51 protein-coding genes, 2 tRNA genes and 1 riboswitch (1 of these 54 only partly in view) are annotated in these 55,653 nt (G+C 64.0%); of the genes, 25 read left to right on the top strand and 28 right to left on the bottom strand.

The window, feature by feature from the left end; translation table 11 throughout:
• The 5 genes from FXV83_RS34030 to FXV83_RS34005 form a co-directional block, all read right to left on the bottom strand.
• Nucleotides 1-763, bottom strand: partial view of an SDR family NAD(P)-dependent oxidoreductase gene (locus FXV83_RS34030; RefSeq protein WP_148743929.1) — the 5' portion only. It extends 17 nt beyond the left edge of the window; the window shows 763 of its 780 coding nt (coding positions 1-763); its start codon is at nucleotides 761-763; the stop codon falls past the left edge of the window.
• A 226-nt stretch (nucleotides 764-989) separates the two neighbouring features.
• Nucleotides 990-1,478, bottom strand: a complete 489-nt coding sequence (locus FXV83_RS34025; protein ID WP_148743928.1) for a tellurite resistance TerB family protein — start codon at nucleotides 1,476-1,478, stop codon at nucleotides 990-992.
• Nucleotides 1,479-1,750: 272 nt separating this feature from the next.
• A complete protein-coding gene (locus FXV83_RS34015; RefSeq protein WP_148743926.1) occupies nucleotides 1,751-3,160 on the bottom strand; it encodes an adenylate/guanylate cyclase domain-containing protein in 1,410 nt (469 codons plus the stop codon).
• A gap of 50 nt (nucleotides 3,161-3,210) precedes the next feature.
• Complete coding sequence (locus FXV83_RS34010) at nucleotides 3,211-4,578, bottom strand: cytochrome P450 (RefSeq protein ID WP_148743925.1); 1,368 nt, start codon at nucleotides 4,576-4,578, stop codon at nucleotides 3,211-3,213.
• 48 nt (nucleotides 4,579-4,626) lie between these two features.
• On the bottom strand, nucleotides 4,627-5,997 hold the full coding sequence (locus FXV83_RS34005) for a hydrolase (RefSeq protein WP_148743924.1): 1,371 nt from the start codon (nucleotides 5,995-5,997) through the stop codon (nucleotides 4,627-4,629).
• A gap of 135 nt (nucleotides 5,998-6,132) precedes the next feature.
• Here FXV83_RS34005 and FXV83_RS34000 point away from each other — a divergent pair, with 135 nt between their 5' ends.
• A complete protein-coding gene (locus FXV83_RS34000; RefSeq protein WP_148743923.1) occupies nucleotides 6,133-7,818 on the top strand; it encodes an MFS transporter in 1,686 nt (561 codons plus the stop codon).
• 273 nt (nucleotides 7,819-8,091) lie between these two features.
• Here FXV83_RS34000 and FXV83_RS33995 read toward each other — a convergent pair whose 3' ends face one another.
• Together FXV83_RS33995 and FXV83_RS33990 are read right to left on the bottom strand one after the other, a co-directional pair.
• Nucleotides 8,092-8,304, bottom strand: a complete 213-nt coding sequence (locus FXV83_RS33995) for a hypothetical protein (protein ID WP_148743922.1) — start codon at nucleotides 8,302-8,304, stop codon at nucleotides 8,092-8,094.
• 174 nt (nucleotides 8,305-8,478) lie between these two features.
• The gene (locus tag FXV83_RS33990) at nucleotides 8,479-8,802 is read right to left on the bottom strand and encodes a hypothetical protein (protein WP_148743921.1); all 324 of its coding nucleotides are present in this window, start codon (nucleotides 8,800-8,802) and stop codon (nucleotides 8,479-8,481) included.
• Nucleotides 8,803-9,054: 252 nt separating this feature from the next.
• Here FXV83_RS33990 and FXV83_RS33985 point away from each other — a divergent pair, with 252 nt between their 5' ends.
• Nucleotides 9,055-10,098 carry a polysaccharide deacetylase family protein gene (locus FXV83_RS33985; RefSeq protein WP_148743920.1) on the top strand — a complete coding sequence of 348 codons (1,044 nt, stop codon included), beginning with the start codon at nucleotides 9,055-9,057 and terminating at the stop codon, nucleotides 10,096-10,098.
• Nucleotides 10,099-10,323: 225 nt separating this feature from the next.
• Here the strand turns inward: FXV83_RS33985 and FXV83_RS33980 are convergent, their stop codons facing one another.
• The 5 genes from FXV83_RS33980 to FXV83_RS33960 all read right to left on the bottom strand — a co-directional run bounded on the left by FXV83_RS33980 (nucleotide 10,324) and on the right by FXV83_RS33960 (nucleotide 16,382).
• Entirely contained in the window at nucleotides 10,324-11,829 is a 1,506-nt protein-coding gene (locus FXV83_RS33980) for an alpha/beta hydrolase (protein ID WP_148743919.1), read from the bottom strand.
• 575 nt (nucleotides 11,830-12,404) lie between these two features.
• Nucleotides 12,405-12,480 (bottom strand) — tRNA-Thr (locus FXV83_RS33975).
• A gap of 99 nt (nucleotides 12,481-12,579) precedes the next feature.
• Complete coding sequence (locus FXV83_RS33970; protein WP_148743918.1) at nucleotides 12,580-14,316, bottom strand: heme biosynthesis protein HemY; 1,737 nt, start codon at nucleotides 14,314-14,316, stop codon at nucleotides 12,580-12,582.
• A gap of 35 nt (nucleotides 14,317-14,351) precedes the next feature.
• Complete coding sequence (locus tag FXV83_RS33965) at nucleotides 14,352-15,557, bottom strand: COG4223 family protein (protein WP_148743917.1); 1,206 nt, start codon at nucleotides 15,555-15,557, stop codon at nucleotides 14,352-14,354.
• Between the two features lie 78 nt (nucleotides 15,558-15,635).
• Nucleotides 15,636-16,382 carry a uroporphyrinogen-III synthase gene (locus FXV83_RS33960; protein WP_148743979.1) on the bottom strand — a complete coding sequence of 249 codons (747 nt, stop codon included), beginning with the start codon at nucleotides 16,380-16,382 and terminating at the stop codon, nucleotides 15,636-15,638.
• Between the two features lie 151 nt (nucleotides 16,383-16,533).
• Between FXV83_RS33960 and tsaD the strand changes: the two genes are divergently transcribed.
• From tsaD to FXV83_RS33945, 3 genes are all read left to right on the top strand, one after another.
• Nucleotides 16,534-17,607, top strand: coding sequence for a tRNA (adenosine(37)-N6)-threonylcarbamoyltransferase complex transferase subunit TsaD (gene tsaD / locus FXV83_RS33955; RefSeq protein WP_148743916.1), 1,074 nt, complete (start codon nucleotides 16,534-16,536; stop codon nucleotides 17,605-17,607).
• 2 nt (nucleotides 17,608-17,609) lie between these two features.
• Nucleotides 17,610-18,590 (top strand): NAD(P)H-dependent glycerol-3-phosphate dehydrogenase, encoded by a 981-nt coding sequence (locus FXV83_RS33950; RefSeq protein WP_148743915.1) that lies wholly within the window; start codon nucleotides 17,610-17,612, stop codon nucleotides 18,588-18,590.
• A 152-nt stretch (nucleotides 18,591-18,742) separates the two neighbouring features.
• Nucleotides 18,743-19,156, top strand: a complete 414-nt coding sequence (locus FXV83_RS33945) for an EVE domain-containing protein (protein ID WP_187436357.1) — start codon at nucleotides 18,743-18,745, stop codon at nucleotides 19,154-19,156.
• A 266-nt stretch (nucleotides 19,157-19,422) separates the two neighbouring features.
• Here the strand turns inward: FXV83_RS33945 and FXV83_RS33940 are convergent, their stop codons facing one another.
• Entirely contained in the window at nucleotides 19,423-20,502 is a 1,080-nt protein-coding gene (locus FXV83_RS33940; protein ID WP_148743913.1) for an adenylate/guanylate cyclase domain-containing protein, read from the bottom strand.
• Between the two features lie 102 nt (nucleotides 20,503-20,604).
• Between FXV83_RS33940 and FXV83_RS33935 the strand changes: the two genes are divergently transcribed.
• The gene (locus tag FXV83_RS33935; RefSeq protein WP_148743912.1) at nucleotides 20,605-21,060 is read left to right on the top strand and encodes an SRPBCC family protein; all 456 of its coding nucleotides are present in this window, start codon (nucleotides 20,605-20,607) and stop codon (nucleotides 21,058-21,060) included.
• A gap of 12 nt (nucleotides 21,061-21,072) precedes the next feature.
• Here the strand turns inward: FXV83_RS33935 and FXV83_RS33930 are convergent, their stop codons facing one another.
• Nucleotides 21,073-22,242 (bottom strand): DNA topoisomerase IB, encoded by a 1,170-nt coding sequence (locus tag FXV83_RS33930; RefSeq protein ID WP_148743911.1) that lies wholly within the window; start codon nucleotides 22,240-22,242, stop codon nucleotides 21,073-21,075.
• A gap of 405 nt (nucleotides 22,243-22,647) precedes the next feature.
• Here FXV83_RS33930 and acs point away from each other — a divergent pair, with 405 nt between their 5' ends.
• Together acs and FXV83_RS33920 are read left to right on the top strand one after the other, a co-directional pair.
• On the top strand, nucleotides 22,648-24,600 hold the full coding sequence (gene acs / locus FXV83_RS33925; protein WP_187436356.1) for an acetate--CoA ligase: 1,953 nt from the start codon (nucleotides 22,648-22,650) through the stop codon (nucleotides 24,598-24,600).
• A 432-nt stretch (nucleotides 24,601-25,032) separates the two neighbouring features.
• Nucleotides 25,033-25,548, top strand: a complete 516-nt coding sequence (locus FXV83_RS33920) for a L,D-transpeptidase (protein WP_148743909.1) — start codon at nucleotides 25,033-25,035, stop codon at nucleotides 25,546-25,548.
• 53 nt (nucleotides 25,549-25,601) lie between these two features.
• Here the strand turns inward: FXV83_RS33920 and FXV83_RS33915 are convergent, their stop codons facing one another.
• Nucleotides 25,602-26,195, bottom strand: coding sequence for a thermonuclease family protein (locus FXV83_RS33915; protein WP_148743908.1), 594 nt, complete (start codon nucleotides 26,193-26,195; stop codon nucleotides 25,602-25,604).
• A 57-nt stretch (nucleotides 26,196-26,252) separates the two neighbouring features.
• Nucleotides 26,253-26,450 (bottom strand): DUF1674 domain-containing protein, encoded by a 198-nt coding sequence (locus FXV83_RS33910; RefSeq protein WP_148743907.1) that lies wholly within the window; start codon nucleotides 26,448-26,450, stop codon nucleotides 26,253-26,255.
• 186 nt (nucleotides 26,451-26,636) lie between these two features.
• Between FXV83_RS33910 and FXV83_RS33905 the strand changes: the two genes are divergently transcribed.
• The 3 genes from FXV83_RS33905 (at nucleotide 26,637) to purH (ending at nucleotide 31,616) form a co-directional block, all read left to right on the top strand.
• Nucleotides 26,637-27,983: an RsmB/NOP family class I SAM-dependent RNA methyltransferase gene (locus FXV83_RS33905; protein WP_148743906.1), complete on the top strand. Its 1,347-nt coding sequence runs from the start codon at nucleotides 26,637-26,639 to the stop codon at nucleotides 27,981-27,983.
• 156 nt (nucleotides 27,984-28,139) lie between these two features.
• The gene (locus FXV83_RS33900) at nucleotides 28,140-29,858 is read left to right on the top strand and encodes a heparinase II/III family protein (RefSeq protein WP_187436362.1); all 1,719 of its coding nucleotides are present in this window, start codon (nucleotides 28,140-28,142) and stop codon (nucleotides 29,856-29,858) included.
• 58 nt (nucleotides 29,859-29,916) lie between these two features.
• Nucleotides 29,917-29,998: riboswitch (ZMP/ZTP riboswitch) on the top strand.
• A gap of 25 nt (nucleotides 29,999-30,023) precedes the next feature.
• The gene (gene purH / locus FXV83_RS33895) at nucleotides 30,024-31,616 is read left to right on the top strand and encodes a bifunctional phosphoribosylaminoimidazolecarboxamide formyltransferase/IMP cyclohydrolase (RefSeq protein WP_148743904.1); all 1,593 of its coding nucleotides are present in this window, start codon (nucleotides 30,024-30,026) and stop codon (nucleotides 31,614-31,616) included.
• Nucleotides 31,617-31,763: 147 nt separating this feature from the next.
• On the opposite strand, the gene FXV83_RS33890 is transcribed toward purH, so the two are convergent.
• Nucleotides 31,764-33,152 (bottom strand): MFS transporter, encoded by a 1,389-nt coding sequence (locus FXV83_RS33890; RefSeq protein ID WP_148743903.1) that lies wholly within the window; start codon nucleotides 33,150-33,152, stop codon nucleotides 31,764-31,766.
• 100 nt (nucleotides 33,153-33,252) lie between these two features.
• On the opposite strand from FXV83_RS33890, the gene ggt reads away from it, so the two are divergent.
• Nucleotides 33,253-35,004 carry a gamma-glutamyltransferase gene (ggt, locus tag FXV83_RS33885; protein WP_148743902.1) on the top strand — a complete coding sequence of 584 codons (1,752 nt, stop codon included), beginning with the start codon at nucleotides 33,253-33,255 and terminating at the stop codon, nucleotides 35,002-35,004.
• 49 nt (nucleotides 35,005-35,053) lie between these two features.
• Here ggt and FXV83_RS33880 read toward each other — a convergent pair whose 3' ends face one another.
• Complete coding sequence (locus FXV83_RS33880; protein WP_148743901.1) at nucleotides 35,054-35,719, bottom strand: glutathione S-transferase family protein; 666 nt, start codon at nucleotides 35,717-35,719, stop codon at nucleotides 35,054-35,056.
• 140 nt (nucleotides 35,720-35,859) lie between these two features.
• Between FXV83_RS33880 and FXV83_RS33875 the strand changes: the two genes are divergently transcribed.
• From FXV83_RS33875 to panE, 4 genes are all read left to right on the top strand, one after another.
• Entirely contained in the window at nucleotides 35,860-36,456 is a 597-nt protein-coding gene (locus FXV83_RS33875) for a DUF2239 family protein (protein WP_148743900.1), read from the top strand.
• An 88-nt stretch (nucleotides 36,457-36,544) separates the two neighbouring features.
• Nucleotides 36,545-37,894, top strand: coding sequence for an MATE family efflux transporter (locus FXV83_RS33870; RefSeq protein WP_148743899.1), 1,350 nt, complete (start codon nucleotides 36,545-36,547; stop codon nucleotides 37,892-37,894).
• A gap of 94 nt (nucleotides 37,895-37,988) precedes the next feature.
• Nucleotides 37,989-38,597: a 2-hydroxychromene-2-carboxylate isomerase gene (locus FXV83_RS33865; RefSeq protein ID WP_187436355.1), complete on the top strand. Its 609-nt coding sequence runs from the start codon at nucleotides 37,989-37,991 to the stop codon at nucleotides 38,595-38,597.
• Nucleotides 38,598-38,783: 186 nt separating this feature from the next.
• Nucleotides 38,784-39,707 (top strand): 2-dehydropantoate 2-reductase, encoded by a 924-nt coding sequence (gene panE, locus FXV83_RS33860; RefSeq protein ID WP_148743898.1) that lies wholly within the window; start codon nucleotides 38,784-38,786, stop codon nucleotides 39,705-39,707.
• Nucleotides 39,708-39,910: 203 nt separating this feature from the next.
• On the opposite strand, the gene FXV83_RS33855 is transcribed toward panE, so the two are convergent.
• From FXV83_RS33855 to FXV83_RS33840, 3 genes are all read right to left on the bottom strand, one after another.
• Nucleotides 39,911-40,504 carry a c-type cytochrome gene (locus tag FXV83_RS33855; RefSeq protein WP_148743897.1) on the bottom strand — a complete coding sequence of 198 codons (594 nt, stop codon included), beginning with the start codon at nucleotides 40,502-40,504 and terminating at the stop codon, nucleotides 39,911-39,913.
• A 190-nt stretch (nucleotides 40,505-40,694) separates the two neighbouring features.
• Nucleotides 40,695-41,987, bottom strand: coding sequence for a PQQ-dependent sugar dehydrogenase (locus FXV83_RS33850; RefSeq protein ID WP_148743896.1), 1,293 nt, complete (start codon nucleotides 41,985-41,987; stop codon nucleotides 40,695-40,697).
• 380 nt (nucleotides 41,988-42,367) lie between these two features.
• Nucleotides 42,368-43,354, bottom strand: coding sequence for an NAD-dependent epimerase/dehydratase family protein (locus FXV83_RS33840; RefSeq protein ID WP_148743895.1), 987 nt, complete (start codon nucleotides 43,352-43,354; stop codon nucleotides 42,368-42,370).
• A 189-nt stretch (nucleotides 43,355-43,543) separates the two neighbouring features.
• Between FXV83_RS33840 and FXV83_RS33835 the strand changes: the two genes are divergently transcribed.
• From FXV83_RS33835 to FXV83_RS44440, 3 genes are all read left to right on the top strand, one after another.
• Complete coding sequence (locus tag FXV83_RS33835) at nucleotides 43,544-43,804, top strand: hypothetical protein (RefSeq protein WP_148743894.1); 261 nt, start codon at nucleotides 43,544-43,546, stop codon at nucleotides 43,802-43,804.
• Nucleotides 43,805-43,807: 3 nt separating this feature from the next.
• Nucleotides 43,808-44,047: a nucleotidyl transferase AbiEii/AbiGii toxin family protein gene (locus FXV83_RS45225; protein WP_347341091.1), complete on the top strand. Its 240-nt coding sequence runs from the start codon at nucleotides 43,808-43,810 to the stop codon at nucleotides 44,045-44,047.
• 114 nt (nucleotides 44,048-44,161) lie between these two features.
• Complete coding sequence (locus FXV83_RS44440; protein ID WP_235940380.1) at nucleotides 44,162-44,458, top strand: hypothetical protein; 297 nt, start codon at nucleotides 44,162-44,164, stop codon at nucleotides 44,456-44,458.
• Nucleotides 44,459-44,606: 148 nt separating this feature from the next.
• Here FXV83_RS44440 and FXV83_RS33825 read toward each other — a convergent pair.
• Nucleotides 44,607-44,681, bottom strand: a tRNA-Gly gene (locus tag FXV83_RS33825).
• A gap of 276 nt (nucleotides 44,682-44,957) precedes the next feature.
• Here FXV83_RS33825 and trxA point away from each other — a divergent pair.
• Complete coding sequence (gene trxA, locus FXV83_RS33820) at nucleotides 44,958-45,881, top strand: thioredoxin (RefSeq protein ID WP_187436354.1); 924 nt, start codon at nucleotides 44,958-44,960, stop codon at nucleotides 45,879-45,881.
• A gap of 36 nt (nucleotides 45,882-45,917) precedes the next feature.
• Nucleotides 45,918-46,595: an LON peptidase substrate-binding domain-containing protein gene (locus tag FXV83_RS33815; protein ID WP_148743892.1), complete on the top strand. Its 678-nt coding sequence runs from the start codon at nucleotides 45,918-45,920 to the stop codon at nucleotides 46,593-46,595.
• Nucleotides 46,596-46,607: 12 nt separating this feature from the next.
• Here FXV83_RS33815 and FXV83_RS33810 read toward each other — a convergent pair whose 3' ends face one another.
• From FXV83_RS33810 to FXV83_RS33795, 4 genes are all read right to left on the bottom strand, one after another.
• Nucleotides 46,608-49,109, bottom strand: coding sequence for an EAL domain-containing protein (locus FXV83_RS33810; protein ID WP_148743891.1), 2,502 nt, complete (start codon nucleotides 49,107-49,109; stop codon nucleotides 46,608-46,610).
• Nucleotides 49,110-49,328: 219 nt separating this feature from the next.
• Nucleotides 49,329-49,919, bottom strand: coding sequence for a cytochrome b/b6 domain-containing protein (locus FXV83_RS33805; RefSeq protein ID WP_148743890.1), 591 nt, complete (start codon nucleotides 49,917-49,919; stop codon nucleotides 49,329-49,331).
• Between the two features lie 53 nt (nucleotides 49,920-49,972).
• A complete protein-coding gene (locus FXV83_RS33800; RefSeq protein ID WP_187436352.1) occupies nucleotides 49,973-50,251 on the bottom strand; it encodes a PepSY domain-containing protein in 279 nt (92 codons plus the stop codon).
• 222 nt (nucleotides 50,252-50,473) lie between these two features.
• Complete coding sequence (locus FXV83_RS33795; protein ID WP_148743888.1) at nucleotides 50,474-50,824, bottom strand: hypothetical protein; 351 nt, start codon at nucleotides 50,822-50,824, stop codon at nucleotides 50,474-50,476.
• Nucleotides 50,825-50,919: 95 nt separating this feature from the next.
• Here FXV83_RS33795 and FXV83_RS33790 point away from each other — a divergent pair, with 95 nt between their 5' ends.
• On the top strand, nucleotides 50,920-51,450 hold the full coding sequence (locus tag FXV83_RS33790; RefSeq protein ID WP_148743887.1) for a TetR/AcrR family transcriptional regulator: 531 nt from the start codon (nucleotides 50,920-50,922) through the stop codon (nucleotides 51,448-51,450).
• A gap of 59 nt (nucleotides 51,451-51,509) precedes the next feature.
• Nucleotides 51,510-51,707 carry a Trm112 family protein gene (locus FXV83_RS33785; RefSeq protein WP_092232493.1) on the top strand — a complete coding sequence of 66 codons (198 nt, stop codon included), beginning with the start codon at nucleotides 51,510-51,512 and terminating at the stop codon, nucleotides 51,705-51,707.
• A 214-nt stretch (nucleotides 51,708-51,921) separates the two neighbouring features.
• Here the strand turns inward: FXV83_RS33785 and FXV83_RS33780 are convergent, their stop codons facing one another.
• The gene (locus tag FXV83_RS33780) at nucleotides 51,922-53,142 is read right to left on the bottom strand and encodes a ubiquinone biosynthesis hydroxylase (RefSeq protein WP_148743886.1); all 1,221 of its coding nucleotides are present in this window, start codon (nucleotides 53,140-53,142) and stop codon (nucleotides 51,922-51,924) included.
• Nucleotides 53,143-53,279: 137 nt separating this feature from the next.
• Between FXV83_RS33780 and tesB the strand changes: the two genes are divergently transcribed.
• Nucleotides 53,280-54,152: an acyl-CoA thioesterase II gene (gene tesB / locus FXV83_RS33775; RefSeq protein WP_148743885.1), complete on the top strand. Its 873-nt coding sequence runs from the start codon at nucleotides 53,280-53,282 to the stop codon at nucleotides 54,150-54,152.
• Nucleotides 54,153-54,188: 36 nt separating this feature from the next.
• Here the strand turns inward: tesB and FXV83_RS33770 are convergent, their stop codons facing one another.
• Nucleotides 54,189-55,064, bottom strand: a complete 876-nt coding sequence (locus tag FXV83_RS33770) for a DUF4339 domain-containing protein (RefSeq protein WP_148743884.1) — start codon at nucleotides 55,062-55,064, stop codon at nucleotides 54,189-54,191.
• Nucleotides 55,065-55,299: 235 nt separating this feature from the next.
• Between FXV83_RS33770 and FXV83_RS33765 the strand changes: the two genes are divergently transcribed.
• Nucleotides 55,300-55,638, top strand: a complete 339-nt coding sequence (locus tag FXV83_RS33765) for a P-II family nitrogen regulator (RefSeq protein ID WP_148743883.1) — start codon at nucleotides 55,300-55,302, stop codon at nucleotides 55,636-55,638.
• Nucleotides 55,639-55,653: the final 15 nt, after the last annotated feature.

Genomic DNA, 55,653 nt, shown 5'->3' with positions numbered 1-55,653 from the left:
GAAACCGGCTGGTGGCGAACAGGATGAAGTCGCGCGGGAAGAAGCGCAGCAGGAACGGCACGATCTTGATGGCGAGGCCGGGCAGCACTGCCCGTTTGTTGGCCATCAGTCCACGATAGGCCTCGCGTGCGACATCCGCGGCCGAAACGTTGAGAGCCGCCGTATCATGTCCGGATCCAACGCGGGCCCGCGCCTGGAATTCGGTGGGCACCGGGCCCGGGCAAAGGACCGTCACGCGGACGCCGCGCGGACCGAGCTCCGCGCGCAGGGCCTCGGTGAAAGAGATCACATAGGCCTTGGAGGCGTAGTAGACGGCCATGCCGGGGCCGGGCAAAAAGCCGGCGACGGAGCCCACATTGAGAAGGCCGCCCTTGTTGCGGATGAGCTGTTCGGCGAAGCGCAGCGACAGATCGGTCAGAGCCCGAACGTTGACATCGACGATGCCGACCTGCTCGACGCGGTCGCGTTCGACGGCATCGCCGAACACACCAAAGCCGGCATTGTTGACGAGATTGTCGAGCTCGACACCTGCGGTGGCCAGCGCGGCGGCGATGGTCTCGCCGGCGTCGGCTTGCTCGAGGTCGCAGACGATCACGATCGGCTTCTTGCCGCCCTTGGCGGAGAGCTCGCTGGCGAGCGCCTCGAGCCGATCGGCTCTGCGCGCCGTGAGCGCCAGGCGGTGTCCGTTCGCGGCGAACACGCGCGCCAGCTCCATGCCTATGCCCGCCGAGGCACCGGTAATCAGCGTCACCCGCTCAGTCACGATCGAACTCTCTTCAATTCAAGATTTTTGGCCCCGCAATAGCGGAACGAGAGCATAGAGCGTGCGCGCCGCGCAAGCCGGCCGGCGGCATGGCGGCTAGTGCTGGCGACAGGGAGCGTAGGAAAAACCGCTGATTTCACGCGAAACCGACACCGGAGCGACGGCGAAGACATTAAAATTTCGTCATGTGGTACGCACGGCCCGCAATCGGCCGTGTTAAGGCGGGTCAGCCGCCGATAGCGCCGTTCTTCACCTGATTGCCGGCGCGGTCCGCAACGGCATGCTTCAGGTCGATCCGGTCGCGCTGGGCGATCCCGAGCAGGTCGGAGGCGCGCCAGACCACGTTGTCTTCGAACTCGCTGACCTGGCCGTCGGCATAGACCAGCTCCCACATCATCTGCACGATGCGCTTGCGCCCCTCTTCATCGAGCGAGCGCATGATGACGCTGGTGAAATGATAGAGGTCGACCGCCTCGCCCTCGACCTGGGTCGCGTCCGCGATCAGGCGGTCCGCAGTGCCGCGATCGAGCCCGAAATGACGTTCGATCAGGCTGTGCAGCTTGCGCTGCTCGGCCGCAGTCGGCTGGCCGTCCAACGAAACCACGTGGACCAGCAGCGCGGTTGCCGCCAGTCGATAGTCGCTGTCGCCGAAGGCGCGGTCGCCAGCCTGAGAAGCAACGATGTCAGCGATGAATTGGCGCAGGCCGTCGAGCATAAAGTCCTACCGATATCGATGAAGCCGCGGGGAGGCGGCGTTACAGCAATATATGAGCGGGAAACTCAACCGCCGCAACATGCGTCAGTTCCGCGTACGGCATTACGTTTCGGCAATCTCTTCGTCGTCCCGGCGAAGGCCGGGACCCATAACCACAGGCTGTGGTTTGGTGAAGATTGGTCGTTCGGGATTAGCACCATCGGCAACCGACAGATTCCGCGGTATGGGTCCCGGCCCCCCGTGCGCAATTGCGCACTAGGCCGGGACGACGTCTACGGTATCTCGTACACCACCATCTTGTCGGCGATGCCGCGCAGCGCGGCCTGCTTCTGGATCGGCCTGATCTCGCGCTGCTGCAACACCTCGGCAACAGCCGGTGCGTCCAGCACCGGTCCGGTGATGTGGATTTCCTGCGACGTGGACAGGCTCTGCACGCGCGCGGCGATGTTGACGGTCTGGCCGAAATAGTCCTGACGCTCGTTGAGCATCACCGCAAGGCAGGGACCCTCATGAATGCCGATCTTGACGATAAGATCGGCGGTGCCGCGCTGCTTGTTGAGCTCGTCCATCGCTGCCCGCATCCGCAGACCCGCGACGATCGCGTGCTCGGGACGGACGAATGTCGCCATCACGGCGTCGCCGATCGTCTTCACCACGGCGCCTTTTTCCGAGGAGATGATCTCGAGCAGCGCGTGAAAATGCGCGCGCACGAGATCGAAGGCGGCGAGGTCGCCGACGCGCTCGTAGAGCGCCGTCGAGCCTTTCAAGTCGGTGAACAGGAAGGTCAGCGAGGTGATCTGGAGCCGCTGGTCGAGACTGAGATTGTCGGCCTTGAACACATCGCGAAAAGTCTGGTTCGACAGCATCCGCTTGGCGGTGAGGAACGGCTTGCGCTTGCCTATCAGGTGATGAAGCGCGTCGGCCGCGATGAACACCGACGGCAGTACTCGCACGCCGGCCTGGTTCTCCAGCGACAGCCGCAACGGACCCGGCCGCATCACCGCGGTCCCGGTCGGGGCCCGCACCTTGTTGTACATGATGGCGAGCTGCTGGCGTTCCTTGGTCGGCTCGCCCTGGACATCGATGAACTGGGCGGCGTGCGTCACCGGCTCGAAGATGATGATGAAGTCGCTCGGCAATTGCAGCGACATGGTCGCCTTCTCGCCGGCCGGAAGCTCGAGCGTATCCAGCGTCACCTCGTTGGCCAGCGTCGCAAACGATTCCTTGTTGAAGTCGACGCCGGAGCTCCAGAACACCTGCTTGAAATATTCCCAGACCGGAAGCGAGTCGGGGTCATGCGCCGCGATGCGCCGTACGCGCGGGTTCACCGTGAAGGACACCTCGACCTGGTCGTCGACGGAAGCCTTGTAGCCGCAGGCACAGAGCGCGCAGTGATAATCGTCGGGCTTGAGGGCCTTCAGCGTCGAGTGCGCGCCGAGCACGCCGCCGCATCCTGGACACAATACATTCCAGCCGAGATCGAACAGCCCAAGCCGGGCCGAATGCAGGAAGCCCGAGATCGTCCGCTCTTCGTCGAGATTGTGCTGCCTGGAAAAGTCGAGAACATTGACGCGGTTGAGCTCGTGATCCTCACCGTGGTCGATCAGATGCTGAATCGCATCTACCACCTTTGGATCGGCGGTCTGCTTCAGGACAGAAAGCTGGGCTTCGATATCGCTCATGGCGGGACTCTATCTAGGGTGGATCACGCCATTGGCCAGGCAGTCGCCTGTCACCGACGCGTGATGCGGAACATGGGTGAGTGGCCGGGGTGGGTCGTCACGACGCCGTGCGGGATGACGGGATCGGTATCGGCAAGCTCGACTCGAAACGCGCCGATCAGCCGCGCCAGCGCCAGCACGGATTCGGCCTGCGCAAACGGCGCCCCGACGCAGACGCGCGGCCCCGCGCCGAACGGCAGATAGGCGAAACGATCCGGCGCCTCGGTCGACATGAAGCGTTTTGGAATGAACGCGTTCGGTTGATCCCACAGCTTCTCGTGCCGATGCAGCAGCCACGGCGCGATCATGATGATGTCGCCCTTGCCGATCGCAACGCCAGCCGCATTGTCCTTTTCCCGGGCGGCTCGCGCGATCAGGAAGGCCGGCGGATAGAGCCGCATGGTCTCCTCGATCACGGCGCGGGTGAATTTCTGGCGGTCGATGTCGGCCATGCTGTCGAGATGCTCGCCGCGGGTCTCGGAAGCCACTTCCTCTTGCGTGTCCGGATCCAGCGCGAGCAGATAGAGCGCCCAGAACAACGCGGTCGCCGTGGTCTCGTGACCGGCGAGGATCATGGTCGCGACCTCGTCGACGAGCTGTTCGTCGGAAAACCCCTTGCCGGTCTCAGGATCGCGCGCCTCATCCATGAGGTCGAACAGGTCGCGCGGCGGCGCACCGTCCTTCTTGCCCGCGGCACGTCGCTCGGCAATCAGTATCGCGACGAATTCGGTCCAGCGCTTGCGGAAGCGTGCGCGGGCAAAATCCATCGGACTCGGCCAGGACACCGGCAGGATCATGTCGAAGAAATACGGCCGCCCCAGCCGTGCACCATATTCCATGACGAAATTGCGCAAGGTCGGGCCATGCCGGTCCATGCCGAAGGAGAACATGGTGCGTCCGGCGATCTCAAGCGTCATGCGCTGCATGAGCTCGCGCAGGTCAACGGGCTCGCTCGTGCGCTCCTCGAGCTTCGCGATGGTCTCGTCCAGCACCGCGGTCATGTGCGGGACGAGGTTGGCGGTCGCCTTCGGCGTGAAGGCCGGTGCAAGGGTGCGGCGCTGAAACGTCCACGAATGGCCTTCCGCAATCAGAAGGCCGTCACCGAGTACGGGACGCAGCATGCGGATGCCGGCCGGCGTGCGCGAATAGTTCTCGTAGTTGCTCAGCAGCACGTGCCGGATCGCGTCCGGGCGATTCAGGATGAAACTGTTGCGGAAGAAGAAGCGGCCCTGGATGACATCTTCCTCGTAGGCGCGCTGCCCCCAGGTTGCGATCATATTCTGCTTGATCACCGCAAGCCGGCCGAGAAACGACATATCGTCCGGCGCGCGCGGCGGGGTCGGAGGGACGATGGGCCGACGCACGCTGGCGATGTTCATGGCTCTCTCCCGCAGATATCTTCGCAGTCAAGGCTTGCAGCTCAACAGCTAATAAGTCAGCTCGGCAATCGCAATCCTGTTCTCGGAGGCCGGCCAGACGCGTGCCACAATCCGCTCTTCGTTGAATTGGGCCACGACGTTACGCCCGATCTCGGCGGCCGAAAGGCGCAGGGTTGCTGTCGCATCCGTGGGCACGCCCGGCTTGACGTCGGCCGGCTCCCTGCCGTCGAAGAGCACCACGTCCCGTGGCAGGCCAAAATAGCCGCGCGGGCGCGACATGATCACGACCGCACCGGCATCCTTGTCCGCCGGCCCGAGCGGGCGCGCGGCACGCAGATGCACGACGTCGGACGAGCGCGGGAAAGGCGAGCGGTAAAAATGCGTTATCGGCGCATCCGGCGAAGTCAGGACGAATTCGAGCGAAGAGGCGGCATCGACCTCCGCCGGCCCCCAACGTCCGTCGGCGCCGGTCTTCGAGCTGTGCACTGCACCGCCCTTGCGCTCTCCAGTTTCGGGCTCGACCCGGAAGATATCGACGGTTGCGCCCGCGACCGGACGGTTGGTCGACACGCCGCCCGGCGTACCCGTCACTAGGCCGCTCAGCCTGACGTTCTGCTCCGGCATGATTGCAATGCGCGCGGGCTCGCGGCCGGCGATGAATTTGTAGATCTCGCGGAAGGCACGGGGATGGAACGCCACCTCGCGATGGTCGAGCGCACCGAGCACGAGATTCGTGGCGCCCTTCAGCTCGGGCCCCTCGGCGGTGACGCCGGTCGGCACGCCGGGCTTCCCGATGAAGCGGCCGTCGGGTTGCGCGTATTTGTCCATGCCGTCACTGCGCAATGTGAGGAAGGCCACGCCCGGCGTCACCTCGCTCTCACCCTCGTTCAAGCCGCGCAAGAATGCGCCCCGGCCGTTGAACTCGCTGCCGGGCGTGTCGTCGGTTGCAAAAACGCCGTGATTGGGTGTGCCGCACAACACGGCATGGCTGACATCTGCTGCACCGCCATTCCTGATGACATTGCGAATCGCGTAGCCGCCGCGCGAGCTGCCGACCAGTGCCACGCGGGGCGCACCGCTGCGGCGCTTCAGTTCCGTGATGGCCGCCGTGAGCTCGCGGCGCTGGTCCTCGGTCGAGGACCGGTTGGCCTGCTCGACCTTGTCGTCGCTCCGCGCATTGGGATCGGTGAAATTGATCGCCAGCATGCGCTCGCGCGCGATGCCGTTCGATTCCATCCGCCACAACGCGGTCATCCAGAGCGCATCGTAATCGCCATTGCCGTGAACGAACAGGATCGGCGGCACCTCCGAACCCTGCGCCGCGGGCGCGGTCTGCGCCAGCGCCTCGATCCGCAAGCTCGCAACCGCGAAGGGAAGGCTACCTGCACCCTGCAGGATCGTCCGTCGCGACAGCTTCATATGTTCCTCTCCGGCAACCATTTCTTTGCGCCACTTATAGCGGCCTAACCACTGGACAGCGAAGGACTTTCGCAGGCATCACTGACCCTACCGGAATCGCTGAAGCCATTTCTGCCAGACCTCCTGGAAGGGGATATGACCGAGCAGACGAACCGTCAAATTGCCGCCGACGGCATCACCGCGCCGCTGCGGTACACCCTGTTCCGGCGCATCTGGCTCGCCAGCCTGCTCTCCAATCTCGGCCTCTTGATCCAGGGGGTGGGCGCCGCCTGGGCGATGACCCAAATGGCGGCCTCGGCCGACAAGGTGGCGCTGGTGCAGACCGCGCTGATGCTGCCGATCATGCTGATCTCGATGCCGGCCGGCGCCATCGCCGACATGTATGACAGGCGCATCGTGACCCTGATCTCGCTCATGATCGCGCTGACCGGCGCGACTGCGCTGACGCTGCTGGCTTGGCTCAAGCTGATCACCCCGGAAACGCTGCTTGCTTTCTGCTTTGTGGTGGGCAGCGGCAATGCGCTGTTCGGCCCGGCGTGGCAATCCTCGGTCAGCGAGCAGGTGCCGCCCGAAGCGCTGCCGTCCGCGGTGGCGCTGAACGGCATCAGCTACAACATCGCCCGCAGTTTTGGTCCCGCGGTCGGCGGTGTCATCGTTGCCGCGCTCGGCGCGGTCGCCGCCTTCGCCTGCAATGCGATCCTCTATCTGCCGCTGCTGGTGGTGCTGCTGCTGTGGCGGCGCAACACCGAAGCTTCGCGCCTGCCGCGGGAAAAGCTCAACCGCGCCATGGTTTCGGGCGTGCGCTACATCACCAATTCGCCGCCAATCAAGATCGTGCTGTTGCGCACGCTGGTGATGGGCCTGATCGGCGGCGCCATCATGGCGCTGATGCCGCTGGTCGCGCGCGATTTGCTGCATGGCGGCGCGCAGACCTACGGCGTCATGCTGGGCGCGTTCGGCATGGGCGCAGTGGTCGGCGCGCTCAACATCCACGAACTGCGCAGGCGCATGAGCGGCGAGGCGGCGATCCGCGCCTGCACGATCTCGATGGCGTTTGCGATGGCCGCGCTTGCCTTGAGCACAGAACCCGTATTGACAGCGGCCGCGCTGGTGCTGGCCGGCGCGGTCTGGATGGCCGCCGTCGCGCTATTCAACATCGGCGTGCAGCTCTCGGCGCCGCGCTGGGTTGCGGGCCGATCGCTCGCGGCGTTCCAGGCGTCGATCTCGGGCGGCATTGCGATCGGCGCGTGGGGTTGGGGTCACCTCACCGATTATGCCGGCGTCGAGGTCGCGCTCCTGGTTGCAGCCGGGTTGATGCTGATCTCGCCGCTGCTCGGAATCTGGCTGGCGATGCCGCGCGTCGGCGCCCGCAACGAGGACGCCGAGGTATTGGCCGACCCGGAAGTGAAGCTGTCGCTCACGGCACGCAGCGGACCCTTGGTGGTCGAGATCGAATATCGCGTGTCGCAGGAGAACGCGCGCGCCTTCCACAATGTGATGCAGGATGTGCAGCTCTCCAGGCAGCGTAACGGCGCCTACGGCTGGTCGATCGCACGCGACATCGCCGACCCCGAATTGTGGACCGAGCGCTATCACTGCCCGACCTGGCTGGACTATCTGCGCCAGCGCAACCGTTCGACCCAATCCGAACGCGCGCTGCATCAGCAAGCGATCGATTTCCACATCGGGCCCGACCCGGTGCGAATCCGCCGCATGCTGGAGCGGCCATTCGGTTCGGTGCGCTGGAAGGAAGAGACTCCGGACAGTGCGAGTGGGGAGGTTTTGCCAGTGGTCGCGACCGCGGCGGGAAGCAGCACGTAGGTTTTCGCAGTACGTAGCCCGGATGGAGCGAAGAGGCTGGGCAAGTATTCGGTGCAACCGCCGGCTCGTAGAACGTAGTTCTCTTATGTGACACTCACAGTCACCGCGATGAAATTTTCTACGTGCCAGCGCCTACGACAACGAATGTATTTCTACTCTGCTCGAAGCTGATTGAATACTTGCCCAGCCTCGAAGCACAATCCGGGACAATCTCGCCGCGGGGACATAACCCCGGATTTCGCTTCCGCTCCATCCGGGCTACGATGCTCCATCTCACTGACCGTGCTCGGTCAGAACCTTGTCGCAGCCTTTGCTCAGCCGCGTACGGTTCTGCTTCAGGCAGGCGAGCACGGCCTGATCGCCATTGTTCATCACCGGGCGACAGAAGCGCGTGACGTCGCGCGCGCAGGCGTCGTGGCCGGGCTGCTGCGCCGCCGCGCCCGATGCGTACAGGATGAATGAGACAATGAAAAAAAATCTGGTCATCGCGCAATGCCTCTTACCCAGAAAGATGTGCGGGCGAAGCTAGTGCGACGATCCCAGAGCCGCAACGGCTTTATTGACAGCTTGCGTCTGCGTCGCCGCGTGACGCCCCGGCTTGACACCGAGGCACATCGCGAGAGGAGCTCGAGAATGCAACGATGGATGCGTTGCGCGCCGCTACTGACTGTCCTGCGCGTCAGCAACCTTGCGCGACGCGCCCTTGGCGAGATCCTTGTCCATCACCGCGCGGCAGCCGGCGCTCAGATCCGAACGGTGCTTCACCATGCACGTCGTGATCTTCGGGATATTGGGGATTTCCGACGAGCACAGGCGGAAAGCGTCGCCGGTGCACATCTGCTGCGCTTCGGACGAGAAGGCGAAGCTCGAGCTGGTCGAGATGATCGAGACGATGGCGGCGAAGCCGAGGGCCAGGCCGGTGTCACGGATCTTGCTGGTCAAGGACTTGTAAGAGAAGGACTTGTCGGTGAAGGACTTGGTCATTTGAAGCTCCCATTGGCACCGCCGGAGCGGGCCCGTTGTTGATGGGAACTACGATGCTCCAGCAAAACAGTTTCTACCGTGATGACGGTCACAAGCGGCACCGCAGATGTGACCTCGGTCACTTTGGCGCACTCCTCTGAAATTCCTCCGTTTCCGCTGTCGTGTTGGTGTCACGTTAACTGTTCCTTCGCATTAATGGCTGGGCGCGCGGGAAAATCCGCTTGTTTGGTTGCGTAATTGGAAAGAATAGCGATGCGTAATGCGTTGGGCCTGATGCTGGCCAGTGTAGTTGCGGCGGTCGTGATCGCCGCCGGCGGTTGGTTTTATTATTCCTCGCGCGCCGAACAGGGCGCCCCCAAGACAACAGCCGCCCGTGCCGCCGATCCTCTGCCGGCACCGGCCAAACTTGCCACCAAGGATGACGTCGAGACCACGGCGGGGCTCGCGGGTAAGCCGGCGGTACTTGCCGCGGCGCCGGCACCGGCCGCCCCGGTGCAGCAGAAGTCGACCTGCGCCAATCCAAACGCGCTCGGCGTGGCCCGCGTGGTCGAGATCGACACCACCGGCGGCCCGGGCTTCGGCTTCGAGCACTTCAAGCAGTTTGATTTCCTCACCGACAAGGAGGTCGTGCTGACCTTCGACGACGGTCCGTGGCCGGTCAACACGCCGGCGGTGCTGAAGGCGCTCGCGGATGAATGCACCAAGGGGCTGTTCTTCTCGGTCGGCAAGCACGCGACCTATCATCCGGAAATCCTGCGCCAGGTGCTGGCCCAGGGCCACACGGTCGGCACCCACACCTGGTCGCATGTCAACCTGAACAGCAAGAAGATGACCGAGAGCCAAGTCAAGGACGAGGTCGAGAAGGGTTTTAGCGCGGTGAGATTCGCGCTCGGCACCAACCCGGCGCCGTTCTTCCGCTTCCCGCAGCTTCAGCACAATCCGGCGATGGTGACCTATTTCGGCACCCGCAACGTCGCGATGTTCTCGACCGACATCGACTCCTTCGATTTCAGGAAGGGTGCCACGCCGGAGAAGATCGTCGAGACCGTGATGACCAGGCTCGACAAGCTCGGCAAGGGCATCATCCTGATGCACGACTTCCAGAAGCACACCGGCGAGGCGCTGCCGACGCTGCTCGCGCGGCTCAAGGCCGGCGGCTACAAGATCGTGCAGATGAAGGCCAAGACCACCTTCCAAACGCTGCCGGAATATGACGAGGCGCTGCTGAAGGATTTGAAGGTGCCGACCTCGAGCGCGCGTCCGATCGCGAGCGTGGTGCAGACGGTCTCGCAGTAAGAGCGAACTGGATCGGTTTCCCATATGCGGATGGCCGGGCTCTTGCCCGGCCATTTGCTTTTGGAGAGAGCGGCCGCTTACCAGTAGATGCCGTGGTGGTGCAGCTCGCTGATGATGCGGCCCTCGGTCGAGGTGGGCTTCGCCGTCGACGCGGGCGCTGAGATCGTCGTTGTCGTGCTCACGGCAGGAGTGGTCGCCGTAACAGGCGCGGTGGTCGATATCTAGCTAGGGACTATAGCGGAAGTAGATCGGCTTCTGCGGAGGCTCGGGGTAACCCCGAATCTCGGCCAACCTCGGAGGTTTGGCGCCCGTTTCGATAAGTATTTTAAGGTCGTTCAGCACGTTTCGCGTTGTAGCGAACGCGTTATGATTTAGCCCAAACAGTTCGTCACCGATCGCGCTTACATCGATGGTCGAAACCGATGCGATAATGATCGGCCCGGAGGGAGGCACGTCTCCTGCGCGCGGGATGTTTCCGGCAACCCGCTTAGAGAGCTGCAGTGCTTTGTCGTTCGCGGACGCATAAAGCGTGAGTCCTTTCGCGACTTTGGCTACCTTGGGAATATCCTGCAGAAACATGTCGCGATCTACATCTGGCGCGGCCATGACGAATTGAGCAATCAAGGGGGGCGATTTAGTCGCAGAAGCATTCGAAAGCGCATCGACTGCAATCAGGTTGCCCATGCTGTGCGCGATTATGTCGATACTTTCAAATTTTGCTTTGCGAAGATTGTCTATCACCCGGAGTAGAGCTGCGCGTGAACCAAGCGCACTTTCCTTATCGTAAAGATAGTCCGCTATCTCACCCCGAGATGGCCATGAGAACAAAACTGCTGCACCGCTGTATTGAAGATCCCAGACTATTTGCGCCGTGCGGAAAACTGCATCCTGGAATTTAGTATTGAACCCATGCACAAATATTAGAGCTCTCTTTTTCTTGGTCGAAGAAAGCGATTTGATCCATTGATCTTCGCTCGTTTTTGCGATGCTACGAACCGTGAAATGCCTGGTTGGATCGGCACTATCGCTACGAAAAGCAATACCAAGGATTTTGATGGTCGATGGCAATTCGATCTTTCCAATCTGATGACCCTCCGGCACGCGAACGCGAGCCGCGCCGAAACTGAGATCGGCATTTCGTTCACCAGTGAAGCCGCTAACGGCTGTCCAACCGCTGGAGCTAAAGACTGTAGTGCTGTTGCGCTTAGAGGTCGGCATCGGATTGTCTTCTAGGGATACGGGCTGATCCGACTCTCTACGGTTCGTCGCATAGAAAAATTCGATGATGTTCGGATTATCCGGCGGTGAGTCAATGTAAATGTGAGTTGTCTTGCCTGCTGAAGTAGAAGGTGGCCTATCTCGGAACGGTTCTTCCCATTCTGCGTCACCTGCCAAGGTCACCGGTCTATAATGCCGAATCGAGATTTCTTTGATTGAGGTTTCGTCAGCGGAGAAGCGCCAGTAGCTCTCGTAACGGGTGTGTTGGAGCAAAAAAATCGTGCCAGCTTGGCGCCATGACTTTGTCTCGATAGCTGACAAACAACCGTCGAACTTCTCGGAAAGCCGGCCGTAGGTCTCAAGAAACTGCTTGGCGGCTTCGGGCAAAACGATTGCCGGCATTTTCTCCAGGGATTTGTTAGAAAAAGCTTGGCAAATTTGCAGGACGACTTGAGCGTCAATGATGGGTTCTGCTCTGCAAATACCCGAGCTTTGTCCGAGGCCGACAAACACTGCGAGCGCAAAAAGCTAAGACGAAATCCGATGCATGGCACATCTCCTGGATGTGTTCTGATAGTCAGTCTATGCCTGGGTGGATGCCATCATCAACTAGCGGTACTGGTTCGAACCTTAGTGTTGGCGTCTCTACGCCAATCCTCTTTGGTCTTGTAAAGGCAGATTTTTCCGCAGACGCGGTCCGCCAATAATGGCGACGCGTTTGATCGACCGGTGAGCACCAAGCCAAAAATCACCGCTGACGTTTCGGACGTGAATAATCCTGGGAAATAGAATATCGCTCAGTGGTCGGCGCTGATACGCTACGATGACACGGCCGCCCGGCAGATTGAGATTCGCGAATATCGACTCGGTTGGATACCGCGTATCGCCGATATGCCGAAACGGAAGCCTGCCGTTTACGGTAGGCACCCCGGGATGAATAGCGGATGGATTCGCCCGTGAGCACTCGCATCAGCCACGAGCGCCGACCAAGGCATCTGCACGGTTACGCGGTGGTTCCTTTCGGACTCCAGCCGATGCAGGCGGCGCGAGGCCGCGTAAAAATATTCTATTCAGTTCAATGAGATGGCTGGTGCCGCAAGAGGGATTCGAACCCCCGACCCCGTCATTACGAATGACGTGCTCTACCAACTGAGCTATTGCGGCGAACCCTGCCGGGCCTGGGCAATGCCGGCCCCGATACGCGCGCTCCTGATATCGGGCACGGCCCGAATTGGCAAGGACAAGCGGGGTCCGAAATGGGCTTCACGCGCCCCAGCGGGACCAGAATCCCCGCCAGCCGCCGGCCTGGGCCTTTGCATGGGCCCTGGGCGTGCCGATTTGTTCCGCAAATTCATCGCTCGGACCCTCGTCATCGATGCCGGGATCGTCCGGGGCGCGGATGATCGGAATGACGGCGGGGATCGGGGCCGGCGCAGGCTTGCCGAGATCGGCACGGGTCCGGAACACCGGCGTTGCCGCCGGCGGCGATGATTCGGCGGGCTCGGCGGCCGGTTTGGCCGGCTCGGCGGTGACCGTCGTCTCCTCTTTGGCCTTCAGGGGTGAATTGTCCTGCTCGGCGGCCGCCAGCGCAGCTGCGACCGGTTCCACCTTGCTCTCGCTCACGACCGTCACTCGCTTCGGTGGCGGGGCCGCGAGCATCGCTTCCTCGAAGGCTGAGGCCTCGATCATGGTACTTCTGTCGGAGGGCAGGCTGGCAACCGGGGTCTGCCACTGGAACGCGTCGAGCCGGCCGGTGACCGGGGACACCGGGCGCCAGCGGGCGCTGACATAGCCGTCCGCGGTCCAGGCCGGATCGTGGCGGGCGCGGACCGCACGCAAGGTCCAGGCGCGGGCACGGCCGCCATCGCCATGCTCGGTGCGCTCGATCTCGGCCATCAGCAAGGCGACACGCTGGGTCGGATCGTTGACGTAAGGCGCAAGCGCCTCGCGGGCGCGGGCGAATTCCGAGGCATCGATCGCGGCACGCGCGATCGCGAGTTGGCCTTCGACGTAGCCGGGCTTGTCAGTGGGAATTTTGGCCGCGAGCGTCTCGACGCGCTGCAGGCGCTGGCGCGCGGCATCGCCGAGCTTCACATGCGCATAGGCGTCGGCAAGATCGGGATGCGGGTTGGCGAGCCAGGCCGCCTCGACCAGCTTCATGGCGCGGCGCACCTGGTGCGCCTCGCTCTCGAATTTCGCGGCGAGCACCGCAGCCGGCACCAGCGTCGGCGCGAGCTTGACGGCCTCCATCACGCTTTCGCGCGCGACGTCGCGGTCCATGGTTTCCAATTCCAGCGCACGCGCCGTCAGCAGCACGCCGCGCTGCCGGCGATAGGCCTGCTTGTCGATCAGGCCCGCGGATAGGTTCGAATCGAGAATCCCGAGCGCGCCGCTCCAGTCGCCCCGCGCGCAGCGGAAGCCGAGCACCGCATGCGAGGCCCAGGTCGAGGACGGCGACAGCTTGATCGCTTCCTCCGCGATCATCACGGCGCCGACCGCATCGTCGGCGCGCTGCGCCTCGATGAACAGGCCGCGCAGGCCGAGCAACCGCGTATCCTCGCGCTCGGCCATGGCGCGGAAGGCCCGCTGCGCCTCGTCGCGATTGCCCTCAAGCTGGGCCGATTGCGCATGCAACAACAGCGCGAGTGGATCGTCGGGCGCATGCCGCCGCGCCGCCTGCGCGTGCCGGCGGGCGAGCGCGGTGTCGCCATGGCCGATCGCCAGCAGGCCGTGGGTGATGGCGTGGCGGCCGCGCGCGTGACGTTTTTCGTGGCGGCGGCGACGCAGGCGCCCCGGCGTACGCCAGATCGTCGTCAGGATGCTCCAGACCAGCACGACCGCCGCGGCAAAGAGGCCAAGCAAAAACACGAACCTGGGAAGCGTCGTTGAGGCGCGGAAACCACCCGCGGTCAGGACGAGATCGCCGGGCTGGTCGGCAACCCAGGCCGCGCCGGCCGCCGCCAGCGCGATCAGAACGAGGAACAGGACGATGCGAAGCATGGCGATCCCTATACGCGCGGAGTGTTGCGCGAATCTTATTGAGCAGGCTTGGCGAGATCCGCCATGGCATCGTCGGCGAATTTGCGGGACGCGGCGAGCGCGGCATCGCGCGCATTGGCCTTGTCCAGCCAGGCTTGCGCCGGGGCGAGATCGGCCTCAGGCAGCGCCTTCAGCTCGCGCCGCGCTTCGACGAAATCGTTGCGGAGCGCCGCCGCAGTAACCCGCGCGACGATGGCGCCACGATCGTTGCCGACGCCGTCGGTGCGCTCGATACGAACCAGCTTTGACGCGCCGGCCTGAAGGCGCTCGACGATGCCGGCACCGCTGGCTGGCGCCTCCGCCGGCGGCGACAATTTTGGCACGATGTTGAGGAGCTCGCGGCTTAGCGCGACCGGCGTCGGGATGCCGGACGACGCGAATACATCGAGCGGCTTCAGCATGCCGGGATCGGCCGCGAGCGACCGCGCCGCGGCAAGCTGCGGCGCATAGGGATCGCCATGGCGCACGGCGACGTCGAGCAGGGTTGCCGCCACGACGTGGCGCAGCGGCTTGTCATCCATCGTCGGCGCGCTCGCGATCTTCTCACCCTGTTGCGCGAGCTCGGCCCGCTCGGACTTGCCGGCGCGCTCGAGCTGGGTGATGCGATCGTTGAGCGCGGCGACGTCGGGTGACGTGGCCCCGTCCCGCGGCGCCGACTTCACCTCGTTCAACGCGCTCGCCGTCTTGTCGGACTGCGCCCGCAGATTGGCGATGTCGCTACGCAAGGCGCCAAGGGATTTTTCCAGCGCGTCGATTCGCGAGACCGTGGCGGGATCGGCCGCGGGCTTGCCGGCCTTGGCTTCGACGGCGGCGACGCGCCCGCTCAGGGCATCGACAGTCGCGCTCGTCACTTGCGGAGCGGCGGGCGGCGCCTGCACCGCAGGCCAGCCCAGCATCCAGCCGACCGCGATCACGATCGCTGCTGCCACCGCGCCGGAGATTGGCGCAACGACCCAGGGCGACACTGGTGTGGACGCGATGGCGGCCTGCGCCTTGCTGCGCTCGGGCTCGGCTTCAGCCTTCTCGGATCTTGCCTGTTCAGGCTCGGCGTGTTCAGGCGCTGGCTGAGCCTCAGGCTCGCCCGCCGCGTCCTGCGGCTGGGTGGAGACTTCGGTCGCCTCGAGGTCGATGGTGGGCGGGGTGCGCTTGGCGCGGCCGGACTCGGGGGCCAATCCTGCATCTTCAGGCTTGTCGTCGGCCATCGTGACGGTTCCTCAAAACTTACATGCCCTGCACGGATATTCGGGCGGACCCGATTTCGCCGGATTCGGCCCGTCCTCTTACGCCAAACGGGTCCGCAAAGCACGCTCCAAGGCGTCAAACAAGGCATTTTCATCCGGCGTCGCCGCCACCAGAACCTGCGACGCACCGGCCTCGCGCAACACGCCCGCGGCCGTCTCGGACAGGCAGCATTGCGGTATCGCCAGCGCCGAGATTTCGACACCCTCGTCCCGTGCCGCCTCCAGGAAGGCCCGCGCGCTGCGGCGGGAGTAATGCAGCACCGCTCTTATTTCGTGGGCGGCAAACCCCTCGCAGACTTCGCGCGGCAGGAGCTTGAGCGGGGTCATGCGATAGGTGGTTTGCGTGATCACATTGAATCCTTCGGCACCGAGCTCGGCGCCGAGATCGCGCGACAAATCCGCGCCCGCCAGATAGAGCAGCGTGCTTCTTTTCTTCACGACCTTGTCACGGGCGCTCTGCACCACCTTGTCGCGCAAAGCGGCGGCATCGCCGCCGGCGACGATCACCCTGGCGAAACCGGCATCGCGCGCGACAGCAGCGGTGTGTTCGCCCACCGCGAACAGCGGCAGCCGTAACAGCTCGCGGTTCTGCAGTTGCGGCGCGACGGCGCGGATCGCGTTGGCCGAGGTGACGATAATGCCCTCGTAATCGGCTTCGCTTTCATCATGGAAAGCGACCGGCTCGAACTTGAGCACCGGCGCAAACAGCACCGAATGGCCCCGTGCACGCAAACCTTCCGCCGTCGCCTCATTGTCGGATTGCGGCCGTGTGACAAGAATGGACATCGCTCGTGTTCCCCGGCGCATCGTCGTGACACTTCCCACAAGGACGGCTGCGCGCGGCAATTGCGCAGGGCGCCCCCGGAATGCTACCGGACGTACCAGAACTCTGCTTTACGGATCAGCGCAAGGGCGCAAATTGAACAGCAATTCGCCAATGCTGGTACTCGGCATCGAAACCACCTGCGACGAGACCGCCGCGGCGGTGATCGAGCGCGCGCCCGACGGCAGCGGCAAGATTTTGTCCAATATCGTGCGGTCGCAGGTCGAGGAGCATGCCCGTTTCGGCGGCGTCGTGCCGGAGATCGCCGCGCGCGCCCATGTTGACCTGCTCGACGGCATCATCGACCGGGCCATGCGCGAGGCCGGCATCGGCTTCGCCCAGCTGAGCGGCGTCGCGGCCGCCGCAGGTCCCGGGCTGATCGGCGGCGTCATCGTCGGGCTCACCACCGCCAAGGCGATCGCGATGGTGCATGATACCCCCCTGGTCGCGGTGAACCATCTGGAAGCCCATGCGCTGACGCCGCGCCTGACCGACGGTATCGAATTTCCCTATTGTCTGTTTCTTGCTTCCGGCGGCCACACCCAGATCGTCGCGGTCACCGGCGTCGGCCAATACGTGCGGCTCGGCACCACCGTCGATGACGCGATCGGCGAGGCCTTTGACAAGGTCGCGAAGATGCTCGGCCTGCCCTATCCGGGCGGCCCCCAGGTCGAGCGCGCGGCGGCGAGCGGCGATGCCACGCGCTTTGCGTTGCCGCGGCCGATGCAGGGACGCCCCGATGCCAATTTCTCGCTGTCGGGATTGAAGACCGCCGTGCGCAACGAGGCGAGCCGGATCACGGAGATCACGCCGCAGGATGTCAGCGACCTCTGCGCCAGCTTCCAGGCCGCCGTGCTGGACTCGACGGCCGACCGGCTGAGCGTCGGCCTGAGACTTTTCCGTGAACAGTTCGGCCCACCGCATGCGCTGGTGGCCGCTGGAGGCGTCGCCGCCAATCAGGCGATCCGCGGCGCCTTGCATGACGTTGCGAGCCAAGCCCAGACGCAACTGATCATGCCGCCGCCCGCGCTCTGCACCGACAATGGCGCGATGATCGCCTGGGCAGGCGCCGAACGTCTCGCGCTCGGCATGACGGACACGATGGACGCGCAGCCCCGCGCGCGCTGGCTGCTCGACGCCAACGCCACGGCACCAGTGGGCTACGGCAACACCCGCGCGGGATTCTAGCGATGGATACCTTCCAAGCCATCGCGGTGATCGGTGCGGGCGCGTGGGGTACGGCGCTGGCGACGGTGGCAGCGCGCGCCGGGCGGAACGTGACGCTCTGGGCACGCAATGCGGACCACGCGACGCGAATTGCGGCGAGCCGGGAAAACCCGCGGCTGCCCGGCGTGCGGCTTGCGCCCGAGATCGTCGTCACGAGCGAGCTTGCTCTCGCCGCACGTGCCGACATGCTGCTGGTCGCCACCCCGGCGCAGCATCTGCGCGGCACGGTCAACATGCTGGCCTCGCATCTGACAAAACCGACGCCGGTCGTGGCCTGCGCCAAGGGCATCGAGCACGGCACGCACAAATTCATGACCGACGTGATTGCAGAGGCCGCGCCCCATGCCCGGCCCGCGATGCTGTCAGGCCCGAGCTTTGCCGACGACGTCGCGCGCGGCCTGCCCACCGCGGTGACGCTGGCGGCGAAAGATGAGGTCTTGGCGAGCGCGCTGGTGCAGGCACTGGGCTCGCCGACGTTCCGGCCCTATCACTCCACCGATATCCGCGGCGTCGAGATCGGCGGCGCGGCCAAGAATGTGCTGGCGATCGCGGTCGGCATCGCGGTCGGGCGCAAGCTCGGCGCCTCAGCCCAGGCCGCGCTCACGACCCGCGGCTTTGCCGAACTTTCACGGCTGGGCCGCGCGCTCGGCGCGCGCAGCGAGACGCTTGTTGGTCTCTCGGGGCTCGGCGATCTGATCCTGACCTGTTCGAGCCCGCAGTCGCGCAATTTCGCGCTTGGCCTCGCACTCGGCCGCGGCGAGCAGGCGCCCGCCGGCAAGCTAGCCGAGGGCGAGTTCACCGCACCCGTGCTGATCGAGCTCGCAGCTTCGCAAAACATCGAGATGCCGGTATCAGAAGCGGTTGCGGCGATCCTGAGCGGCAGGAGCACGATCGATGCTGCGATCGACGGGCTGTTGACGCGCCCCTTCAAGGCAGAGGAATGACATCTTCCGTCATGCCCGCGCTTGTCGCGGGCATCCACGTCTTGATATTGAACACGGAAGCAGAGACGTGGCTGGCCGGGACATAGGCGAGCGGAAGCGACGCCGTCCTTCGGACGGCTATGCCCGGCCATGACGAACGGATAGGGCGCGCGATGAACTACTGGCTGGTGAAATCTGAACCGTCGGTGTGGTCCTGGGACCAGCAGGTCGCCAAGGGCGCCAAGGGCGAGGCCTGGACCGGCGTGCGCAACTTCACCGCGCGCCAGAATCTCGTGAACATGAAGAAGGGCGACAAGGCGTTCTTCTATCATTCCAACGAGGGCAAGGAGATCGTCGGCATCGCGGAAGTCATCAAGGAGGCCTATCCGGACCCAACCGACAAGACCGGAAAATTCGTCTGTGTCGACATCAAGGCGGACAAGCCCTTGAAGACGCCGGTGACGATGGCCGCGGTCAAGGCCGAGAAAAAGCTCGCCGACATGGCGCTGGTGAAATATTCGCGCCTATCGGTGCAGCCGGTGACGGCGGAGGAGTGGAAGCTCGTCTGCAAGATGGGCGGGCTCTAATTGAAGCTACTGTAGCCCGGATGGAGCAAAGCGCAGTCCGGGAAAGTCTTCGTGTGGCACGATCCCGGATTTCGCTTCGAGGCTGGGCAAATATTCAATCAGCATCGAGCAGAGTAGAAATACATTCGTTGCCGTAGGCGCTGGCACGTAGAAAATTTCATCGCGGTGACTGTGAGTGTCACATAAGAGAACTACGTTCTACGAGCCCGCGGCTGCACCGAATACTTGCCCAGCCTCTTCGCTCCATCCAGGCTACGGGTCCGTGCTCAACTCTCCGGCAGCGCAAAGACCTCGCAGGGCGCGGCGATGCCGCGTAGCGAATGCAGTCCGAGCGCGATCAGCGGCGTATCCGTCTCGGCAGCAAGCGTCCCCGACGCCAGCACGGGTTGGCCAAGCGGCTTGCACAATCCTTCGAGCCGGCTGGCAAGATTGACGGCGGGGCCTATCGCCGTGAAATCCAGCCGATCGGCGGCACCGATATTGCCCCACAACATCTCGCCGAGATGAAGCGCTGCGCCGAACGCCAGGGGCGGCAAGCCCTGGCTGCGACGCTCTTCATTGAGATGAGCCATTCCGGCTTTGGCTGCGCCTGCCGCACGCAAGGCTGAATCGCAGGCAAGCCGCCGCTCCGCGTCGACCACCGGGAAGATCGCCAGCACGCCGTCGCCGATGAATTTCAGCACTTCGCCGCCGAAGGCGTGAACCGCACCGGCGATGCGGTCGAACCAGGCGTCGAGCGCCGCGATGACATCGGCGGGCGGATTGGTCTCCGATAATGTCGTGAAGCCGCGCAGGTCGGCATAGAGTAGCGCAGCCTGGATGGTCTCGCCGAGGTCGCGCCGCAACGGCGCCGCCAGTACCCGCGCAGCGCTGCGCTTGCCAAGATAGGCATCCAGCGTCGCCCGCAACGTGGCGCGTGCGGCGAGCAGTGCGAGCGGCGTCGCGGCAAAGCGCGCCGCCTGGCGCAGTTGATCGATTTCGCGTGGGGTGAACGGACGCGGCCCGATCCAGCCGAGCAGCGGCCCATCATGTCGGCCAACGACGTCTTCGTGCACCTCGCCACGCGCGGTGCCCCGCAGCCAGCGGCGACCGGCATCGTTGGGCGGGTCGGGCGCCAGTCCGCCGGGGGCAAAGCCGAGCGCTTCGATCACCTGGCCGCTCGCCGCGCGCCAAAGCCAGGTCCGCTTCGCGATCAGCGGGTGTGGCACCTCCAGCGTCAGGGCGCCGGCCGCAATCGGCACGCCGTCGGCGACCAGGTGGGCGCCGAGTTCCGCGAGCAGACGGTCGGCCCCGGCGGCATCGGAGGCGGCGTCGACAAGCCAGGCGAGGGTCGGGGAGAGTTGCATGGCCCCGATGATGGCGAAGACAGGCCCGCTTTGTCACGGGCAATCCTTGACGAGCCGCTTTGGCGCCGCCATGTGCCAGTGTCAGCCTAGGGATGATCGCCGATGACCGAACCGTTCGTAGTGCGACGCGAGACCCAGATTGCGGCTCCGCGGGCCACCGTTTTCGCCTATTTGACTGATCCCGAGAAAATCCTGAGTTGGATGGGGTCGGATGCGACCACCGAGCCGCATCCCGGCGGGCTCTATCTGCTCAAGGGCATCGGCCCGCGCGGCGGCATCGCTCGCGGCGCCTTCCGCGAGGTCGTGCCGGTGCATCGTCTGGCCTACACGTTCGGATGGGAGGCCGGCCAGGAGGTGCCGCCGGGCTCGAGCCTGATTGAGATCGATCTGATCGAACGCGACGGCGGCACGCTGCTCCGCATGACCCATAGCGGCTTGCCGACCGAAGAACAGGCGGCCGCCCACGCCAAGGGGTGGGCGCACTACCTGGAGCGCCTCACGATTGCAGCTGCGGGCAGCGATCCGGGTCCCGACAAGGGTTTGGCCGACGAGGCCTAGCGAGGCGCGGAGTTAGACCGCCGCTGTCGCAACCACTTGCGCCAGAAGCTGCTCGCGTCTGGCTTGTGAGCGCTGGCCCTTCATGGTCGCGGCGAAGCGTTCGAGGATCCCGTCCTCGAAGGCGGTGACGATGGTGTCGTGCACATAGCTCTTGCGGCAGATCGCCGGCGTGTTCGAGAGCTGATCGGCGGCGGCCCGGATCGCGTCCAGCACCTGCTTCTTGCGGCCGCGCTGGCTGATCGCCGGCGTGATCCGCGACAGTGATTCGACGACGACGGCAGACGCCATCAGGGTGCGGAAATCCTTCAGCGAAATCTTGATGCCGGCGATTTCGCGCAGGAACGCGTTCACCTGCGTGGTGTTCACGGCCCGCACGGTGCCAGAGGCATCGCGATACTGGAACATGCGCTTGCCCGGCACGCCCTGCAGAATGCCGATGGCGCGCACCAGCTTGGCGGCGTCGCATTCCTTCCGTACCGCCTTGCCGCCCTTCGCCTTGAACGTCAGGACGAAACAGTCGGCTTCCAGCGAGACGTTGGACTTCAGCAGCGTGGTGGCGCCGCGGGTGCCGTTGAGACGGGCATAGGATTCGTTGCCCGGGCGGATCGCGGTGCGCGCGATCAGCTCGATCACGGCCGAAAGCGCGAACTCGCGCGTCGGCTCGTCGCCCGACAGGAACATCGAGACCTTGCGCCGGATTTTCGGTAAGGCGCCGACGAGCTTTTCCAGCCGGTGCGCCTTGCGCTGCTCGCGGACCTTTTCCCAATCGGCATGATAGCGATATTGCAGCCGGCCCGCGGCATCGCGCCCGACCGCCTGAAGATGCGAGCTCGGATCGGCCGAATAGCGCACCTGGCGATAGGCCGGCGGCACCGCCATAGAATGTAGCCGGCGGATGGTGCGGGCGTCGCGGATATGCGCGCCGTTGGGGCGGACGAAGGAGTAGCCCTTGCCGCGCTTGATGCGCCGGATTGTCAGCTCGTTCTGGTCGCCGAGCCGCAGGCCCAGTTCCTTGGCCAGCGCCTCGACAGTCGTCGCAGGCGCCGTGTCGAAGACCTTTTTCGGGCTGGGACGCCTGAAAGTGGCCGGTTTCGGCCATTGTCCGAGGGCTTTGGCCAGTGCAACAGCGGCAGGATCGGCTGAAGCGGGCCGTATCGTCCCGAGATTCTGCTGATCCATCATAGTGTTATGCCTTAGCCCTGCCTGTTGTCGGTCAATGCCGCTGTTCTGATTCTTGTTCCAAGGGGTCTCTGTGGACCCGGGTTGGCCATTTAGGGTGTTCCGAACCGTATTGCGAGTCCCGAATCGGTGAGGGACGGTTTCTAAATACCGCTCGCGGTTGCATGGGGTCCTGTACGGGCCATTCTGGGGATTTGGGTAAAGATCCGAAAGGCAGGCTCCAGCCTGTTTCAGATTTGCGACAGTCACAATTGGCCACCTTGATCCTTCGCATGGCTGGCGGACCGTCGAAGGTCCAGCTTGTGCTCCTTGTCGGGCCCGGTTAGCCCGACGCATAATCAGTTCAAGATCAAATCGGCTTGCCCGTCGCTTGCGTTCGGCTTGCCGTATGTGGAGGGAAGAGAAAACATGTCCGAGAAGATCTACGACGTCCCTGCGGAGTGGGCGAAGCGCGCCTGGATCGACCATGCCAAGTACCAGGAGATGTACGCCCGCTCGATCTCGGACCCGAACGGATTCTGGGCCGAACAGGCCAAGCGCATCGACTGGATGAAGGCGCCCACCAAAATCGAGAACGTTTCGTTTGCGCCCGGCAACGTCTCGATCAAATGGTTCGAGGACGGCGTCCTCAACGTCGCCCATAACTGTATCGACCGGCATCTTCACACGCGTGCCAATCAGACCGCGATCATCTGGGAAGGCGACGATCCCTCGCAATCCCGGCACATCACCTACAAGGAACTGCACGACGAGGTCTGCCGGATGGCCAACATCCTGCGCACCCGCAACGTCAAGAAGGGTGACCGCGTCACCATCTATCTGCCGATGATTCCGGAAGCCGCCTACGCGATGCTGGCCTGCGCGCGGATCGGCGCGATCCACTCCGTGGTGTTCGCCGGCTTCTCGCCCGACAGTCTCGCCCAGCGCATCAACGACTGCCAGTCCAAGGTGGTCATCACCGCGGACGAAGGCCTGCGTGGTGGCAAGAAGGTGCCGCTGAAGGCCAATGTCGACGCGGCGCTCGCCAAGGCCGACGGCGTCGACTGGGTCGTCGTAGTCAAGCGCACCGGCGGCAAGATCGACATGAACCCGACGCGCGACCTCTGGTATCACGAGGCGGCGGCGATGGTGACGACCGAATGCCCGGCCGAGCACATGCACGCCGAGGACCCGCTGTTCATCCTCTATACGTCGGGCTCGACCGGCCAGCCCAAGGGCGTGCTGCACACATCGGCCGGCTATCTCGTGTTCGCCGCGATGACGCACCAATACGTCTTCGACTATCACGACGGCGACATCTACTGGTGCACCGCCGACGTCGGCTGGGTCACCGGCCACAGCTACATTCTCTACGGGCCCCTGGCCAACGGCGCGACCACGCTGATGTTCGAGGGCGTACCGAACTACCCGGACAATTCCAGGTTCTGGAACGTCATCGACAAGCACAAGGTCACCATCTTCTACACCGCGCCGACAGCGATCCGCGCGCTGATGCAGTCGGGCGACGAGCCCGTGAAGAAGACCTCGCGCGCCAGCTTGCGCCTGCTCGGCTCGGTCGGCGAGCCGATCAATCCGGAAGCCTGGGAGTGGTATCACCGCGTCGTCGGCGACGACCGCTGCCCGATCGTCGATACCTGGTGGCAGACCGAGACCGGCGGCATCCTGATCACGCCGCTGCCGGGCGCGACCAGGCTCAAGCCGGGTTCGGCGACGCAGCCGTTCTTCGGCGTTGCGCCTGAAATCGTCGATGCCGACGGCAAGGTGCTGGACGGCGAGACGTCAGGCAATCTCTGCCTGACGCGGTCATGGCCGGGCCAGATGCGCACTGTCTATGGCGACCACGACCGCTTCGAGCAGACCTATTTCTCGACCTACAAGGGCAAGTATTTCACCGGCGACGGCTGCCGGCGCGATGCCGACGGCTATTACTGGATCACCGGGCGCGTCGACGACGTCATCAACGTCTCCGGCCACCGCATGGGCACCGCGGAAGTCGAGAGCGCGCTGGTGGCGCACGAGAAGGTCTCGGAAGCCGCCGTGGTCGGCTTCCCGCACGACATCAAGGGCCAGGGCATCTACGCCTATGTGACCCTGATGGCCGGCGTCGAGCCGACCGAGGAGCTGCGCAAGGAGCTCGTCACCTGGGTGCGCAAGGAGATCGGCCCGATCGCCTCGCCCGACCAGCTCCAGTTCGCACCTGGCCTGCCGAAAACCCGCTCCGGCAAGATCATGCGCCGCATCCTGCGCAAGATCGCCGAAGACGATCCGGGCAGCCTGGGGGACACCTCGACGCTGGCCGATCCCGGCGTGGTCGACGATCTCGTCAAGAACCGGCAGAACAAGAAACAGGCGTCGGCATAGGGCTCCGGCTCGTGCCCGGACGCAGCGCAGCGCATCTTTGCGGTGCGCTGCCGAGCCGCGCCCATGCCAACGTCATTCCCCATGGAAAGATGAGCCCGGCTCGGCGCCGCGTCACTTGCGCGCCGCGTGCGCGAGGCTGCATTGAGCGCCGACGGCCTCTGAAATGCTGACGCCCTCTGAAATAACGACCGTTCGCATCCTCACGGACTTGTCAGGTGCGTGCCGCCGCCACCCGCATCTTTCCGCCGAGTGTTGTTTTCAGGTTATTTACTTTATTTCGAACATTTCCTTTGTTCCCCCTGCTGACCGGCCCTCGGCGGCCGCGCGTGGAAACCATCCGGTTAATGGACGCGGTTAAGAATGTTCGGGCGAGCGGGCAATTGCCGGTGCTGCGTAATTTTGGACGACCCGTTCGGGCAAGGGGAAACATTGATGTCGATGCGGATCGCGGTGGCGCTGGCCGCCACCATCGGAGCAGGGGCCTTGATCCCGACGGCGGCGCAGGCGCGGCCGGAAATGGTGGGGACACATCTGACTGACTATTCGCCGGGTACGATCGTGGTCAAAACCAGCGAGCGACGGCTCTATCTCATCCTCGATAACGGTCACGCCGTCCGTTATCCCGTTGGCGTCGGCAAAACCGGCAAGCAGTGGGCCGGCACCACCCGCATCGACGGCAAGTACCGCAATCCGGCCTGGTCGCCACCCGCCGAGGTGAAGCGCGACAAGCCGAGCATACCCGACGTCATTCCAGGCGGATCGCCGCGCAATCCGATGGGCGTCGCCGCCATGACGCTGGCCGGCGGCGAATATGCTATCCACGGTACCAACGTGCCGGGCTCGGTTGGCGGCTTCGTTTCCTACGGCTGCATCCGCATGCTCAACGACGACATCAGCGATCTCTACAGCCGCGTCTCCGTCGGCACGACGGTGGTCGTGGCGCGCTGATCACCGGAAATCAGATCAGAACAGCGAAAGCCGCGTCGAACGACGCGGCTTTTTTATTGCCAGAAGCGCCAGCCCCGCGCGCACCAGCCGTCGCGATGGCCGCCATTGTAGCTGCGCGCATAGCCGCCTGCGAGCAACACAGCCGAGACGTTGGCAGTGCGTTTGGTCGCGACGTCGGCGAGAACGCGTCCGTATTTGTCGGGGCCGAGATTGGAGATCGTGACGCCGCCCTGGCCGAGCAGGTCGCGGAGCGCGGCGGCGGCGGCTTCGGCCTTGTCGAGTTCTTCCTGGCAGGAGGCTTTCATCTCCGGTGCATCGATGCCGCGCAGGCGAACACGCGCGACGAGCTCGCGGCCATCGCCTTGATGCACGCGCGCGAGGAAGGTGTCGCCGTCGATGGTGCGGATGACGTCGACGGTCTGGCGAATGTCGGGGTTACCGGCCTGCTGGAGGATGATCTCGGCGTCATGCGGCCGACCGTCGGCCGCATGCGGAACTGGCCAGTTCGTCCCGTGACGGAAGGTGAGCACAATAGCCACCACGATTCCCACAATGAACATCCACGGCAACAGCCCTGAGAACCGTCGACCAAATGGCGAGCCGCTGTACAAATGCCGAAATGGATGGCTGGGGTCGAAGCGCGACATCCGCGAACGCTAGGGCTGAATCGGCCGGGCCGGCAAGAGAGTCCTCGAACCAGAGCTTCAAAAGTCCGAGGCGATGCCTTTGCGCTCCCAATCGCCGTAACGGGTGGGCTCGGGTCCCTTTGGCCCATGCAACTCCTTCGGCGCCATGTCGGCCTGGGCCGCAGCGGCGCGCCGGCGCGCTTCGGCTTCAGCCAGCGCGCGCTGGGCGGCCGGCGACAGCGGCTTGCGATGTGGAGCGGAGGGCTGGTCACTCATGATCTGGGTTCCTAGCGCAAGACCGCAACGCGCGCGACGTCCAATAAAGCATTGCAGAAATAGTCATGCGGGGCTGTAAACGCGAGAGCTCATTCTTACATTTGGCATATTCGCGTGCCACAGCTCTGTTGGTTAAGGCATGCGCCCCTTCGGCGGAACTGCCGCTCGCTAAGAACCTTAAGCCGCATGCCATCTCAACGTTTCGCCCCTCCATCCGAAGTGCCTGGTCTGGCAGCGCGGCGGATCGCTGCCGACATCGTCGACGGCGTGCTGCACAAGCGCCGCACGCTCGACGATCAGCTCGATGGCGCCGGCGCTCATCCGGGACTGAAGACGCTCGCCGACCGCGACCGCGCCCTGATGCGACGCCTGGTCGCGACTATCCTGCGCCGGCTCGGCACGCTCGGCCACGTGCTCTCGCGGCTGCTCGACAAGGGCATTCCATCCGAGGCACCGCGCGCGCAGAGCGCGCTTCTGATCGGCGCCGCGCAGATTCTCTGGATGGACGTGCCCGATCACGCCGCCGTCGACCTCTCCGTTCGCCTCGTGCAATCCGACCGCCGCGCCGCGCGCTACGCCGGCCTCGTCAACGCTGTGCTGCGCCGCTGCGCGCGCGAGGGCAAGGCGCTGGTGGAAGAGGTTGCCGCGCAATCGCTGGACCTGCCGCCCTGGCTGCTCGCGCGCTGGAGCGCACATTACGGCGAGACCGTCGCAAGGGACATGGCGCTGGCGCTTGGCCACGAGCCTTCGCTCGATCTCACCGTGAAGTCGGACGCCGCGCAATGGGCGAGCCGGCTGCATGGCGAGGTGCTGCCGACCGGATCGGTACGCACGGTGCTGCACGGCGCGGTGACCATGCTGCCCGGCTTCGCCGAAGGACAATGGTGGGTGCAGGACGCCGCCGCCGCGCTGCCGGCCCGGCTGTTCGGCGACATCGCCGGCAAATCCATCGCCGATCTCTGCGCCGCGCCCGGCGGCAAGACCGCGCAACTGGCGCAAACCGGCGCGCGTGTCACGGCGATCGACCGCTCGCCCGCCCGGGTGGCGCGGCTGCGCGAAAATCTGGCGCGCTTGTCGCTCCAGGCCGAGACTGTCGTCGCCGACGCCGCGGAATGGGCCGGCCCGGCGGACGGCTTCGACGGCATCCTGATCGATGCACCCTGCACGTCGACCGGCACGATTCGCCGTCACCCCGACGTGGCATGGCTCCGGCAGGAGTCCGACATCGCCGCGCTGACCGTGCTCCAGCAACGGCTGCTGCGAAAATCCGTTTCGCTGCTCAAGCCGGGCGGAACGCTGGTCTATTGCACCTGTTCGCTGGAACCGGAGGAGGGCGAGCAGGCCATCGCCACGCTGCTCGCCGCAGAACCTGCGCTTCGGCGCGTGCCGATCGAAGCGTCCGAGGTCTTCGGCCTCGGCGAGATCATCACTGCCGATGGCGACCTGCGCACCCTGCCCAGCCATTTGCCGAACGCCGATCCAAAGCTCGGCGGGCTCGACGGATTTTACGCCGCCCGGCTGGTTAAATCCTGATTTTGCACCGGTTTTTACGGTCGCGACGCTGATTCGCGGCCTTTCAAGGTGGTGTCAGGCGCCGGATTTTGGGATTAAAAGGATTCGTCGGAATCCTCTCCCCCTACAAGGCAAGGCGTGTCGGTCGCTCAACGCAGACGTATCTCGACGCTGCTGATGAACCGCTTCGCGCGGAACATGCTCGCGCGCGCGAGCGGCGGCTCCGTGGCGCTGTCGCGGGTCTGGCCGGGCCGAACCGACCGGCTGATCATCGCGCCGCACGACTTGCGCACTGCGGATGCGACCCGCGCCGCCGAGATCTATGCCGGCCGCTTCGTCTTCGCCGGCAAGATCGTCAACTGCCACGGCCGCTCGATCTTCGATCTCGAGCCGCCGTCGGAGGATTGGGAGGTGGCGCTGCTCGGCTTCGGCTGGCTGCGCCATTTGCGCGCCGCCGACACCGCGCTGACGCGGGCGAATGCGCGTTCGCTGGTCGAGGACTGGATCAGTAACCCCGCCAACAAGCGCCGCCCCGTCGCGCGGCGCGCCGACGTGCTGGCGCGGCGCGTGATTTCGCTGTTGTCGCAAGCGCCGCTGGTGCTCAACGAAACCGACAACAAATTCTACCGCCGCTATCTGCGGGCGCTGGCGCGCGAGATCCGCTTCCTTCGCTACACCATGCTCAATATTGCGGACGGGGTGCCGAAGCTCCAGGTGCTGATCGCGCTGTGCTACACGGCGCTGTGCCTCGCCAACCAGGCGAAGCACATCCGCAGCGCCTCGAAAAAGCTCTCGGACGAGCTCCAGCGGCAGATCCTGCCCGACGGCGGCCACATCTCGCGCAACCCGGGCGCGCTGATCGAACTCCTGATCGACCTGTTGCCGCTGCGGCAGACCTTTGCCGCGCGCAACATCGCTCCGCCGCCGGCGCTTCTCAACGCGATCGACCGCATGATGCCGATGCTGCGCTTCTTCCGGCACGGCGACGGCAATTTCGCGCTGTTCAACGGCATGAGCGCGACGCCCTCGGACCTGCTCGCCACGCTGCTCGCCTATGACGACACCCACGGCGCGCCGATGGCGAACATGCCGCATACCGGCTTCCAGCGTCTCGACGCCGGGCAGACCACGCTGATCATCGATACCGGCCCGCCGCCGCCGGCAGGCGTGAGCCACGACGCTCATGCCGGCTGCCTGTCGTTCGAATTGTCCTCCGGCATCAGCCGCATCGTCATCAATTGCGGCATGCCGACGACGGGGCGCGACAATTGGCGGCCGTTCGCACGCGGGACGGCTGCGCATTCGACGCTGAGCTATCACGAAACCTCGTCCTGCCAGTTCGTCGAGATGTCGGCGATGAAGCGGCTGCTGCGCGGCGCACCCGTCGTCAGCGGCCCCGTCGAGGTCGAAAGCTATCGCGAGATCGTGCAGAACGGCACGCTGCTCACGGCGTCGCATGACGGCTACATGGCCAAGTTCGGTGCGATCCATCGCCGCGTGCTGATGATCGCCAATGACGGTGCGCGGATCGACGGCGAGGATACGCTGTCGCCGCGGCAAGGTGGACGTTTCAAGGGCGGCGACGCCGATTTTGCCGTGCGCTTTCATCTGCATCCGGCGGTGAAGGCGAGCCGGCTGTCGGATGCCCGCGGCGTCATGCTGGTGCTGCCCAACCGCGACGTCTGGACCTTCGAGGCGCTCGACGACAAGGTCGATCTCGAGGATAGCGTGTTCCTGGCCGGCAATGACGGGCCCCGCCGCACCGCGCAGATCGTGATCCGCCAGGACGCCCGGCAGGCGCCCTCGATCCGCTGGAGCTTTGTCCGCTCCACCGCTTCGCCCGCGATCACCAATGCCCGCCGCAACGCGCGGCGCGAGCCGGAACTTCCGCTGTAAACCGGTGCGGATCGCCATATCTAGCCGTTGAGAACAGCGCCGAAAGCTGCTATCGAGCGCTCGCTCGCGCGACTGGCGACCTTGGATGGAGCACCATCGGGAAGCGCGGGACATAGAAGCCGCGCGCCTGGGCATAGACACTCCTTAAGACAGAGGATCTTGCTCATGACTGACCATCCCCGCCGCGTCACCCGCGCTCTTCTCTCCGTTTCCGACAAAACCGGCCTGATCGAGTTCGCAAAGGCGCTGGCCGCCCATGGTGTCGAACTGGTTTCGACCGGCGGCACCGCCAAGGCGATCGCCGCCGCCGGCCTCAAGGTGAAGGACGTCTCCGAGCTGACCGGTTTTCCCGAGATGATGGACGGCCGCGTCAAGACGCTGCATCCGAAGGTGCATGGCGGCCTGCTCGCGATCCGCGACAATGCCGAGCATACGCAGGCGATGAACGCGCACGGCATCGCGCCGATCGATCTGCTCGTCGTCAACCTCTATCCGTTCGAGGCGACCGTCGACAAAGGCGCCGGCTTCGAGGATTGCATCGAGAACATCGACATCGGCGGCCCCGCGATGATCCGCGCCGCCGCGAAGAACCATGACGACGTCGCCGTCGTGGTCGAGGCGCAGGATTATCAGGCCGTGCTCGACGAGCTCGCCGCCAACAGGGGCGCGACCACGCTCGGCTTGCGCCGGCGGCTCGCTGCCAAGGCTTACGCGCGCACGGGGGCCTATGATGCCGCGATCTCGAACTGGTTCAACCGCCAGCTCGCGATCGATGCGCCCGACTTCCGCGCCTTCGGCGGCAAGCTGATCCAGTCGCTGCGCTACGGCGAGAACCCGCACCAGACCGCAGCGTTCTATGCGACGCCCGACAAGCGCCCGGGCGTGTCGACCGCGCGGCAGTTGCAGGGCAAGGAACTCTCGTACAACAACATCAACGACACCGATGCGGCCTATGAGTGCATCGGCGAGTTCGACGCCAAGCGCACCGCGGCCTGCGTCATCGTCAAGCACGCCAATCCCTGCGGCGTCGCGGAAGGCTCCGACCTCGTCAGCGCCTACCGCAAGGCGCTGGCCTGCGACTCCACCTCCGCCTTCGGCGGCATCATCGCGATGAACCGCGCGCTCGATGCCGACACCGCGCGCGAGATCACGAAAATCTTCACCGAGGTGATCATCGCGCCCGATGCCAGCGAGGAAGCCATCGCCATCATCGGCGCGCGCAAGAATTTGCGCCTGCTGCTCGCAGGCAGCCTGCCCGATCCGCGCGCGCCGGGCCTGACCGCCAAGACGGTTGCGGGCGGTCTGCTCGTGCAGAGCCGCGACAACGCCGTGGTCGATGACATGACATTCAAGATCGTGACCAAGCGTGCGCCGACGGACGCGGAGATGCGCGACCTCAAGTTCGCGTTCCGTGTGGCCAAGCACGTCAAGTCCAACACCATCATCTACGCCAAGGATCTCGCCACCGTCGGCATCGGGGCAGGTCAGATGAGCCGGGTGGATTCCGCCCGGATCGCAGCGCGCAAGGCGCAGGATGCGGCCAATGAGCTGAAGCTTGCCGAACCGCTCACCAAGGGCTCGGTCGTGGCGTCCGATGCGTTCTTCCCGTTCGCGGACGGCATGCTCGCCTGCATCGAGGCCGGCGCCACCGCGGTGGTGCAGCCCGGTGGCTCGATGCGCGACGACGAGGTGATCAAGGCCGCCGACGAGCACGGCATCGCCATGGTGTTCACGGGGACGCGGCACTTCAGGCACTGAGCACTAAACTCTCCACGGGTCGTCCCGGCGAAGGCCGGGACCCATACCCACAGGGAGCAGTTTTGCGAAAACTCGTAGTGGGAATCTCGCGCCATAACTCGTCTCTGGGGTTATGGGTCCCGGCCTTCGCCGGGACGACAGCGGTGATTATTCTTCCCTTACCCGCATCAACAACCCCAACCCCGCGACGAAGAACACCACCAGCACGGCCATGCCGGCTTTCTGGCTCGCCGTAATGGCCGTGATCGCACCGATCAGCAGGGGGCCGATGAAGGACGTCACCTTTCCGGTCAGCGCGAACAAGCCGAAATACTGCGCGATGCGATCTTTCGGCGCGAGGCGGATCAGCAGCGTGCGCGAGGCGGCCTGAAGCGGACCGCCGGCGGCGCCGATCAGGCAGCCCAGTACGAGGTAGGCGCGTTCGGCCGCGCCGGCGAACAGCGCGCCGCCCGGTACGGGAGGAGCGACCTTGATGAAGAAAATCGAATCCTTGTCGACCAGCAGGATCGCCGCGAGCGACAGCATCAGGATCAGCATGCTGCCCATGATCACGCGCTTCGGCCCAAGCAGATCGTCGAGCTTGCCGCCGAGCCACGCACCAAAGGTGCCCGCAACCGCCAGCATGATGCCGAAAGTGCCGATCTGGATCGTGTGCCAGCCAAAAGTGCCGGCGGCATAGATGCCGCCGAAAGCGAACAGCGACACCAGCCCATCGGTATAGATCATGTTGGCGAGAAGAAACGCCGCGAGCGATTTCTGCTTCGGTAGTTCACCGAGCGATCGCTTCAAGTCGGACAGGCCCTGGCGCAGTGCTTCGCGCACCGGGCGTTTGGCCGGGTAGTCCGGCGTGAACAGGAACATCGGGGTCACGAAAATGATGAACCACAATCCCGTCAACGGTCCGGTGATACGGTCGCCCTGGTGGGTCGCAGGATCGAGCCCGAACAGCGGCGTGAATCCAAGCAGCGTGCGCCCGGTCTCGGGATTGGCGGCGAGAAAGCCGAGCACGATGATCAAGCTGATGATGCCGCCGACATAGCCGGTCGCCCAGCCGGTGCCCGAAAGCCGCCCGATCCGCTCCGGCGGCACCAGGGTCGGCATCATCGCATTGTTGAAGACGGTCGCGAACTCCGCACCGACGCTGGCGAGCGCAAAGGCGGTGAGCAGCGGCGGAATGATGCCGGGATCGCCGGGCTTACCGATCCACATCGCACTGGCACCGAGCACCAGGATCGCGCCGAATGTCGCGATCCATGGCTTGCGCCGGCCCGACGCGTCGGCAATGGCGCCAAGCACCGGTGACAGCAGCGCGATGACCATGCCGGCCGCAGCGGCGGCAAATCCCCATAACGATTGTCCCGTGGCGGGATCTGGCGCGATGCTGGTCGCGAAATAGGGCGCGAACACGAACGTCGTGATCAGCGTGAAATAGGGCTGCGCAGCCCAATCAAAGAAGATCCAGCTGATGACGGCGGCGCGCGGCGGATAGATTAACTCCGTGCCGGCCAGGCGCGCGTCCGAGGCGATCGTCGTCATCATTCAATTCCCATCACGAACAGTTTTGCCTCTGTTGGCGCAGACGGTATAGCATTACTGCGAGACGTGTGAACTGGCCCGAAGCCACGGCGGAAGTTTGATGATGTCGTCATTTTCGACACGGCGGACGTTTTTCGCATTCATTGCTGCTGTGGCGCTTGGTCTGGCGCCAGCCACCGCGCAGGACGCGCGGCGGGCCTATGTTCCACCAGCGCTCGACACGGTGCGCGCGGTTGCCGCCGAGCACGGCATGGTGGTTGCGCAGGAGAAGATATCTGCGCAAGTGGGCGCCGATATCCTGCGACGCGGCGGCAATGCGGTCGATGCCGCGGTCGCTACCGGCTTTGCGATGGCCGTGACCTATCCGCGCGCCGGCAATATCGGCGGCGGCGGCTTCATGGTGATCCATTCGGCCGCGCGCAACGAGGACATCGCGATCGACTACCGCGAGACCGCGCCGGCGGCAACGACGACGCAAATCTTCCTCGGACCTGACGGCAAGCCCGATGCCACGAAGTCGCGCGATTCCGCGCTCGGCATCGGCGTGCCCGGCAGCGTCGCGGGACTCGCGCTGGCGCTGGAGAAATACGGCTCGGGCCAGTTCACGCTGGCGCAGTTGCTGGAGCCCGCGATCGCGCTCGCCCGCGACGGATTCGTTCTCGGCGACGATATCGCCGATACGTTGCCGGCCTGGCACCGGCGGCTCGCGCGCTGGCCTTCCTCGGCCAAAATCTTCTCGCGGCCCGATGGCACGCCGCTTCGCGAAGGCGACCGGCTGGTGCAGGGCGATCTTGCCGAAACGCTGTCGGCCATTGCGGCGCAGGGATCGCGCGGCTTCTATGAGGGGCCGGTCGCAGACAAGCTCGCCAAGGCCGTCTCCGACGCCGGCGGCATCATGACATCAGCTGATCTGAAAGCCTATCAGGCGGTGATCCGCGCACCCGTGCGCGGCACCTATCGCGGCTATGACATCATCTCGATGCCGCTGCCCTCGTCCGGCGGCGTGGTGCTGGCAGAGACCCTCAATATCATCGAAGGCTTTCAGCTCGCGGAGCTGAAACAGGGATCGCCGGCGTCGCTGCACCTCCTCATCGAAGCCATGAAGCGCGCCTATGCGGACCGCGCGCGCTATCTCGGCGATCCCGCCTTCGTCAACGCGCCGATCGATACCCTGATTGCAAAGGACTACGCGGCCAGGTTGCGCGCGACCATTTCTACCAGCCGCGCCACGCCGTCGAGCAAACTCGTCTCCGCCGGAGCATCGCCGCGCGAAGGCAGCAACACCACGCATTTCTCCGTCGTCGACAGCAGCGGCAACGCGGTCAGCAACACCTATACGCTTAATTTCAGCTATGGCCTCGGCCTCGTCGCCGAGGGCACCGGCGTGCTGCTCAACAACGAGCTCGACGATTTCACCGCAGCGGTTGGCGCCTCCAATGCCTACGGTCTCGTCGGCTTCGAGCCGAATCTGCCTGGGCCCGGCAAGCGGCCGCTATCCTCGATGTCGCCGACCATCGTGCTGAAGGACGGCAAACCGGTGCTGGTGACGGGCTCGCCCGGCGGCAGCCTCATCATCTCGACCGTGCTCCAGGTGATCGTCAACGTTCTCGACTACAGGATGGACGTGGCCGCCGCCGTTGCCGCGCCGCGGCTGCATCATCAATGGCTGCCGGACAATGTGCGCGTCGAGCACGGTTTTCCGGACGACGTGCTGTTCGCATTGAGGACGATGGATCACCTCGTCGTCGAGCCGATGGGACAGACCTCCGCCAATTCGATTGCGGTGACGCCGAACGGCCCGCTCGGCGCGGCCGATCCACGCACGCGCGGCGCAGAGGCTGCGGGACAGTAACCTGCCCCGGCGGGGCCGCGTGCTGCACGCGGACTAGCGGTATAGATAGCTACCGCCCCACCTGGTACGGCCCGCCCTTCTCCAGCGCGCGGCTGTACGCCGGCCGCGCATGGATGCGTTCGAGGAACGCCATCGCCCTGGGATGTCCTTGCTCGAGCCCGCCGCGCGCCTGAGCTGCCTCGAGCGGAAAGCTCATCTGGATATCGGCCGCGGTGAACTCGTTGCCGGCGAACCACTCGGTTTTTCCGAGCTCGCCTTCCCAATAGTCCATGTGCTGCTTGAGCTGCGGATTGACCAGCGCGGTCAATGCCTGGTTCGAGACCTTGCGCACCAGGGGCCGCAGCAGGGCTGGCGCCCGCTTCGGCATCAGCGTGAACAACAGCTTCAGCAGCAGCGGCTGCATCGCCGAGCCTTCGGCATAGTGCAGCCAGTAGGTGAAGCGCAGCCGCTCGGGCGTGTTCGGCGGCGGGATCAGCCGGTCGTTGCCGTAGGTCGCGATGAGATATTCGATGATCGCGCCGGACTCGGCGATGGTGTTGCCGTTGTCGGTGATGACAGGCGACTTGCCGAGCGGGTGGATGGCGCGCAACTCCTTCGGCGCACGCATGTCGGGCTGGCGCTGATAGCGCACGATCTCGTAGGGCACCCCTAGCTCCTCGAGCAGCCAAAGCACCCGCTGTGAGCGTGAATTGTTGAGGTGGTGAACGGTCAGCATCGTGGTCCCCAGCTTGATCGATCGGCCGTGCGTTCGTGCCAGCCCGGGCGGGCAATGTCGAGCCATCCGGACGAATAATTTCACCCGGGTATATTGACGTTGATAATTTACCCGGGTATTATGGGCCAACGTTCATCAATATGGCAATGATTTCGATGCAAAGGACTTTCACCGCCTTCCAGGGACAGCGCCGCCTGGCGTCCGGACCGGCAGGAGAGGTCGCGCTGGTCGTCAAGCGGATGGCACCACGGCCGGACGAGCCCATCATCATCTTTGAGGACGGCACCGGCCGGTCGATCGACTTCGATCTGCGCGGCGGGGATCGCGAGGTGCTGGCGCGGCTGGCGAAGCTTGTCCCGCCCCCAATTGAGGAGACCACACCACCGAGCGAGCCGCGCGGCCGGGGCCGGCCGAAGCTCGGCGTGGTCGCGCGCGAGGTGACCCTGCTGCCGCGCCACTGGGAGTGGCTCGGCGCCCAGCCCGGCGGCGCGTCGGTCGCGCTGCGAAAGCTCGTCGACGAGGCGCGGCGCGCCAGCGGCGACAAGGACCGCGCGCGGCAGGCGCGCGATGCGGCCTACCACTTCATGTCGACCATGGCGGGCAACCTGCCGCAATTCGAGGAAGCTTCGCGCGCGCTGTTCGCGGATGACCGGCGCCGTTTCAGCGGACTGATCGCCGACTGGCCCGCCGACATCCGCGACCACATCGTCAAGCTCGCCTACAGCGACCGCGCTTAAGGCGCGCCGCTAATCCGCAACCATCGACGGCCCAAGCCACGCGCCTCGCGTGGCGACGGTTTCGCACGCCCTGACGAAAGGCAAATCCATGTCTGCCCCTAAGCCCCTCTGGACTACCTTCCTCCGCTTTCTCGCACCGCTGATGCTGAGCAACGCGCTGCAATCGTTGTTCGGCACGGTCAGCAACGTCTATCTCGGCCAGATGATCGGCGTGGATGCGCTGGCGGCGGTCTCGACGTTCTTCCCGGTGTTCTTCTTTCTGTTCGCCTTCGTCATGGGCCTGAGCACCGGCGCGACCGTCCTGATCGGCCAGGCATTTGGCGCCGGCGCGCACGAGCGAATCAAGATCGTCGCGGGCACGACGCTCGCGGTCGGCCTGCTGCTCGCCATTTCGATCGCGCTGATCGGCGGTGTTTTCAGCCGCCAATTGATGATGGCGCTGGCCACGCCCGCGGACATTCTCGAGCAAGCCAGCGCCTATGCCCGCATCATGTTGCTGACGATGCCGCTCGGCTTCGTCTTCCTGCTGATGACGGCGATGATGCGCGGCGTCGGCGATGCACTCACGCCGTTGTTGGCGCTGGCAATGTCGACCGCAATCGGCCTGATCCTCACACCGGCCCTGATCCGCGGCACGGCCGGATTGCCGGCAGCCGGCATCACCAGCCCGGCCTGGGCATCGGCAATTGCCAACGCACTCACGCTGATCGCGCTGGCCGCCTATCTGCTGCGAAAGAAGCACGCGCTTGCGCCGGACGCCACGCTGCTGCGCCATCTCAGGCTCAACGGCGCCGTACTCGGCAAAATCCTCGGCATCGGGTTGCCGAGCGCGATCGGCATGGTGGTGATGGCGATCGCCGAGCTGGTGCTGCTCGGCCTCGTGAACGGCTTTGGCTCCGACGCCACGGCCGCCTATGGCGCCGTCAACCAGGTGATGGGCTACACGCAATTCACGGCGATATCGATTTCGATCGCAGTCTCGATCCTCGGCGCCCAGGCCATCGGCGGCGGCGACCGGACCGCGCTCGAGCGCATTGTGCGAGCCGGCCTCGCGTTCAACCTGATCCTGACCGGTGGCCTGGTCGCGTCGATCTATCTCGCGCCGCGCGCTGTGCTTGGCATCTTCATCACCGATGGCGCCGTGCTCGATCTTGCCAGGGAATTACTTCTCATCGCCCTGTGGAGCTCGGTACCGTTCGGCATGGCCACGGTGTTCTCGGGGGCGATGCGCGCCGCGGGCGCCGCCTTGACGCCGATGCTGCTTTCGATTTTCGCCATCGTCGCGATCGAGCTGCCGTCCGCAGTGATCCTGAGCAGCACCGTCGGTATCCAGGGCGTATGGACCGCCTATCCGATTGTGTTCTGCGCCATGTTCATTTTGCAGATGGGCTATTACCTCCTGGTGTGGCGCAAGCGCGCGATCCGGCGCCTGATCTGACCGGGCTACGAAGGTATTATGACCATCATTAAACGGTGGACCCGTGCTGCGCCCTGCGCCACAATGGCAGAAAAGCGACGTCAGGAGAACGATTTTGACCCGCACAGCCCCGCAATTCCTGTTCGACTTCGGCAGCCCGAACGCCTATCTCAGCCATCTGGCGATCCCGGCGATCGAGCAGCGGATCGGCGTCAAATTCGAATATGTGCCGATCCTGCTCGGCGGCATCTTCAAGGCGACCAACAACAAGTCGCCGGCCGAGACGCTGGCCGGCGTCAAGAACAAGCGCGAGTTCCAGGCGGTCGAGACCGAGCGCTTCATTAAGCGGTTTCACGTCCAGCCCTATGTCTTTAATCCGTTTTTCCCCGTCAACACGCTGAACCTGATGCGCGCGGCGATCGCAGCGCAGGTCGAGGGCGTGTTCGAAAGATATGTCGACGCCGCCTTCCACCACATGTGGCGCGAGCCGAAAAAAATGGACGATCCGGAAGTCGCAGCGACGGCGCTGGCCTCCTCCGGCCTCGATGCCCAAAAGCTGTTCGCCCGCGCCCAGGAGCCCGAGGTGAAAGCCAAACTGATCAAGAATACCGAGGAGGCGGTGGCCCGCGGTGCGTTCGGCTCGCCGACCTTCTTTGTTGGCAACGAGATGTTCTTCGGCAAGGAACAGCTGCGCGAGGTCGAGGAAATGGTGTCGGGAAAGTGATTGCCCCCGGCCTTATAAAGCGAGCTATTTCCCAGCGTCGTCCTGGCGAAAGCCAGGACCCATAACCACCGAAGGTTATTGATGTCACGAGCTGGAGCTCCAACTTGTCCGATAGCGAGCAGTCGGGGTAATGGGTCCTGGCTTTCGCCAGGACGACGGTAAAGAAGCAACAACAAGGAAGATCCCATGCGTATCCTCGTGGTCGGCGCCGGCGCCATCGGCGGCTATTTTGGTGGCAGGCTGTTGCAGGCCGGCCGCGACGTTACCTTTCTGGTCCGGCAAAGGCGCGCTGCCGAGCTTGCGAGCGCCGGCCTCGTCATCAAGAGCCCGAACGGCGATGTGACGCTGAAGGACCCGCCGCGGGTCGAAGCGGACAAGCTCAAGGACAAGTTCGACGTCGTGCTCTTGAGCTGCAAGGCGTTCGACCTCAACGATGCCATCAAGTCTTTCGCGGCGGCGGTCGGACCGAACACGTCGATCATCCCGATGCTCAACGGCATGAAGCATCTCGACACGCTCGACCAGAAGTTCGGCCCCGAACGCGTGCTCGGCGGACTCTGCGCCATCGCCGCGACGCTGAACGAGAAGCGCGAGGTGGTGCAGCTCCAGCCAATGCAGTCGATCAATTACGGCGAGCGCGACGGCAAGCTGTCGGACCGGGTCAAGGCGATCGACGAGGCCTTCAAGAGCGGCATCAATGGCGCCGCAGCCAGCCAGAACATCATGCAGGACATGTGGGAGAAGTGGGTGTTCCTCTCCTCGCTTGCCGCTTCGACCAGCCTGATGCGCACTTCCGTCGGCAACATCCTTGCCGTCCCCGGCGGCAAGGATTTCCTGCTCGGCATGTTAGACGAGACCAGCGCGGTCGCCTCCGCGTCAGGCTATCCGCCGGGAGGCCCGTTCTTCGAACGGGTCAAGGGTCTGCTCACCACTGAGGGCTCACCGATGACTGCGTCGATGTTCCGCGACGTCCAGGCAGGCCTTCCGGTCGAGGCCGATCACGTCATCGGCGATCTCATCGCGCGCGGAGACGCTGCGAAGGTACCGGTGCCGAAGCTTCGCATCGCGTACACGCATCTGAAGGCGTATGAGAAGCAGCGGGCGGGATAGCCAGCTCCACATTCCGCTGTCGTCCCGGACAAGCGAAAGCGCAGATCCGGGACCCATAGCCACAGGGTCGAGTTTGGCGAACACTGGTAGTTACCACCTCATGCCACAACCACTTCCTGTGGTTATGGGTCCCGGATCGGCGCGCGCTCCGACAACGCTTCGCGTTGGAGCTCGCTTGTCCGGGACGACGGTGGAATGTGGAGCTACTGCAGATGCGCCAGATAGTGCGCCAGCGCGGTGATCTCTTCTTCGCTGAGGGAGTAGGCGATTTCGGCCATGGCGGCGCCGGCGCCGCCGACACGTTGGCTTGTCTTGTAGTCGTGCAGCGCTTTCACGAGATATTCCTCGCGCTGGCCGGCGAGGCGCGCCACTGCCTTGGTGCCGGCATAGCTGTCGGTGTGACATGAGCCGCAGCGGCGACCGGCGGCGGCTTGCGCACCCTTCTTCGACAGATCGGGATCGTTGTCCTCCGGCCCCTTCGGCGGCGTCAGCGAGGCGAAATAGGCGCCGAGATTGCGGATGTCCTCGTTGTTGATCTGTTCGACGATCGGCTGCATCTGCTCGTTCTTGCGTGAGCCGGCGCGGAAGAACACGAGCTGCCATTGCAGGAATTGATCGGGCTGGCCGGCGAGCGAGGGGACGTTCTCCATCTGCGAGATGCCGTTGTCGCCGTGGCAACCGGCGCAGATTTCGGCTCTGGCTTTGCCGGCGGCGACGTCAGCGGCGCTTGCCGCGAGAGAGCCGAGCGTGAGGAACGCAACCACGCTGATTGCGTGCGAGAGAAATTGCCGGCGCATGATTGATGGGTCCCAGCTTATTATTCCGGGACGTGCAGAGCACGGGCCCGAAATCCATAATCCGCAATCGTGGCTTTGGGTTCCGGACTTGCGCTCAAGCGGCGCGCAAGCGGGAACGACGGCTTTGCGAGATCGAGATGAGAGAGGCTGCGGCGTCTTTCGGCCACCCGCAGCCCCGTATCTTCGAACGTTACTTCTTGCTGTAGCTGATGCGGTAGATCGCGCCGGCCCAGTCGTCGGCGACGAGGATCGAGCCATCCTTGGCGAGGATGATGTCGTCGGGACGGCCGAGATAGCCCTGGTCGCCCTCGAGCCAGCCGGAGGCGAACACCTCCTGCTTGGCGTTCTTGCCGTCGGGCCCGACGATCACCCGCATGATGCGTGCGCCCTGATACTTGTGACGATTCCAGGAGCCGTGCTCGGCGATCAGGATGTTGTTCTTGTACTCAGGCGGAAATTGATCGCCGGTATAGAACTTCATGCCGAGCGGAGCGACATGGGCGCCGAGGTTCAGCACAGGCGGCGTGAACTCGGAGCACTTGTGACCCATCGCGAATTTCGGATCCGGCAGGTCGCCCTGGTGACAATAGGGATAGCCGAAGTGCTCACCGATCTTGTTGATCATGTTCAGCTTGTCGCTAGGCAGATCGTCGCTGACCCAGTCACGCGCGTTCTCGGTGAACCAAAGCTTGCCGGTGCGCGGATCGACGTCACCGCCGACCGAGTTGCGCACCCCGAGCGCCCAGATTTCAGCGTTGCCGGTCTTGGGATCGACGCGCCGGATCTGTGACACGCTGGTCGGGGGAACGCCGATGTTGAAGGGCGGTCCGAACGGAATGTAGAACCAGCCTTCCTTGTCGACCGCGATGTACTTCCAGCCATGCGCGGCATAGGACGGCATGTCGTCATAGACGACCTTGCCCTCGCCGAGCTTGTCCAGATTGGCTTCCGCATTGTCGTAGCGGATCAGCTTGTCGACCGCGATGACGTAGAGCGCGCCGTCCTTGAAGGCCAGACCAGTGGGCATGTTCAGCCCCTTGAGGATGGTCTTGACCTCTTTCTTGCCGTTGTTGTCCGTGATCGCATAGACGTTGCCGAGGCCGAACGAGCCGACGAACAGCGTGCCCTTGTCGCCCCAGGCCATCTGCCGCGCCGCGAGAACGCCGGGCGCGTAGACTTCGATCTTGAAGCCCGGCGGCAGCTTGATCTTCTTCATCATCGCCGCGAGCTCGGCCTCCGATGCGCCGGTCGGCGGCCCCGACGGCGGCGCCAGGCCCTTCTGCGCCTCGGTCTCGTCGCCGAGGAACCAGTCATCCGGCGGATGTGTCCAGAACTCCTTGGTGCCGGATTCGTATTTCTTCAGCGGCTTGTTCTTGTCCTGTTGCTGCGCATGACCGACGCTTGTCCCCGCAAGAAGGGCAACCGCTGCAAGCGCCAGGACGGATTGAAAGACGGATTGAAAGACGGATCGATGGAACGTCATCGCGTCACTCCCCTAAGGCAGCCATCTGGACTGCACGTTATTTTGTTTTATTCATCGAAAGGCGAGGTTTGGCGTCTGTCGAGAGGACAGACGCAGAAAGGTTAGCACATCCGCAACCGCTGAGAAGCGCGTCGCGCGCACTGCGGTTGCGCTCAATATGAATTGAGACGGATTTTCGCTCGAGGCGAACGCGTGGCGACGACGACCTCGCTGCAACGCGAAATCAGCAAGCCGCGCGGCTCATTTGCAGGCAGCACCGGCACCCGGCCAAACAAAAGCGCGAAAACAACCCCATGCACAGTAGAAAGGCTCATGCCGATTTGCGTGCGGTGACACCGGGCAGACGTTTGATGCGTCGAGCAAATCAGCAAAAGCGGCGATCACGAGGCGACGGGGTAGGGCCCGTCGTCGAATGTCGTCTCATGATAACCTTTTGAGCCGACCTCGCGCGCCAGCGCGCTGCGAAAATCCTGTCCGGTGCGAAGGCTGCTCAGGACATGGGCAAAGTCGAATTCGGGGCGCCAGCCCAATTCGCGCCGCGCGCGATCGTTGACGTAGACGCGATCGATCTGCGGGGACAGCCGCCAGCCGCGCGCCGCGTAGAGCTCTGCGCAATCCGGATAGAGCTCGCGCACGACACCGGCCGCGTCGCGGGCGAGCGCCGCAAGGTGACCCGGCTCGAACGGGCTGGTGGCGGAGACGATGTAACGGGCGAAGCCGATCGCCGGCGCCCGCTCGACGGCGGCAAGATGGGCGCTCACCGCGTCCGCGATATCCAGCCGGCGATACAGCAGCTCATTGGCCTGCGCATTCTCCAGCACGTAGGCAGACCGCATCGCGGGATCGTCGTCGTCTTCCGGGAAGAAGCGCGATGTTCGCAGAATAACGACGGGCAGGCCGCGCTCGCGAAAGAATAGCTCGCACAGATTCTCCGCCATCAGCTTGGTCGTGCCGTAAATGTTTTTAGGCACCGGCGGCAGCTCCTCGGTGACCCACACCGCAGCCTGTCCCACCTCCGGCCGCAGTTGCGAGCCAAATGCGCTGGTGGTGCTGGTGAAGACGAAGCTGCGCACCCCGGCGGCCGCGGCCGCCTCGAGCAGGTTGAGCGTGCCGGTGACGTTGGTGTCGACGAATTGCTGTTTGGTGTGGGTCGCCACATGCGGCTTGTGCAGCGTCGCGGTGTGGATGATCGCGGTGACACCATCCATCTGCCGCCGCACGAAGTCCGGGTCGACGATCGAGCCAACGGCGTCAGTGAAAGGCGATGTCTCCAAATCAACCCCATGCACGGGCGAGCCGCGCCCCCGGAGGGTTCGGAGAATGGCCTCCCCGAGGTGACCCGCGCTGCCTGTGACCAGAATTTTCATGTGCGACCGATTGAACCCACCCGCCAACGAAACCACCGTCCGATCCGAGGCATTTAGTCGACGTTTGCAGCGAATCTACCCATGCAGATAGAACAAAAAGCAAACAAATTGACTGCGAAGACTGTTGGGGGGAGTGTAGATGCTGCCATGTCCATCCTATATTGACCGGGCATCCAGATGGTGACGCAGATGAACAGCCCCATCCTAGTACTGGCGACTGTAAATGCGCCGTATAGCAAAAAGCTAGACGCGCAGGAGCTTGTCCATTGTCTGCTGGATCCCTCTTCGGCGAAGGCGGCCTGCGGTCCGATGTCGTCGTTTTTTGGCGATGTTAAACCTGAATTGCAAATCGCGTTCGCTGAGATGTATGGCATCAGCCACGATCAACTGGTTGCCGCAGCAAAAGCGTTTGCCGAGTTTTCGGGGCGATCCCTTCCACTCGCGGCCTAACACATGAGCGCTCAATCAGATTGGGCGCAACTTTTTCGCATTGCCTGTGCGATGATCCGGCAAGTCAACGCCGAACAGGAAATCATTGATCGTTGGACGTTCGGCGGCGGCACAGCGATGATGCTGCAAATCGATCATCGGATAAGCCACGATATCGATATCTTTCTCCCGGACCCTCAATTTCTTCCCTTCCTCGATCCACAGAAGCATGACTTCAATTTCGAGATCAGGCCTGCTGACTAAAATGGGAACGGCGCACGGTCCCTGAAGCTCGGCTTCGAATTTGGTGAGATCGATTTTATCGTCGCGCCGCCACTGACTTCCTCGCCGACGACGCAAGCGACAGTTGAGGACGAAATGGTCCTCCTAGAGACAATCCCGGAAATCATTGCGAAGAAGATCTATCATCGGGGCAATAGCATCGCGCCGCGCGATATATTTGACATCGCGGCGGGCGGCGAAAAGCACGCTGAGTCTATCATTAAGGAGCTGGCCAGCTATCGCGACAGCGTCGCAACTACACTGGCCGCAATCGACAAGCTAAAGCCTGACTTTGTGAGCGCAGCGATCAATCAGCTCTCGATCAAAGACGCATATAAGCTGATCGCCAACACAGCACTGGAAAAGACCAAAGACCTCCTTCGCGCTGTATAGCTTGGGCGAGGCGCCCTAAATTACAGGTTGGCCCCATTCCCGGTCCTGGGACTTCGAAAAAGCCCGCCGTACGACCCACACCAAAAATCGCGGCAAAGGCACTCCCCGGCAGGGATAGCCAACACATCCTTGGACCTTGGGAGAAAATTGGAGCGGGCGAAGGGGCTCGAACCCTCGACCCCGACCTTGGCAAGGTCGTGCTCTACCACTGAGCTACACCCGCATCCTGTGTCGGCCGCATGACGCGCCCGGCAACGGCTGTCGTATGCCAAAAGCGGACGGCGAATGCAACAGCTACCCGCGGCATAGATGCGCATTCGAGGCCCGATATCGACCCCGATTCCGGTCAAACCGATCGAAAATGCCCCGGAACCGCCGAATCGGCGGGCACGGATTGAAATTCGGCCGCCCCGGCCCAATTTTAGGGGCCGACAGCGAAGCATATGGATCGGCGGCGTGCTAAAGAGCCGCCATTCCAGACATCAGACGAGGGGATCCCGTGACGATCATCGACCAGGGTAACGGAGCGCCGGGCCCGGCTTCGGCCGACCTGATCAAGGACACCACCACCCAGACCTTCGTGAAGGACGTGATCGAGGAATCGAAGCGCCAGCCGGTTCTGATCGACTTCTGGGCCGAATGGTGTGGCCCCTGCAAGCAACTCACCCCCGTGCTGGAAAAGGCGGTCCGCGCGGCCAAGGGCAAGGTCAAGCTGGTCAAGATGAACATCGACCAGCACCCGGCGATTCCGGGCCAGATGGGCATCCAGTCGATCCCGGCCGTGATCGCCTTCGTCAACGGCCAGCCGGCCGACGGCTTCATGGGCGCAGTGCCGGAAAGCCAGGTCAACGCCTTCATCGAAAAGCTGACCAAGGGCGTGACCGCGCCGGGCGAGCTGAATGTCGCCGAAATCCTGCAAGAGGCCGAGGCCGTGCTCGCCGAGGGCGATGCGGAAGCCGCGGCGCAGATCTATGCCGAGGTGCTCTCGCACGATTCGACCAACATCGCCGCGCTCGCCGGGCTAGCCAAGTGCTACGTCGTCTCGGGCGCGATCGAGCAGGCCAAGCAGACGCTCGGCATGGTGCCGGAGTCCAAGCGCAGCGATGCCGCGGTGAAGGCGGTGCAGGCCGCGATCGATCTCGCCGAACAGGCTGAATCGCTGGGCCCGGTGGCCGAACTGGAACAGAAAGTCGCCGCAAACCCACTCGATCATCAGGCGCGATTCGACCTTGCGACCGCGCTCAACGCGCAGGGCAACCGGGCGGCGGCGACCGAGCAGTTGCTCGCGATCATCAAACGCGACCGCAAATGGAACGACGACGGCGCCCGCAAGCAGCTCGTGCAGTTCTTCGAGGCCTGGGGCGGCGCCGACGATGCAACCATCGAGGGACGCAAGCGCTTGTCGACGATCCTGTTTTCGTAAGGCGCAAGCTGGCAAGTCCAGCGAGGGACCGGGCAGATGCCGATCAACATCGAATATCGCGGGCCCGCCGACCTTCCGGAGATCATTCCGGTGTTTCCGCTGCCGGGCGCGCTGCTGCTGCCGCGCGGCCAGATGCCGCTCAACATCTTCGAGCCGCGTTATCTCGCGATGGTCGATGATTCCTTGCGCGACGGCCATCGCCTGATCGGCATGATCCAACCGGACATCGCCCATTCGCCGAAGAATTCCGACAAGCCGGCGCTGTTTCGCGTCGGCTGTGTCGGGCGCATTACCCAGCTCGCCGAATCCGGTGACGGCCGCTACATCCTCGAGCTCACAGGCGTCGCGCGGTTCAGGATAGTCGAGGAGCTCGAGGTGCTGACCGCCTACCGGCAATGCAAGGTGGACTTCTTCGCCTTCGCCGATGATTTTACCGCGCGCTTGGGTGAGGACGAGGTCAACCGCGAGGCGCTGCTGGTAGCGCTGACGGATTTCTTGAAGGCCAACAACCTCAAGGTCGACTGGGAAGGCGTCGAGAGCGCCCCCAACGAGGCGCTCGTCAACGCGCTGGCAATGATGTCGCCCTATGGCCCGGCCGAGAAGCAGGCGATGCTGGAGGCCCCGGACCTGAAGACCCGCGCCGAGATTCTGATCGCGGTGACCGAGATGGATCTCGCCAAGAAGCGCACCTCAGGCGATCCACCGCTGCAGTGACGGCCTGAACGCTCACGCCGCACAGACGGCTGCTCCGGCATCTCGCGGCAGCATTTTCGCAATGCTGGATGCAGGCACCGGCCGGCTGAAATAATAGCCTTGTGTTTCGGCGCATCCCTCTTCACGCAGGATGTCCAGCTGCTCCTTGGTTTCGACGCCTTCGGCGGTGGTCGTCTTGCTCAAGCTGACTGCGAAACGAACCACTGCTCGCGCGAGATGGTGCGCCTCTGCCTTCGCGCTGGTCAGTTCGCTGACGAAGCTGCGGTCGATCTTGATCTTGTCGAACGGGAATCTTTGCAAAAAGCTCAGTGACGAATAGCCGGTGCCGAAATCGTCCAGGGCGCTTCGCACACCGAGCTGGCGCAGTTGGCCGAGGGCTGCGAATACAGCTTCGCTGTCATGCATGATCGCCGTTTCGGTAACCTCGAGCTCGAGCCTGTGCGGCGCAACGCCCGAACTTGCCAGCGCGCCCACAACGACCGGCACGAGTTCCTTGCTCCTGAATTGAGCGGGAGACAGGTTGATCGCGATGCTGAGATCGAGAGGCCATTTTGCGGCTTCCGCACAGGCCGTCCTCAAGACCCATTCTCCCAGCGGCACGATCAGGCCGGTCTCTTCCGCAAGCGGGATGAATTCGCCCGGCATGACCAGACCTCGCTGCGGGTGATGCCAGCGTAGCAAGGCCTCGAAGCCACTGGTCTTGCCGGTCGCGGTGTTGACGAATGGCTGGTAGTAGAGCTCGAATTGATGGCCGGCAAGCGCGGCCCGCATGTCGCGCTCCAGGTTACGTCGTGTATGCATGATCTCATCGAGTTCCGGCTCAAAGAAACGGAATGCGCCACGTCCGCCGCTCTTGGCCGAGTAAAGGGCGAGGTCCGCGCTCTTCATGATCACGTCAGAATCGTTGCCATCGCGCGGCGCGATGGCAATGCCGATGCTGGTACCCACCGTGACCCGGTGATCGCCGAGATCGAAAGGTTCGCAAAGCGCCTTTCTGATCTTCTCGGCGAGGGTTGCGGCCTCCACGGCCGGGTTGGTCACGTAGTCGATCACCGCAAACTCGTCGCCGCCCAGTCGAGCGATCAACGCGGTTTCCGCGGTGCATTCGCGCAAACGCGCAGCGACGGCCCGCAACAGAGAATCGCCCGCCGGATGTCCAAGCGTGTCGTTGACCTCCTTGAAGCGATCGAGGTCGAGCATGAGCACGGCCAGATCAAGGCCGCCATTGCGCGTCACTGCAATGGCGTGCTCCATCCGCTCTCTGAGCAGCACGCGATTTGGCAGGTCGGTCAACGCATCGTGTTGCGCCATGTGAGTGATCTTGGCCTCGGACTGGCGTTGCTCCGTGACATCGAGATGCGTGGCCACCCACCCGCCGCCGACCATGGGCTGCCGCGTGACGCAGATCAGGCGGCCATCCGCAAATTCGTCGATCCTGCTCGAGACTGCGTCGAACGGCAACGTGGCCAATTTCGAGATGAATTGCTTGGCAGCGCCCTCGTTGGCGTCGCCCTTGAGGATGCCGTTCACAACACGATGCCTGATGATGTCGGCGTGCGGCGTCCCCGTTCGCAACAGCTCCGGCGGCAGCCGATAGAGTAGCGCATAGCGCTTGTTGCAGACGACAAGTCGCTTCTCTGCATCGAACATGCACAAGCCCTCAACCATGTTGTTGATGGCCGTGTCCAGCCTGATTGTCTGATCCTGGATTTCCTTTTGGGAATCTTCGACCTGTTGCCTGGCGAGCGAAAGCTCGCTGATGATTTCCTCGAATCTGCTGGTTCTGGTCGCAAGGCGGCGATCCGCCAGCACGCCGACAAAACTCATCCCGAGTACTGACAGAGCCACGCCGGCAATTGCCACGGCGAGGAAGGCGGGAGAAAGCGACAAGGCGTCGCTGTTCAGCGTCGGGTCTGGAACGATCTGCACGGCCCCCATAGCCGTGAAATGATGCGACACGATTGCGAGCGTCAGCAGAAGCGCCGCGGCCAGGGCCCCCCACTTGTTCTTGCGACTCAGGGCGACGGCAAGTGCAGCGTAGCCCAGGACCATGCCAAGGCCGATCGAGATCAACACCAGCCCGGGCGACCAGCTCACGCGACCCGGCACTTCGAGGGCCCACATGCCGAGATAGTGCATGCTCGCAATGCCGGCGCCGATGATGCCGCCGCCGGCAGCCGCGCGCCACCGACCGGAATTACTGACTGCAACGCCAAAACCGCCGGAGGTCAGGATCATAGCCGCGACGAGCGATAGAGCTGTCAGAGCGATACCGTAACCAGTTGAGACGCCGGGCTCGTAGGCGAGCATTGCAACAAAATGCGTTGCCCAAATTCCATATCCGATCGAGGCGCCGGCGATTGCGATCCAGGTCAGCCGCGTCCAGGCTCGCGACGCGATCGCGCGATGAAAGATGCTGATGGCCACAATGCTCGCAGCGAAGCAAACCAGACCAGCGAGCACGACCAGCCGCCAATCATGCTCTGCCGTGAGACAGGTAAAAACGCGGAACATCGAAATCGCTCCCTCGTCAATATCCTCGACGATTGATCCGATTGGACTGTCATTGCGTTAATTTTGTGCAATGTCAGGTAGTGTACTTATCGAAACGTAAACCCGACCTCGAAAGATGGCGACGTTTAGCGGTAGCCTGTGCGGGCGAGGGCTTAATTCCCGTGACACTACGGATTGGGCGAGCCGAGGCTCCATCGGTTCGAACTAACCCGCGCCTGCTTAGAGGTGCCCGCGGATGCGTTTGCGTCCGGTGATCATCGCGCGGATCAGGTTCTCGCGCTGGAGAACAGCCATCAGCACGACGCCCAGGACGTGCAGCACTACCAGGACGATAACGGCGTCCGACGCATAGGCGTGGGTGTCCTCGATCCACCAGACGCCGAAGAATGTCACCGTCACCGACATCGCGCCTGTGACCGCCGAGACGATCAGCGACAAGAGCAGCGCCACCAGCATCATGGTGCCGGCGGGATTGAGCCCGATATAGCGGCCGGTGATGCCGCGGCGCAGATTCCACAGGTAGCTTGGCGCCGCGCGAAGCCTGACCCCGACCATGCGAAAGCGCGAATAGCGGCTTCCCACAAAGCCCCAGATCAGGCGGAAGGCCAGAAGCCCGATCACGAGATAGCCGACAATACGGTGAAGCCCGTCATAGACGGTGGGCGTGAACCACGCGACCAGGACGCAAGCGGCGAGGATCCAGTGCCAGAGGCGCAGCGGCAGGTCCCAGACTTCGACGGTCCGCGAAGCGGTTCGATCGGCGGGGGCCCGATTGGGCTCCCCGCGCGCTTCTGGAACTGCTTCGACCATCAAACCCGATTCGCCTTGGCGCAGTTCATTTGGCGCAGCTCATTTGGCGCAATTCACTTTGCAACCGTGCGCTTCAGGCTGAGATCTTCAGGGCTGTAGAACAGCTCGTAGACCTTGCCTTCCTTGACACCGTAGACCTCATAGCACGAGCCTTCGATCTTGGAGCGCCGCACCTCGTAGCCCAGCGCCTTCGCCTTGGCTTCGGCTTCGCTCGCCGGCTTCCACGAGGCCTTGTCGAGCTTGGTGCAATCCTTGAAGCCGTCGGCCATCGCCGTCGACCCCATGCCAATCCCGATCGTCAGTGCAATGGCAACAACACGAATGACCTTCACGAAACTCTCCTCCTCTGTCGTGCGCGCCACGCTTAGCGCGAACCGACTGCGAAGGAAGCAAAGGAGGTGATCAAGTCAATCCAGTTCGGGCACGGATGTTTTAGATAAGCTCTAACATCGGTGAAAACATCAGTCCTTGCCGTACGCAGAGCGCCCCTGACGCGTTGCTGCGGCCTTACGCCTCATCGCTGGCCAGCTGGCTGGTCTCTTGGGTTACGTCCGCTAGTAGCCGGCAACCGCGAGCGCTACGACCGCGCTCATGCCGAGCCAGCCGAAATGACGGCCGCGCGTTGCCCAGGCATTGGCCAGCGCGGCAAAACCGAACACGATCGCGAGCGTGACGATGATCCAGTGCCGGGCGAGGCTGGATTCCATCCAGGGCGCGGCGAGCAGCAGCACGCCGCCGCCGATCCACGCCACCGTGCCGGCCTGCCAGACCAGCCGGATCAGCGTGCGCAGCCGCGGCGGCTCGATCGAGGCGCGGGCGAACACTTTGGTCTCGCCGAGCATGCCGTGGATCAGCGCCAGCACGATCGCGGCGGCGCCCGAACATTGCAGCAGGAGGTCGCGCATGAAACCGTCTCCATCCATACAGTGCTGTACGGATATGCACCCACTTGCTCCCCGCTGTCAATACAGTACTGTATGGTCAACGCCTGGAACCCGACATGACCGAACAGCTCTCCGCCGACGATTGGATCAAAGAGGGACTCAAGGCGCTGGGGAGAAGCGGCTTCACCGCGTTGAAGGCCGATCCGCTGGCGAAGGCGATGGGCGTCTCCCGCGGCAGCTTCTATTGGCATTTTGCCGACCTCGGTGCGTTCCACGCGGCGGTGCTGAAGCGCTGGCGCGAGGTCGCGGCCGAACAGATCATCGCCGACGTCGAGGCCGACAGCGACGATCCGCTGAAAGCGCTGCTGCGCAGGACTTTTGGCGCGCGGCTCGATCTGGAGCGCGCGGTGCGCAACTGGGCGGCGTTCGATGCGGCGACGCAAGTCGCGGTCCGTGCCATCGACCGCCGCCGGCTCGATTATATCGAGGTGCTGTTCAGGAAACGCGGACTGACGCCCGCCGTCGCGCAGGCCCGCGCGCAGATCCTGTACTGGACGTTTCTCGGCTTCGCGCTGTCGGGCGCGCCGGTTCCGGCCGCGCGGCTCCAGGGCTTGCTCGACGAGATTCTGCGGATGGCATCGGCCTAAAGCGCGATGGGCGGCCGGGATTTTCTGTGCTAGAGGCGACCCGATCGCCGGAGACCACAATGAACGCGCCCACCGAACGTCCCGAAAACAGCGTCGATCCCAAACTGCTCGAGATCCTGGTCTGCCCGCTGACCAAGGGCCCACTCGAATTCGATTCCGCTAAGCAGGAATTGATCTCGCGCTCGGCCAAGCTCGCTTATCCCATCCGCGACGGCATTCCGATCATGCTGCCGGAAGAGGCGCGGAAGATCGATTGAGGTAGAAGTTTTGCGCGACGATCGCGCGACTCTCTCACTGTCGTCCCGGCGAAGGCCGGGACCCATACCGCGGAATCAATCGATTGTGGATGGTGGCAGTACCGGACGACGAGTCTTCGCCAAACCACTCCCTGGGGCTATGGGTCCCGGATCGGCGCGCGCTTTGGGCGCGCTTGTCCGGGACGACGAGCGGAGAGTGCAGCGTGGTCGCGCGCTACAATGCCTCGCCCTTCAATAATTTCGGCACCTCGCCCGTGAGTCCGGCCGCCTGGCGGATGAACAGATTCTTCAGCGGCGGGGCACGGTCGACGAGGCCGAGGCCGATGTCGCGCACCGCGCGCAGCAGCGTCGACCGGTTCGAGAACAGGAAGTTCAGCGAGTTGGTCGCAACGCCCATCGCCATGGTGTCAAAGCGGCGCCAGCGCTGGTAGCGCTCGAGCACGTCGGCTCCGCCGATATCCATGCCGAGCCGCGCGGCATCGACCACGACCTCGGCCAATGCGGCGACATCCTTCAGACCCATGTTGAGGCCCTGACCGGCAATGGGATGGATGACATGCGCGGCATCGCCGACCAGCGCCAGCCGCTCTGCGATGAAGGAGCGCGCCACGAAATAGGACAGCGGAAACGCGCGCGGCTTGTCGAGCGCCTTGACCTCGCCGAGATGTAGGCCGAAGCGCCGCTCGAGCTCGCCGTGGAATTCCTCGTCGCTCAGGGCGACGATGCGCGCGGCTTCCGTGCGTCGCTCGGTCCACACCAGCGACGATCGCTTGCCGGACAGCGGCAGGATCGCGAACGGACCCGCGGGCAGAAAGTGCTCTTCGGCCCGCCCCTCGTGATCGCGCTCATGGCCGACGGTGACCACGATGCCGGATTGATCGTATTCCCAGCCGTGGGTGGCAATGCCGGCGCGTTCGCGCAGCCTTGACCTCGCGCCATCGGCGGCGATCAGCAGGCTTGCCGCAATCGCGCTGCCGTCGCCGAGCGTCACGTCGATGCCGTCGGCGCGCGAATCGTAGGACGCCACCGTGGTGGCGCGAAGATCGATGCCTTCGTCCTCGGCGCGCGCTACCAGTGCATCGATCAGGCGGCGGTTCTCGACCATATGCGCGAAGGATTCGCCGGGCGCGACATCGCCGGCAAAATTCAGGAAGACCGGGCGCGTGGCATCTTCCAGCTTGGAATCGGTGACGACCATGTCGAGGATCGGCTGCGCCTCGGCCTTGACGTCGTCCCAGGCGCCGATGGCCTCGAACAGGCGCCGGCAGGCCGCCACGATCGCGGTGGCGCGCGGGTCGCGGCTCGGCCGTGTCGCAAGCGCAGGATCGGCGACAATGACGGGAATTTCGGGGCCGAGGCCCTGCCGCAGCGCCAGGGCCAGCGCGAGGCCGGCAAACGCCCCGCCACCAATGACAATGCTACCCTGTACCGACATACAAAAATTCCCGGCTAAATCCTGGTCTTGCTAGCAGACTTGAGGTGGGCGAAACAGTGCAGTGAAACAAGGGCGGAACGGCCCAATGTGTCATTCCGGAGCATCGAACCCGGACTGACGGCAAGAAAGTTCAATCCATGTCCAAAAGCCTGATCGATCTCATAGCAATCCTCGACCTCGAACAGCTCGAGGTGAATTTGTTCCGCGGCAACAGCCCGAAGACGAGCTGGCAGCGCGTGTTCGGCGGGCAGGTGATCGGACAAGCCATGGTCGCGGCCTGCCGCACCGTCGAGGGCCGGCTGCCGCATTCGCTGCATTGCTATTTCATCCTGCCGGGCGATCCGCAGATTCCGATCATCTATCAGGTCGAGCGGCTGCGCGACGGCAAGAGCTATTCGACCCGCCGCGTCACCGCGATCCAGCACGGCAATGCGATCTTCTCCATCATGGTCTCGTTTCACGCCGAGGAGGAGGGCGCCTTCGACCACCAGGAGAAGATGCCCGACGTGCCGCCGCCGGAAAAACTCACGGCGGAGGAGGTGGCGAAGCAGCCGATGTTCCGCGAGATGCCCGAGTTCATCCGCCGCTATTATGAATCCGACCGGCCGATCGAGCTGCGCCCGGTCGAGCTCGGCCGCTATTTCGGTCAGAAGATCGACGACGGCCGCATTCATGTCTGGATCAAGACCGCAGCCACGCTGCCGGACGATCCGGCGCTGCACATGTGCGCGCTAGCCTATGCGTCGGACTTCTCGCTGCTGGATGCGGTGATGGCGCGCTACGGCCGCACGCTGTTCGACAAGCGCATGATGCCGGCAAGCCTCGACCACGCGATGTGGTTTCACCGCCCGTTCCGCGCCGACGAATGGCTGCTCTACGTGCAGGATTCACCGAGCGCGCAGGGCGGCCGCGGATTGACCCGCGGCCTAATCTTCAAGCCAGACGGCACGCTGGTGGCCTCCGTCGCGCAGGAAGGCTCCGTGCGCGAGCGGAAGAGCGGATCGCCCTAAGCGCAATTTCATCGCGCTTAGGGCTTTATGTTTGGATCACGCTCCGAGCGAGCCGCGCGGGGCGAGCTCGGTTTGCGAAGCAAACCAGTTCATGATCCAGCGATACACCCACGGGATCGGGATGAGGAGACTGGACAGGATTGCGGCGACGATTCCGCGCCAGAGAATCCCGAGGCCGCTGCCCTGGAAGACGATCTCGCGCTGCGTGCCCTCGATGTTGCGGTAGAACCAGCGAAGCTGTGCCGCGGCGACCCAGGCCCAACCGATGATGGTGATGATGGAAATCGCGAACAGCAGATTCCAGCCGATATAGGCCCAGACCGAGCCGGTGAAGCTGAGGCCGAGCGGCTGCCCGTTGGAAGCCAGGTTTGCAACCATCCATTTGATCAGGAGCCAGTAGAGAACGATCTGGGCGATCAACAGCAGGTTGCCGAGCAACTGGCTGCCGGTGAAGCCGACGACTATCATCAGAACGATGAAGCCGAAAAACCAGGGCACCAGCGTCATAGCGTTGCCGGTGAAGCTGAGGTTGGGCCGCCCCGGAACCTTGACGCAGGACACGATCCATTGCGTGTACCAGACGAACGCCCAGGGCGCCGGGATGATGAAGGCTATGCCGATCATCATCACGATGCTGCGCCAAGTGAATTCGAGGATGCCGAAGTCGATCGACAGCGAACCGCCGCCGCCATAGCCACCCGCGCCCATCGTCGGCGGACCGCCAGCCGGGACCATCGGCGGACCGCCGCCGATCAGGCCGGGGATTTCGGCGGCTTTCTGCCAGCCCGCCATGCCTTCGGACCACACCAGCGTATCCGGGCGCACGATGCCTTGGGCGACGAGGTCGCGGAATTGCCCCTCCGGATAGGGCCCCTGCTGCTTGCCCTCGGATGCGTAGAACCAACTCGCCATGAACGCCCCCCAAAATACTTATGTACCGCTTGGCGGGCGCGGGTTCACCGCATCCATGCCAAAAATGCATTGTGGAGGATGAACGGCTGTCCTGTACAGAGGCGGCCGGCGATAAGGCCCAAGCGTTTTTCTGGTTCAATCTGCAAGTTTTTTATGCCATTTGCCCAGAAAGATGCCAGATTGACGCAGCGCCGGGGACATGCGGCGCGGCGCATCCCGAGGAATAGGCCAGACCATGAAGCTCGTCGTCGCGATCATCAAACCCTTCAAGCTGGATGAGGTCCGTCAGGCGCTGACGGCGATCGGCGTCCACGGCATGACCGTGACCGAAGTGAAGGGCTATGGCCGCCAGAAGGGCCACACCGAGATCTATCGCGGCGCCGAATATGTCGTGAACTTCCTGCCCAAGCTGCGGATCGAGATCGCGGTCGCCTCCGATATCGCGGACAAGGCCGTCAGCGTCATCACCGCGACCGCGCGCACCGGGCAGATCGGCGACGGCAAGATCTTCGTCACGCCGATCGACCACGCGCTGCGCATCCGCACCGGCGAAACCGACAGCGACGCGCTCTAGGTCAGCGTTTTCTTG

Source organism: Bradyrhizobium hipponense, from assembly GCF_008123965.1.
Lineage (GTDB): Bacteria > Pseudomonadota > Alphaproteobacteria > Rhizobiales > Xanthobacteraceae > Bradyrhizobium > Bradyrhizobium hipponense.
Note: the sequence above shows the minus strand (reverse complement) of the source record. Positions and strands in the feature narration are given on the sequence as shown.

What these genes read in the sequence shown, in the direction of transcription:
- FXV83_RS44440 (WP_235940380.1), top strand. Translation starts at nt 44,162, where the DNA reads ATGGTCCTCCTAGAGACAATCCCGGAAATCATTGCGAAGAAGATCTAT.
- FXV83_RS34005 (WP_148743924.1), bottom strand. Translation starts at nt 5,997, where the DNA reads ATGAAGCTGTCGCGACGGACGATCCTGCAGGGTGCAGGTAGCCTTCCC.
- panE (WP_148743898.1), top strand. Translation starts at nt 38,784, where the DNA reads ATGCGTATCCTCGTGGTCGGCGCCGGCGCCATCGGCGGCTATTTTGGT.
- FXV83_RS33965 (WP_148743917.1), bottom strand. Translation starts at nt 15,557, where the DNA reads ATGGCCGACGACAAGCCTGAAGATGCAGGATTGGCCCCCGAGTCCGGC.
- FXV83_RS33905 (WP_148743906.1), top strand. Translation starts at nt 26,637, where the DNA reads ATGCCATCTCAACGTTTCGCCCCTCCATCCGAAGTGCCTGGTCTGGCA.
- FXV83_RS33890 (WP_148743903.1), bottom strand. Translation starts at nt 33,152, where the DNA reads ATGACGACGATCGCCTCGGACGCGCGCCTGGCCGGCACGGAGTTAATC.
- FXV83_RS33950 (WP_148743915.1), top strand. Translation starts at nt 17,610, where the DNA reads ATGGATACCTTCCAAGCCATCGCGGTGATCGGTGCGGGCGCGTGGGGT.
- FXV83_RS45225 (WP_347341091.1), top strand. Translation starts at nt 43,808, where the DNA reads ATGAGCGCTCAATCAGATTGGGCGCAACTTTTTCGCATTGCCTGTGCG.
- FXV83_RS33785 (WP_092232493.1), top strand. Translation starts at nt 51,510, where the DNA reads ATGAACGCGCCCACCGAACGTCCCGAAAACAGCGTCGATCCCAAACTG.
- FXV83_RS33850 (WP_148743896.1), bottom strand. Translation starts at nt 41,987, where the DNA reads ATGACGTTCCATCGATCCGTCTTTCAATCCGTCTTTCAATCCGTCCTG.
- FXV83_RS33990 (WP_148743921.1), bottom strand. Translation starts at nt 8,802, where the DNA reads ATGACCAAGTCCTTCACCGACAAGTCCTTCTCTTACAAGTCCTTGACC.
- FXV83_RS33795 (WP_148743888.1), bottom strand. Translation starts at nt 50,824, where the DNA reads ATGCGCGACCTCCTGCTGCAATGTTCGGGCGCCGCCGCGATCGTGCTG.
- acs (WP_187436356.1), top strand. Translation starts at nt 22,648, where the DNA reads ATGTCCGAGAAGATCTACGACGTCCCTGCGGAGTGGGCGAAGCGCGCC.
- FXV83_RS33875 (WP_148743900.1), top strand. Translation starts at nt 35,860, where the DNA reads ATGGCAATGATTTCGATGCAAAGGACTTTCACCGCCTTCCAGGGACAG.
- FXV83_RS34010 (WP_148743925.1), bottom strand. Translation starts at nt 4,578, where the DNA reads ATGAACATCGCCAGCGTGCGTCGGCCCATCGTCCCTCCGACCCCGCCG.
- FXV83_RS34015 (WP_148743926.1), bottom strand. Translation starts at nt 3,160, where the DNA reads ATGAGCGATATCGAAGCCCAGCTTTCTGTCCTGAAGCAGACCGCCGAT.
- FXV83_RS33870 (WP_148743899.1), top strand. Translation starts at nt 36,545, where the DNA reads ATGTCTGCCCCTAAGCCCCTCTGGACTACCTTCCTCCGCTTTCTCGCA.
- FXV83_RS33770 (WP_148743884.1), bottom strand. Translation starts at nt 55,064, where the DNA reads ATGGCGAGTTGGTTCTACGCATCCGAGGGCAAGCAGCAGGGGCCCTAT.
- FXV83_RS33790 (WP_148743887.1), top strand. Translation starts at nt 50,920, where the DNA reads ATGACCGAACAGCTCTCCGCCGACGATTGGATCAAAGAGGGACTCAAG.
- purH (WP_148743904.1), top strand. Translation starts at nt 30,024, where the DNA reads ATGACTGACCATCCCCGCCGCGTCACCCGCGCTCTTCTCTCCGTTTCC.
- FXV83_RS33835 (WP_148743894.1), top strand. Translation starts at nt 43,544, where the DNA reads ATGAACAGCCCCATCCTAGTACTGGCGACTGTAAATGCGCCGTATAGC.
- FXV83_RS33910 (WP_148743907.1), bottom strand. Translation starts at nt 26,450, where the DNA reads ATGAGTGACCAGCCCTCCGCTCCACATCGCAAGCCGCTGTCGCCGGCC.
- FXV83_RS33930 (WP_148743911.1), bottom strand. Translation starts at nt 22,242, where the DNA reads ATGATGGATCAGCAGAATCTCGGGACGATACGGCCCGCTTCAGCCGAT.
- ggt (WP_148743902.1), top strand. Translation starts at nt 33,253, where the DNA reads ATGATGTCGTCATTTTCGACACGGCGGACGTTTTTCGCATTCATTGCT.
- FXV83_RS34025 (WP_148743928.1), bottom strand. Translation starts at nt 1,478, where the DNA reads ATGCTCGACGGCCTGCGCCAATTCATCGCTGACATCGTTGCTTCTCAG.
- FXV83_RS33960 (WP_148743979.1), bottom strand. Translation starts at nt 16,382, where the DNA reads ATGTCCATTCTTGTCACACGGCCGCAATCCGACAATGAGGCGACGGCG.
- FXV83_RS33985 (WP_148743920.1), top strand. Translation starts at nt 9,055, where the DNA reads ATGCGTAATGCGTTGGGCCTGATGCTGGCCAGTGTAGTTGCGGCGGTC.
- FXV83_RS33920 (WP_148743909.1), top strand. Translation starts at nt 25,033, where the DNA reads ATGTCGATGCGGATCGCGGTGGCGCTGGCCGCCACCATCGGAGCAGGG.
- FXV83_RS33765 (WP_148743883.1), top strand. Translation starts at nt 55,300, where the DNA reads ATGAAGCTCGTCGTCGCGATCATCAAACCCTTCAAGCTGGATGAGGTC.
- tesB (WP_148743885.1), top strand. Translation starts at nt 53,280, where the DNA reads ATGTCCAAAAGCCTGATCGATCTCATAGCAATCCTCGACCTCGAACAG.
- FXV83_RS33935 (WP_148743912.1), top strand. Translation starts at nt 20,605, where the DNA reads ATGACCGAACCGTTCGTAGTGCGACGCGAGACCCAGATTGCGGCTCCG.
- FXV83_RS33780 (WP_148743886.1), bottom strand. Translation starts at nt 53,142, where the DNA reads ATGTCGGTACAGGGTAGCATTGTCATTGGTGGCGGGGCGTTTGCCGGC.
- FXV83_RS34000 (WP_148743923.1), top strand. Translation starts at nt 6,133, where the DNA reads ATGACCGAGCAGACGAACCGTCAAATTGCCGCCGACGGCATCACCGCG.
- FXV83_RS33900 (WP_187436362.1), top strand. Translation starts at nt 28,140, where the DNA reads ATGAACCGCTTCGCGCGGAACATGCTCGCGCGCGCGAGCGGCGGCTCC.
- FXV83_RS33880 (WP_148743901.1), bottom strand. Translation starts at nt 35,719, where the DNA reads ATGCTGACCGTTCACCACCTCAACAATTCACGCTCACAGCGGGTGCTT.
- FXV83_RS33810 (WP_148743891.1), bottom strand. Translation starts at nt 49,109, where the DNA reads ATGTTCCGCGTTTTTACCTGTCTCACGGCAGAGCATGATTGGCGGCTG.
- FXV83_RS33855 (WP_148743897.1), bottom strand. Translation starts at nt 40,504, where the DNA reads ATGCGCCGGCAATTTCTCTCGCACGCAATCAGCGTGGTTGCGTTCCTC.
- FXV83_RS33940 (WP_148743913.1), bottom strand. Translation starts at nt 20,502, where the DNA reads ATGCAACTCTCCCCGACCCTCGCCTGGCTTGTCGACGCCGCCTCCGAT.
- tsaD (WP_148743916.1), top strand. Translation starts at nt 16,534, where the DNA reads ATGCTGGTACTCGGCATCGAAACCACCTGCGACGAGACCGCCGCGGCG.
- FXV83_RS33915 (WP_148743908.1), bottom strand. Translation starts at nt 26,195, where the DNA reads ATGTCGCGCTTCGACCCCAGCCATCCATTTCGGCATTTGTACAGCGGC.
- FXV83_RS33995 (WP_148743922.1), bottom strand. Translation starts at nt 8,304, where the DNA reads ATGACCAGATTTTTTTTCATTGTCTCATTCATCCTGTACGCATCGGGC.
- FXV83_RS33945 (WP_187436357.1), top strand. Translation starts at nt 18,743, where the DNA reads ATGAACTACTGGCTGGTGAAATCTGAACCGTCGGTGTGGTCCTGGGAC.
- FXV83_RS33970 (WP_148743918.1), bottom strand. Translation starts at nt 14,316, where the DNA reads ATGCTTCGCATCGTCCTGTTCCTCGTTCTGATCGCGCTGGCGGCGGCC.
- FXV83_RS33840 (WP_148743895.1), bottom strand. Translation starts at nt 43,354, where the DNA reads ATGAAAATTCTGGTCACAGGCAGCGCGGGTCACCTCGGGGAGGCCATT.
- FXV83_RS33815 (WP_148743892.1), top strand. Translation starts at nt 45,918, where the DNA reads ATGCCGATCAACATCGAATATCGCGGGCCCGCCGACCTTCCGGAGATC.
- FXV83_RS33805 (WP_148743890.1), bottom strand. Translation starts at nt 49,919, where the DNA reads ATGGTCGAAGCAGTTCCAGAAGCGCGCGGGGAGCCCAATCGGGCCCCC.